Here is a 57,671-nt window from a genome sequence, read left to right as displayed (position 1 = left end):
GGCTGGACATCCGCCAGGTGGTGGTCACATGGCGGTCGAGCGAGTGGGACTTGTACTGCGTCAGCACGCAGATCCGCAGGATGTCCGCGTTCACCAGGTTCGACAGGACGAAATCGACCAGGCGGTACGTGCCGCCGAAGGTCACCGCTGGTTTGGCCCGGTCGGCGGTCAGCGGCATCAGCCGCTTTCCCGCGCCACCGGCCAGCACTATGCCCAGTACCGAAGGTCCTCCACGCATCGAGACCCCCCCTTGTCGTCTCTGCCGCTCATATCTGCTCCTCGTGCCGTTCTCGTGCCTGATCCCGGTCCCGTGTTCCGGCGTTCACCGGCTCACTCCGCCTACCGGCCCTGCGCCAGCACCGACGCGTACAGCTCCGCCGTACGCCGTGCCACGGTGTCCCAGCCGAATTCGCGCACCGCGCGGTCCCGGCCCGCCGCCCCCATCCGCTCCGCCTCGGCGCGGTCGCCGATCACCCGGTTGAGCGCCCGCGCGAGTCCCGCCTCGAACGCGGCGGTGTCCTCCTCGCGGTAGGGCACGAGCAGCCCGGTGACGCCGTCCTCGACGACCTCGGGGATGCCGCCGACCGCGGAGGCGACCACGGGCGTGCCGCAGCCCATCGCCTCCAGATTCACGATGCCCAGCGGCTCGTACACCGAAGGACACGCGAACACCGCCGCGTGGGTGAGGAGTTGGACCACGGCGGGGCGTGGCAGCATCGCCGGGATCCAGTGCACGCCGTCGCGTACCGCGTTCAGCTCGTCGAAGAGCGCGCGGAATTCGCGGTCGAGCGCGGGGGTGTCCGGCGCTCCCGCGCACAGCACGAGCTGCGCGGACGGGTCGAGTTCGCGGGCGGCCCGCAAAAGATGGGGCACGCCCTTCTGCCGGGTGATCCGGCCGACGAAGAGCACGTAGGGGCGCTGCGGATCGATGCCGATCCGGCTGAGCACGTCGGTGCGCGGGTCGGGCCGGTAGGTGGCGGTGTCGATCCCGTTGCGGATGACGTGCACCCGGTCGGGGTCGAGCGCCGGATAGCAGCCCAGGATGTCGCCGCGCATGCCGTCGGAGACCGCGACCACCGCGTCGGCCGACTCCATCGCCGTGCGCTCGGCCCAGCTCGACAGGGCGTAGCCGCCGCCGAGCTGCTCCGCCTTCCAGGGCCGCAGCGGCTCCAGCGAGTGGGCGGTGAGCACGTGCGGTATGCCGTAGAGCAGCTTGCTCAGATGGCCCGCGAGGTTGGCGTACCAGGTGTGCGAGTGGACGAGGTCGCGGCCCTGAAGACCGGCGGCCATGGCCAGGTCGACGGAGAAGGTGCGCAGCGCGTCGTTGGCGCCGTCGAGCGTGGACGGGGCGTGGTGCCGGGTCACCCCCGTGTCGGGGCTGTCCGCCCCGTCGCCCCAGCAGTGCACGGCGACATCCACCAATGAGCGCAGTTCACGGGCCAGGAACTCCACGTGGACCCCGGCTCCGCCGTATACATCCGGCGGATATTCCCGGGTCAACAGACCCACCTTCACCGAGACCTCCTGCCGTCGACAACCGTGTGCCCCTGTTGCCTTCCCCGGTTGGACGCGGCCTACCGCGCGGGAGCGTGACGTAATTCCGCCGTCCGCGCGGTCCGACGGCAGGTCGCACCCGCCGCGCGCGGTCCTAGCGGCGGCTGAGCGCGATCACCGGGATGACCCGGCTGGTCTTCTTCTGGTAGTCGGCGAAGCCGGGGAAGCGGGACGCCTGCTCGGCGTACTTCTCGTCGCGCTCGGCGCCCTTGAGCTCCTCGGCGTGCACGGGGATGGTCTCGTCGCCGATCTCGATGTCGATGTCGGGGTGCGCGAGGAGGTTGAGGTACCAGGCGGGGTGGGTGTCGGCGCCGCCCTTCGAGGCGAAGACCAGATAGCGGTCCCCGTCGGCCATGTACATCAGCGGGTTGACGCGCTCGATGCCGGTACGGGCGCCGCGGGTGTGCAGCAGCACCATCGGCGCGCCCTCGAAGGGGCCGCCGACCTTCCCGTGGTTGGCCCGGAACTCGGCCGTGATCCGGGCATTGAAGTCGTCGCCGTCGCTCATTCACCGCTCCTGACAGATGTGGTCAATACGGGTCCCACCGGTCACCTTAGCCAAGCGGCCGGCCCGTTCTCCGTATCCGCGAACGCGAGCCCCTGGCCCGGCATTCCCCCGAACGGGCGTGCGTCGCGCGGGCCTCGGACGGCGGTGCGGCCGTTCTGCGGGAAATCGTCCGGATCGCACTGGACCACGCGTCACACCGGTCACCCGCACCGCGTACGACGCAGGGGCACGCGCAGGCGGGCGTGCGCGGAACAGGTGCATCGTTTTCCCGCCAGATCCGGCGAGCCGCCCGGCCGACGTGCGCCGGGGCCGGCCGGGCCGCCCGCGTGCCGGGGGCGCAAGCACACGGCCCACCGGGCGATGGCCAATACAGCGGATCTGCCCAGGTGACGCGGAAAGTGGAATGACGCTTTACGGACGGCTGTCCGGAGCCGGACAGGGCACACGGAGGAGAGACCGCGCGTGATGACCAACAGCCGCTCCGCCGCACCCGTTCCGCTGCGCAGCGGGGCACGGTTGGCGCTGGCACTGGCGAGGGAAGAGATGATGCAGGACTACCACCGGTGGGAGACCGATCCGGCGACCGTCGTCGGATTCGGGGCCCGCTGGCCGGTGTCCTGGGAAGTCTTCCAGGCTCGTTTCCACAGTGGCCATACCTCCACCCACTACCAACTCTTCGAAGTGATCACCACGGACAGTGGCATTCCGGTCGGGACCACCGCGCTGAGCGTCGACCAGTCGGCCAACAGCGCCGAGTACACCCTTGTCATCGCCCCGGAGCACCGCGGCCTGGGCTACGCCGCCGAGGCCACCGCACTCACCCTCGACTGGGCTTTCACCATCGCGTCGCTGAGCGCGGTGTGGCTGGAGGTACTCGCTCCGCACACCGCCGCGGTGCACGCCTACCTCAAGGCCGGTTTCCGTGACGCCGGGCGGCTGCGCAGCGCCGCGCTGTGGCAGGGCAGGCGCGTCGACAAACTCCTGCTGGACTGCGTCCCCGGCGACCTGCCGGGGACCGAGCCGGACGAGAGGAGGTGATCCACGATGTCATGCTCCGACGTGAACTGCCGTAAAGGCGGGTGCACCACCGACCCCGACCGCACCGGGCGCGAAGGCGGTCAGAAGCGCGGGTGAGCGGCCATCGGCCGGGCGCCGCGGTGCGTGACGTACCGCGGCGCCACCGTATATACGGAAGTCTCCGTGCGTTCCCGGAGACGTCCCCACCGATGCCACCGGAGATGTCCCCGCCGTTGTCCCCGGAGATGCCCCCGCCGCGCTATCCGGCGGCCAGGGTCGCCACGGACACCTCCCACAGCCGCCGCGCCGCCTCCGGGTCGAGGGCGTAGGCCGCGACGCCGTCGGGGGCGCCGGGCCGGTTCTCCGCCGCCTCGTCGCAGTCCTCGAAGTACCGGCCGCCGACGCCGTCGAGCAGCGGAGAGGCCGCGACCAGCACCGAGGTCGCCGCGCCCTGCTCCGGGGTCTTCCACCGGGGGAGGTCGGGGCCCCGCTCGGCGCGCAGCCGGTTCAGCTCCTCGTCGGACACGTAGCGCTGGAGCTTGGTCCTGATCCCGCCCGGCATCAGCGCGTTGACGGTGATGCCGTCACTCGCCCAGCGCTTGGTGGCCTCGACGGCGAACAGCACGTTGGCGGTCTTGGACTGGCCGTACGCGGACCAGGGCTCGTACGGCCGCTCGCGGAAGTGGATGTCGTCGAAGACCACGGGCGAGCGCAGATGGGCGCTGGAGCTGACCGCGACCACGCGGGCGCCGCCCGCCGCGGCGAGCGCCGGGCGCAGGCCGGTGGCCAGGGCGAAGTGGCCCAGGTGGTTGGTGGCGAACTGCATCTCCCAGCCCTGCGGGGTGCGCATCTCGGGCGAGGCCATGATTCCGGCGTTGTTGACCAGCATGTGCAGCGGCCCCCGCCAGTCCGCGACGAAGGCGGCGACGGACGCCTGGTCGGCCAGGTCGAGCGGAGCGACCCGCACCTGCTCGTTCCCCGTGGTCCTCGTGATGTCCTCGGCGGTCCGCCGGCCTGCCTCCGCGTCCCGTACGGCCAGCGTCACCTCGGCCCCGGCGGCGGCCAGGGCGCGGGCGGTCTCGACACCGATGCCGGACGCGCCACCGGTCACGACGGCGCGGCGGCCGGTCAGATCGATGCCCGCCAGCACGTCGGCGGCGGTGGACTCCCTGGTGAAGGGGGTGGTGATGAGGGGGTTTGACGTCATGATCCGTGCGTCTCCTCGGTAGCGCGGAGGGCATGGCACTGCCGGTACGATAAAAACCGGAGGAACCTCCGCTCAGATCCACCGTAAGCGGAGGAACCTCCGCTTGCAAATTCGCCGGGCCGCCGTGCCCCGACGATCCGCGTCCCACCGAGGAGAGACACCGTGCCGGGCACCTCACCCCGCCCCCTGCGCGCCGACGCGCAGCGCAATCGCGACCGGCTGCTGGCCGCCGCCGTGCGCGCGTTCGCCCACGACGGGCCCGAGGTGACGCTCGAGGCGATCGCCAAGGACGCGGGGGTCGGCATCGGCACGCTCTACCGGAACTTCCCGACCCGCGAGGCGCTGGTCGAGGCCGCGTACCGCAACGAGCTGACCCGGCTGTGCGACGCCGCGCCCCGGCTGCTCACCGCCGCTCCCCCCGACGTGGCGGCGCGCGCCTGGATGGACCACTTCATCGACTACATGACGACCAAGCGCGGCATGGCCGACGCGCTGCGCGCCGTGATCGCGTCCGGCGGCGACCCCTTCGCGCACAGCCGTGAGGCGCTGCTCGGCGCGGTCGGCACCCTGCTGCGGGCGGGCGCGGAAGCCGGGACGCTGCGGGCGGACGCCGACCCCGAAGACGTGCTCGTCGGGCTCGGCGGGGTGGCGCTGTCGGCGGCCGGTCCGGAGCGCAGGGCGCAGGCGGGACGCCTGCTGGACCTGCTCATGGACGGATTGCGCTACCGTGCGGGGCAGTAGTCGCGGCGCGCGGCCGGAGACGGAACGCGCGACGGGACCCGGCAGAACACGGACGAGGACGCGAAACAGGCCGCCGCTCGGACCCGTTCGGGGCCCGGAAAAAAATTGCTCGAAAAAAAGTTGGCATAGGACGTTCGACAGCGGGCAAGCGGCTTGTGGACAGTCTTACCGAGGCGAGGCGATGACGTGACCACACAGGTTCAGCAGTCGGACAGCGCGTACGAAACGGCGACGCTTGAGGCATCACCGCGATCCGAGGGCGGCTTGATTGGTGAACTTCCGCGGATCGACGACGCCACGGCGGTAGCCCCCAAGGACGCGCGGGCGCTGTCGAAGCTCTTCTTCGACCGGCTCCAGGCCGTCGAGGAGGGCACCCGTGAATACCAGTACGCCCGCAACACGCTGATCGAGATGAACCTCTCGTTGGTGCACTTCGCCGCCGGGCGCTACCGCAACCGGCCGGCCACCGACATGGAGGAGATCGTCCAGGTCGGCACGATCGGCCTGATCAAGGCCATCGACCGGTTCGACCTGTCGCGGGAGAACGAGTTCACCACCTTCGCCATCCCGTACATCGTCGGCGAGATGAAGCGGTTCTTCCGCGACACCTCCTGGGCCGTGCACGTACCGCGCCGCCTCCAGGAGCTGCGCGTCGAGCTGAGCAAGGCCAAGGAAGCGCTCGCGCTGGTGCTGGACCGCGACCCGACGGTGGCCGAGCTGGCCGCGCACCTCGACCTGACCGAGGAAGAGGTCATCGAGGGCCTGGTCGCCGCCAACGGCTACACCGCGGGCTCGCTGGACACGCCGTACAACGACGGTGAGAGCGGCGGTGACGGCGAGGGCCGCACGCTGGCCGACACCTTCGGCGAGTGCGACTACGCGATGGACCTCATCGAGAACTTCCAGAGCCTGGCCCCGCTGATCGCCAAGCTCCCCGAGCGCGACCGGCAGATCCTCCAGATGCGCTTCGGCGAGGAGATGACGCAGGCGCAGATCGGCGAGGAGCTGGGCTACTCGCAGATGCACGTGTCGCGGCTGCTGAGCCGCACCATCGCCGGCCTGCGCGCGGGCCTGATGACGCAGAAGTAGGCAGCCGGAAGCAGGCAGCGAGCACGACGAACGGCTGAGGGGCCTCCCGGACCGGGAGGCCCCTCAGCCGTTCACGCCTGCCCGTACCGCTCCCCCGTCGATTGCGCGACACGTGAAGTGTGTGACGGACAGTGAACGGGGAATGCGAGGGGTAGTTGACGATTGCGGGATGAGGGATCCGGATGACGGATGACGAAGGGGTGCGGTCCATGACCATTGCCAGTGACAGCCAGTCGGTGTCGGACGAACTGCGCGACCGGGCGGGCGCGTTCGTGAACAGCCATGTCGACATGTGGGTGACGGTGGAGGACGACGGGGTGCTGATCCTCGCCGGTGGCGACGCCGCGGAGCTCTTCCAGGCCGCCACGGACTGGCTGCGCGAGGGGCCCTCCTACACGGTCGCCTCGGTCGGCTGGGCGCGCCAGGAGACGGAGCCCGCTTACGCGTTGCGACTGGTCCTTCGGCAGCCGGTGGGCGGCGAGGCCGTGTGACCGGTGCCCGTCCGCGGCCCCGTGGCCGGAAGGCCGGGGGTCGCGGACGGGCCGGTGTGCGTGGTGGAGGCGTTCGGGACTACGAGACGTCCGCGCGGTCGACGGCGATGTTGTTCCCGGTGCTGTGCGCGTTGCGCGCGCCGGTGTTGGTGATGGTCAGGGTGTGGCTGCCGGACGGGAGCGCGGGGCTGGTCCACACGGTGCCCGAGGCGTTGCGGGCGGCCGCGTAGTTGTCGACGGTGACGGGTGAACCGCCGTCGACCGAGAGCGACATGATGCCCTGGTCGGTGTCGCGGACGGCGTGCAGGGCGACGGTGCTCCCGTGGAAGTGGAAGGTCGCCGAGGCGCCCGCGGTGAACGTCCAGTTGGCGGTCTGCTGGTACATGTCGGTGATGCCGTTGGCGACGCCCCAGTTGGCGCCGTACTGGAAGTAGTTGGCGTCACCGGAGTTGGTGGCGGTGCCGTCCACGACGGTCGTCACCGGGTCGACGGGTCCGGTGGAGCCGTTGCCCGCGGTCAGGGTGACCGTGTAGGCGTCGGTGCCGCTGGTGAGGGTGACGGGGACGCGCAGGGTGTTGCCGTCTGGGGTGAGGTCGGAGTCCAGGACGGTGGCGGGCGCGCCGAGCGGGGACTGGTCGGGGATGCGCTGGATCTTGGCGTGCACCTTGCCGTTGCCGCCGCGCAGCCAGGAGGCGGCGGACAGATTCTGGAAGGTGACCGTGGTGGTGCCGCCCTGGCCCGAGTTGTTGCCGATCAGCGCGAGGACCTGGTGGGCGGTGGTGTCCGCGCCCGCGGCGACGGCGATACCGCCGCTGCCCGTGGTGCCCAGCAGGTGGCCGCCGATCCGCGCGTACGCCTGGTAGACCCACCACTGGCCGGTCGGCTGGCCGCCGACGAGCAGGGAGTCGAGCGTCCCGGCCCCGCAGCAGTCGGTCCAGATCGCGTGCGCGGCGGACGCGACGCCCGAGGCGGAGAGCCGGTCGAGGAACCAGGCGGTGTAGGCGGCGTTCTGCTGCTGCGAGAACAGGTACTCGTTGATGGTCAGCGGGAGCGGGGCGATGCCGTGCGCGGACAGCAGGGCGCGGGCGTCGGCGGCGTCGGCCGCGGGGTCGTTGCCGAAATGCCAGTTGACGACGGTCGGCAGGGTGTTGTCGGCCTTGGTACGGCCGAGGAAGTCGTCGAGCCAGCCGTGGTTGTAGCCGCTGTAGGAGGGGCCGACGATCTGCGCGGAGGGCACCAGGCGGCGGATCTCGCGCACCGCCGTGTCCCACATCTGGTAGTACTGCGCGCTGTTGACACCGCGCTGCCAGAAGCCGGTGCCGTCCGGCTCGTTCCAGATGTCGTAGCTGACGGGCACCCCGGACGCCTGGACGTCGGCGACGAGCCGGTCGATGAAGGCCGCCCAGTTGGAGCAGTCGCCGTTGTCGCAGGGGTAGACGGTGTTCGACGGCTGGGTGGTGTCGGCGCCCCAGACGTCGGAGACCAGCAGGTGGTAGGTGGCGCGGTAGGGCGCGGCGGTGACGCGGCGGGCCTGGGACAGAGCGGAGTCGACGCGTATCCGGTAGCCGGAGCCCGCGGTGTAGCCGTCGCCCAGCCAGCCGCCGCCCGCGATCCGGGCGCCGCCGCCGCGGAAGAGGGTGGGCTTGAGGGGTTGGAGCAGGCTGTCGGCGGGCCCCGAGCCGTCCTGGCTGAGGCCGTAGAGGAAGCCGGAGCCGGCCTGGTTGGGCACCGCGCCCTGGTTGCCGAGGTCGACGGAGACGGTGGTGTCGGCCGCGGCGGCCGGGGACGGGCCGAGGGTGGCGCAGGCCAGGACGGCGGCGGCCAGCGCCGCCGCCGCCAGTGCGGTGGCGCGCCACCGGGGTCGTGCCGTGGACGGGTTCATCTGTCCTCCTTGACAGGTGGGGTGGGGGGTACGTCAGCAGGTGGGCCGAGCGGGTCGGCGCGGTCGCGCACGAACAGCGGTACGGCGTCGAGCGGGGCGGGGACGGTGACCCACCGGCCGCCCGCGTACCGCGTCGGTGTCGGCGTTGTGGGGTGGTCCGGGGCCCCGGCGCCTTCGAGGTGCGTCCAGTCGGCGCCCGCGGGGAGGTAGACGCGGCGCTCACGGGCGCCGGGGCGTGTGACCGGGGCCACCAACAGGTCGTGTCCGCACAGGAATTGGTCGTCCACCGACCAGGCGGTGGCGTCGTCGGGGAATGCGAGCAGCAGCGGGCGGAGCAGCGGCAGCCCGTCCTCGCGGCCCGCGTCCAACTGGGCGTGCAGGTAGGGGCGCAGCCGCTCGCGCAGGGCCAGCGCGCCGGTCATCGCGCGCTCGGCGACCGCGCCGTAGGACCAGATCTCGTTGGGCCCGCCGCCGGTGCCGATCGGGCCGTGGAAGACGCGCGGCTCGCGGTGGCCGTGCAGCCGCAGCAGCGGGCAGAACACGGCGAATTGGAACCAGCGGACCATCAGCTCGCGGTAGTCCTCGTCGTCCGGGTCGCCGCCGTGGAAGCCGCCGATGTCGGTGGTCCACCACGGGATGCCGCTCATGGCGACGTTGAGCCCGGCCCTGATGGAGTCGGCGAGCGCGTCGAAGGTCGCGGGGATGTCGCCGGACCAGAGCGCGACGCCGTACCGCTGCGAGCCCGCCCACGCGGATCTGACCAGCGACAGGATCTCCGTCTCGCCCTGCTCGGCGAGGTGTTCGTACACACCGCGGGCGTGTTCGCGCGGGTAGAGGTTGGCGACCTCGCTGCCGGGGCCCGCCGCGTAGCTGAGATTGTGCGGGTGTCCGGGGCGCATCTCCGGTTCGCAGGCGTCCAGCCAGAAGGCGCGGACGCCGAGCTTGTAGTAGTGCTCCTGGAGCCGGTCCCACAGGGCGGCGCGGGCGGCGGGGTCGGTGGCGTCGTAGAAGGCGACGCCGATGCCCTCGGCCGCGTCCTCGGTGTCCGGCCAGTCGCCGTGCGAGGTCACGCCGTTGTACGTGGCGACGAGCTGGCCCGCGTCCCGCAGCGCCGCGTAGCCGGTGGACAGCGGGCTGACCGACGGCCAGACGGAGACGGCCAACTCGACGCCGAGCGCGCGCAGTTCCTCGACCATGGCGCGCGGGTCCGGCCAGTCGCGGCGGTCGAAGTCCCAGTCGCCGAGATTGCGCCAGTGCAGGTAGTCGACGACGATCACCGACAGCGGCAGGCCGCGGCGGGCGTATTCGCGGGCGACGGCGAGGAGTTCGTCCTGGTCGCGGTAGCGGAGCTTGCTCTGCCACAGTCCGGAGGCCCAGCGCGGGAAGGCGGGGGCGTGTCCGGTGGCGGCGGCGTAGTGGCCGAGGACGTCGGCGGGGGTGCGGCCCGCGGTGAGCCAGTAGTCGAGCTGCTGGGCGCGGTCGGCGACCCAGCGGGTGCCGTTGGCGGCGAATTCCACCCGGCCGACCGCCGGGCTGTTCCACAGGAAGCCGTAGCCTCGGCTGGACACGGCGAAGGGGACGGTCACCTCGCCGTTGCGCTGCTGGAGTTCGAGGACCGTGCCCTTCTGGTCGAAGCGGCCGTGGCCGTGCTGGCCGAGGCCGTGGATCCGTTCGTCGTCGTACGCGGCGAAGCGCTGCTCGATCCGGTACTTGCCGCCGCCCGCCGACTCGAAGTGCCGCGCTCCCGGCCACCAGAAGTGCGGCGGCTCCTCGCGCAGCAACTCCGCTCCGGTGTCGGCGCGTACGGCCGTGAGCAGTCCGTCGGCGGCGGCGACGGTGATCCGCAGCAGGCCGTTGGTCAAGGTGGCGTGCGTGTCGTGGACGTCGATCACGCACGCGGAGGGTGCGGGCGCGGTCTCCAGCGCGCCGGGCAGGCCGTCGGTGACGCGGTGGACACCGGCCCGCACGCGGACGCTGTCGGGTCCCCACGGCTGGATCTCCAGCACGTGGTGGCCGTGACGCCACCGCAGGCGGTTCGGGGAGCGGGTGAACGCGGACGGCAAGGTCTCTCCTCGGTGGTCGGGGTCGCGGCCGGTCGTGGTCGCGGCCGGTCGTGGTCGCGGGGCCGGGCGGGGCAGGGCTGTTGGGGGTCAGTCCTTGACGGCGCCGCTGGTCACGCCCGCCGCCACGTAGCGCTGGGCGATGACGAGCAGCACCGCGGCCGGGAGCGAGGCGATGATCCCGGTGGCCATCACGCTGTTCCAGTCGCTGAGATGGGCGCCGATGAAGCGGTAGATGCCGACGGTGACGGGCGCCCGGTCGTCCTGGGTGGTGAGGGTGACGGCGAACAGGAAGTCGGCCCACGCGAAGAGGAAGGAGAACAGGCTCGCGGTGACCACGGCGTTCCTGCTGACCGGCAGGATCACCGACAGCAGGGTGCGCAGCCGTGACGCGCCGTCGAGTTCCGCCGCCTCGCTCAGTTCCGCGGGCACACCGCGCATGGCGGTGCTCAGGATGAGTGCCGCGAAGGGCACGCACAGCGTGGAGTCGGCCAGGATCAGCGCCAGCGGCGAATTCAGCAACTGGAGCTTGTTGGCCATCGTGTAGAGCGAGTTGGCCATCACCACGCCGGGGATCATCTGCGCCACCAGGAAGGCGAAGGTAAGCATCCGGCCGCCGGGCGCCCGCAGTTGGGCCAGACCGTACGCGGCGGGCACCGCGATCAGCAGCACCACCAGGACGGTCCCGGCCGACACCCCGAGGCTGACCAGGAGGTGGCCGCCCTGGCTGGACAGCGCCCTGCGGTAGCCCTGGAGCGTGCCGTGCAGCGGGAACCAGGTCGGGGAGCTCTTCACCAGATCGGTCGAGGGCAGCAGCGACGCGTTGAGCATCCAGTACAGCGGGAAGAGCATCACCGCGAGGATCAGCAGCGCGATCACGGTGTTCAGCGGGCGGGTGAACCGGCGCGCGCCGGTGGCGGGGGCGCTCACCGTCCCGCCCGCCGCTGCTCACGGGTGCTGCGCAGATAGACCGCGGCGAAGACCACCGCGACCACGATGAGCAGGTTGCCCACCGCCGCGCCCCGCCCGAACAGCAGTTGCTGGAAGGAGAGGTTGTACGCGTAGGTGGTCAGCGTCTGCGAGGACCCGGCGGGGCCGCCCTGGGTGAGGATCATGATCACGTCGAAGACCTTGATGGTGTAGATCAGCCCCAGCGTCAGCACCACGGCGGTGACCGGCCGCAGCAGCGGGAGCGTGATGTGCCGGAAGCGGCGCCAGGCGTTCGCGCCGTCCAGCGACGCGGCCTCGTACAGCTCCCCCGGAATGCTCTGGAGTCCGCCGTAGAGGATCACCATGTTGAAGGGGATGCCGACCCAGATGTTGACCAGCGTCACGGCGATCAGCGAGTCGTGGGTGCTGGCGAGCCACGGGATCGGATGGCCCGTCAGACCCAGGCTCAGCAGCGCGTGGTTGAGCACGCCCGAGTCGGTGTCGAGGATCCAGCGCCAGGCGGTGCCCGAGACCACCAGCGGGAGCAGCCAGGGGATCAGCAGCAGCGAGCGCAGCGGGCCGCCCAGCGGGAAGGACCGGTTGAAGAAGACCGCGAGGGCCAAGCCGATGGCGAACTGGAAGGCCAGCGAACCGGCCGTGAACAGCACGGTGTTGACGACAGTGCGGGAGAAGTGGCTGTCGTGGAGGACAGCCGTGTAGTTGTCCCAGCCGACGTACGGCGCGACGCCGGTGTAGAAGGAGGAGACGGTGTAGTTCTGGAAGCCCATCCGGACGTTGCCGGCCAGCGGGTACAGATAGAAGCCGAGGACGTAGAGCCAGGCGGGGGCGATGAAGGCGAAGGCCGCCCAGCGGCCGGTGCGGCGCCGGGGGCGGCGGCCGTGGCCGTCCTGCCGGGCGGCGACGGGCTTCGCCCGTGCCACCGGGGCGTTGCGGACAGTGGTGGACATCGGTCGGCCCCGCCTAGTTCCGCGCGGAGCGCTGCGCCTGGGCGAGCGCGGACTGCGGGCTGGTGCCGCCCGCGAGCGCGGCCTGGATCGCGTCGGCGAGCGCCTGGCTGACCTTGGGGTAGTCGGTGCCCAGTTCCGTGGTCCTGGCCCGCGCGGTGCCGACCTCCGCCACGAAGGCCGCCAACTGCGGCTGACTGGTCGCCAGTTGCGCGGCGGCCTGCTGGTTGCTGGGGATGTAGCCCGCGTCCTTGGACCACTTCAGGCTCTCCTCCTGGCCGAGCAGGCACTTCACCACGGAGACGGCCTTGGCCTCGCGCGCCGCGTTGCTGTGCCCGACCGTCCAGACCTCGCCCCCCAGCGGCACGACCGGCTTCGCGGAGGGATCGGGCACCGGTATGGGCACCACGCCGAAGCGCAGGTCCTTGGCCGCGTTGAGCGTGGGGAGCTGCCAGGGGCCGTTCACCATCATCGCCGCGTTCCCGGCGAGGAACTGGTCGTTGACGTCCGCCTGCGTCCAGGTGACCACCGACTTGGAGGCCGAGCCCGTACCGACCAGGTCCTTCCACAGCGTGAGCGCCTTGACGGCCTGCGGCGAGTCCAGCGCCTTCAGGCTGGCGCCCGCGGTCCAGAAGAAGGGCTCGAACTGGAAGCTGCCCTCCTCGGTGCCGACCGCGCTGAACGCGACGCCGTAGCGGGAGCCCTTGGTAAACTTCTTCGCCGCGGCGGTCAGTTCGTCCCAGGTCTTCGGCGGCGTGAGCCCCGCCCGGGTGAACAGGTCCTTGTTGTAGTAGAGCGCCAGGCCGTTGACGCCCGGCGCGATCCCGTACGTCTGGCCGTCGTACTGCCCCGCGGCGACGATCGACGGGTACAGGCCCTCGGTGGTCAGTCCGGCCTTCGACAGCGACACCAGGCCCCCGGTGGCGGCCAGTTGCTGGAGGTCGGGGTTGTCGATCAGCGCCAGGTCGGGGAGGGTGCGGGCCGATGCCTGCTGGAGCAGTTTCGGCATGAACTGGGCGCGCGGCACCTGCTGGTGCTTGATGTGCACGCCGGACTTGGCGGCGCACTCGTCGAGTATCCGCGGCAGTTGGGTGTTCTGCGGCGCCGCGTCGTAGTAGTCGATCTCCGTCAGCGTGTCGGAGCCGGAGCCCGAACTGCCGGAGCCGGTGCCGCAGGCGGCCAGCACGAGCACCCCGGCGGCGGCCAGCGCCGCCAGCGTGCCGGGTCGGGCGGCGGTGCGGGAGAGGCGGGGGAAGGGGAGGGAGCGGCTCATCGACGTGCCTTTCGAATTGATTCGACAGTGGCGCCGCGGGCACGGGACCGCCCACCGGTCCGCGCCGTGCGTGAGGGAGTGTGGGCAAGGAAACGCAGAGGGTGGTGCGGTGTGACACCGGGTCGGTGCGGTGACACCGGGTCGGTGCGGTGACACCGGGTCAGAGCGGAGGCGCCCGGTCAGAGCGGAGGCGGTAAGCGCCGGTGGACGCGCCTCAGCGGGCTGGACCCGTACTGCCGCGCACCTTCAGCGTCGGGGCGAGCAGCGTGCTCGCGGGCAGCTCCTCGCCCTTGATCCGCCGGGCCAGGCTGCGTACGGCCGCCCTGGCCAGTTCCTCGGCGGGCAGCGACACCGAGGTCAGCGACGGGGTGCACCGCTCGGCCTCGTCGTCGGGACAGATCGCGATGACGGAGATGTCGCGCGGGACCGCGCACCCCATACCGGCGAGCCGGTCCATCACCAGCGGCAGCACGCGCTCGTTGTAGACGATCAGCGCGGTCAGTTCGGGCTCGCGGGTCAGCAGGTCGTCCAGCGCGCGGACCACCCCGCCGGGAGCGGGCTCGCACGCGGCCCAGACCGCGGTCCTGCCCCCGCTCTCCAGCGCGGCCAGCACCGACTCGCGGGCGTGCACCGCGTAGGCCACGTCACGGCCGAATGCCTCGGGCGCCTGCCCGAGGTAGCCGACCCGGGTGTGGCCCGACTCGTGCAGATGCTCCGCGCAGGCCCGCGCGGCCAGCGCGAAGTCGAAGTCGACGCGCGGCAGTCCGTGCGGGTCGTCCGGCGTGCCGACCAGCACCGCGGGGCACTTCAACTCGGTGAGCAGCGGGATCCTGGGGTCCTGCCGCTGCACCTCCATCAGCATCACGCCGTCGACGAGCGCGCTGGCGACCGCGTCCCTGATGGCCGCCTCACCGTCGTCGTCGGTCAGCATCAGCACCTTGAGCCCGCTGTCCTGGGCCGCGGTGAGGGCGGCCCAGACGTACGGCATCTGCACCTGGTTGTGCGGGCCGTAGACCATCGGCAGGGCCATCGCGATCACACCGGTGCGGCGGGTGCGGATGGACCGCGCCCCGGCGTGCGGCCTGAACCCCAGCGTCTCGATGCTCAGTTCGACGCGCCTGATGGTCTCGGGCGAGATGGTCCGGTTGCCGCTCAGGACGTACGACACCGTGCTGCGCGAAACGCCCGCGTGCCGCGCCACATCCGCGATCGTCACCGTCATGACCGACTCCGAGTCCCTCGACTGTCGAACTGATTCGATTCGTTCGATTGGCGGTGAACGTAGCACCGGCTCCGGGCCCCGGACAAGACAGTGGACGCGACCGGAATCCGGCCGCGTCCACTCGATTCGCCCCGCGGGGCCTGCCGCTAGGCGGAGGCGGACGCCGGTTCGGCGGACGACAGCGGGGTGGCGATGTCCTCGAGCGAGCGGCCCTCGGCCTTGACCGCGAGCACCGCCGCGACCAGGCCCGCCGCGCACATCAGGGACGCGCCGATCACGAAGGCCAGCACGGTGTCGTCCACGACACCGGACTTGGTGAGGTCGGCGAAGACCAGCGGACCGCTGATGCCGCCGGCGGCCGTACCGATCGCATAGAAGAAGGCGATGGCCATCGCGCGGGTCTCCATCGGGAAGATCTCCGAGACGGTCAGATACGCGCTGCTGGCACCGGCGGAGGCGAAGAACAGCACGACGCACCAGCACGCGGTCATCGTCGTGGCGTCCAGCGAGCCGCGGTGGAAGAGCCACGCCGTGCCGAACAGCAGGATGCCGGAGATCAGATACGTCGAGGAGATCATGACCCGGCGGCCGACGGTGTCGAAGAGCTTGCCGAGCAGCAGCGGACCGAGGAAGTTGCCCGCCGCGATGACCGCGAAGTAGTAGCCGGTCTTGCCGGTCGAGACGCCGAAGAAGGTGGTGAGGATGGAGCCGAACCCGAAGGTGATGGCGTTGTAGAGGAACGCCTGGCCGATGAAGAGCGACAGGCCGAGCACCGCGCGCTTGGGGTACTTGTGGAAGACGGTCTTGGCGATCAGCCCGAACCCGATGCTCTTGCGCTGGTGGATGGTGATCGAGTTCTTGGCGCGCGGCAGCCGCTCGCCCTTCTCCTCCTCGATCTCCCGCTCGACCGTGCCGACCAGTTGGTCCGCCTCGTCGCCGTAGCCGTGGATGAACTGCCAGCGCGGGCTCTCCGGCACGTGCCGCCGTACCACCAGGATCACCAGACCGAGGACGACGCCGAGGGCGAAGGTGAGCCGCCAGCCGACGTCCTTGGGGAAGATGTCGGTGTTCAGCGCGACGATCGACAGCAGCGAGCCGCCGATGGCGCCGAGCCAGTAACTGCCGTTGATGATCAGGTCGACCCGGCCGCGGAATCGGGACGGGATCAGTTCGTCGATGGCCGAGTTGATCGCCGCGTACTCGCCGCCGATGCCGAAGCCGGTCAGGAAGCGGAAGGTGAAGAACCACCAGGGCTGGAAGGACAGCGCGGTCATCGCGGTCGCGGTGAGGTAGACCGCGAGGGTGACCATGAAGAGCTTCTTGCGGCCGAAGCGGTCGGTCAGCCAGCCGAAGAACAGCGCGCCCGCGCAGGAACCCGCCACGTAGAGCGCGGCGGCGATGCCCGTGATCTGGGCGGACGTGATCGACAGCCCGCTGCCCTGTTCGGAGATCCGCCCGGCGATGTTGCCGACGGTGGTCACCTCGAGGCCGTCGAGGATCCACACGGTGCCCAGGCCGATCACGATCATCCAGTGCCAGCGCGACCACGGCAGCCGGTCGAGGCGCGCGGGGACGTCGGTGGTGATCGTGCCGCCGGACGCGGCTTCCGGCGCTGACGCCATGGGTCCCTCCTTCATGAGCCGTACCGACGGCTCGACGTGAGCCGGTCCGACAGCCCGGTCCGAGCCGGGCCGACGGCCCGACCTTTGCGCGGCTGCCCCCTTGACGTGCCGTCATGCCGCGCCGCTGCTCGCGCGCTCCAGGATCGCCACGTCGCGGGCCAGTCTCACACCGGCGCGGGCCCGTACGGCGCCGACAGCCCGCGCGTCCCCCGTATGCCACGCGCGGCACGGCTGACGTGCCCGTTCGGGCGCGGGAGCGGGCACCGGCACGGCTGTGGGCGGTCCGCTTGTCGGTACGGGCGCGGACCGATCTTCGTACCGGCGCGGCCTGGCTTTCGGACCCGCGCGGGCTGGCTTTCGGACCGGCGCGGACCGACTTTCATACGGGCGCGGACCGCTCTTCGTACCGGCGCGGCACGGCGTTCGTACGGGCGACGGCCCGCTTACGGCGGAAGGTCCCGCGCGGCGGGGGGTCTGACGGGCTGCGGGGCGGGACCATGGGTCGCCCAGGGAACGCATGATCGGAGGACGGCCGCCGTGAACTCCACGCTCCGCGAGGCCCGCGACACGCTCGTACCCGACTTCGGCGGGCGGCACGGGCCGCTGCCGCCGCTGCTGCTCGGGCTCACCGTCGTGACCGGGCTGGTCGACGCCTTCAGCTATCTGGCGCTGGGCCGGGTCTTCGTCGCGAACATGACGGGCAACGTCGTCTTCATGGCCTTCTCGCTCGCCGGTTCCAGCGGCTTCTCGCTGACCGCCTCCGTCCTGTCGCTGCTCTCCTTCGCCGTGGGCGCGCTGGCCGCGGGTCGGCTGGCCAACCGTGTCGTGCGGCACCGGGCGCGGCTGCTGCTCGCGGTGACGGCCGGACAGGCACTGCTCGTCCTGGTCTGTTACGTGGTCGGCGAGCTGGTCGACCTGCCGGCCGCCGGGTGGAGCCGCTGGTGCCTGGTCGTGCTGCTGGGCTTCGCGATGGGCGGGCAGAACGCGGTGGTACGGCGGCTGGCCGTGCCCGACCTGACGACCACGGTGCTGACCCTGACCATCACCGGCGTGGCCTCGGACAGCCGCCTGGCGGGCGGCGAGACAAGCAAGGCGGGGCGCAGGCTGCTCTCGGCGGCGGCGATGTTCCTCGGGGCCCTGGCCGGTGCCGCGCTGATCGGGCACGGGCACCGGGCGCTGCCGCTGCTCATCGCCGGTGCGGCGCTGGTCGCGGTGGCGGTGGCGTTGTTCCCGCACCGGCGCTCGGCGCTCGGCTGGACGGCGGCGGCGTGACGCGGACGCGGCTCGTGCCGAAGTTCTTTCCGCCCGGTGTAGTTTCCGGCGGTTCCCGATCGTCGTAGGGGTGGACGCACGGGAGGAAGAGGCCCGTGGCCGCCGGAGGCATCGCGACCTCCGGAGTGACCGGAGAAGGAGAAGGACCATGAAGTATCTGCTGCTCATCTGCGACGACGGATCGCTGGCCGACGCGCCCGAGGAGGAGATGGACGCGATGCCGTGGGTCGCCGAGACGACCCGCAACGGCACCCGGCTGCTGGGCAGCCGCATCCGTCCGGCGCAGGACGCGACCACCGTACGGTTCAAGGACGGCGCGCCGCTGATCACGGACGGGCCCTTCGCCGAGACGAAGGAGCAGATCTGCGGCTTCGACATCATCGACTGCGCCGATCTGGACGAGGCGATCACGATCGCCGCGAAGCATCCGGTGGCGCGGTACGGGATGGTCGAGGTGCGGCCGTTCTGGACGGAGTGACGCGAGCCGCGGGCTGACGAGGTGGCGGGGCGGAGTGAGGCGATGACGGGTCGGGACGCGGAGTCCTGGGCGGTGACCGGGGCACACGGGGACTCCGGGCGCGGACAGGCGCGTCCCCCGTCGGGGCCGCGCCGCCCCGACCCCGTCAAGGACGCCGTCGCCGCGGCCTGGTCAGAGGAGTGGGGCCGGGTCGTGGCGGCGGTGATCGGCATGACCGGCGACTGGGACCTCGCGGAGGAGTGCGCGCAGGACGCCTTCGCGCGGGCGCTGGAGCGCTGGCCGGTCGACGGTGTGCCGCGCAGGCCCGGCGCCTGGCTGACCACCACCGCCCGCAACCGCGCCCTGGACCGGCTGCGCAGGGCGGCGAACGAGAAACGCAAGCTGCGGGAGGCGGCCGTGCTGACCCCGGTGGACGACGCCCTCCCGCCGCCCGGGAACGACGACGATCCCGTACCGGACGACCGGCTGCGGCTGATCTTCACCTGCTGCCACCCCGCGCTGCCGCTGCCGTCCCGCGTCGCGCTGACCCTGCGCACCCTGACCGGGCTGAGCACGGCGGAGATCGCGCGGGCCTTCCTGGTGCCCGAGGGCACGATGGGACAGCGGCTCACCCGTGCCAAGAGCAAGATCCGGCACGCGGGCATCCCCTTCCGCGTGCCGCCGCGCGACCTGCTCCCGGAGCGGACCTCCGCCGTACTCGCCGTGCTGTACCTGCTGTTCAACGCCGGTTACGCGCCCGGCGCCGACACGGCGGACAGCGCCGACCAGCGGCGCGTCACGGCCGAGGCGATCCGGCTGGCCCGGCTGCTGGCCGCGCTGCTGCCGTACGAGCCGGAGGCGCGCGGCCTGCTCGCGCTGATGCTGCTGCACGACGCGCGCGCCGCCGCCCGTACCGACGCGGCCGGTGACCTGGTGCCGCTCGACGAGCAGGACCGTACGGCCTGGGACCGGGACGAGATCGCCGAGGGGCTCGCCGTCGTGGAGGACGCCCTGCTCGCCCGCCGCCCGGGGCCGTACCAGGTCCAGGCCGCCATCGCCGCCTGTCACGCGAGCGCCGCCGAGGCCGCCGCCACCGACTGGCCGCAGATCGCGCTCCTCTACGGCGAACTGGCGCGCATGACGCCGGGCCCCGTGGTCGAGCTCAACCGCGCGGTCGCCGTCGCCATGGCCCGCGGGCCCGCCGCGGGCCTCGCCCTGGTCGACGCCCTCACCGCGAGCGGCCGACTCGACGGCTACCACCTGCTCCCCGCCACCCGCGCCGACCTGCTGCGCCGTCTCGGCCGCTCCGACGCCGCCGCCGACGCCTACCGCGAGGCCATCGCCCTCTCCTCCACCCCGCCGGAACGCCGTTTCCTCCTCCGCCGCCTGGCCGAGGTCGAATCCGGCACCGGAACGTCCGGCTCGACGCCTCCCCCCGCCCCGGACCCGGCCGACGGCTGACGGCCGCTCCGACGCCTCCCCCCGGGTAAGGGCCTTGCCGGGGCGTGTCACACCCATCGCGGGGGTTTCTCCAGGTCACATGAGACAACTGGTGCCTCAGGGGGAAGGGGATGAGTGCATACGTTCCGTTTCCGTGTGATCGAAAAGGTGTGAGGTCTTCCCGTGCGTCTGCCGACTGCTCCTGGTGCCGCCAGCCGAACGTCCCGCTCGCGACGGCGTGGGGTGGGGCTCGCGGTGGGGCTGATGGTCACTGTCGCGGCCTGTTCCAACGGGGGCGGGAGCGGTGACACGTCGGCCACGTCCGTGGCGCCCGGTACGACGTCGGCGTCGCCCAGCGCGGCGCCGACGACCACGGCCACGTCGGCCCGCCCGTCGGCGTCACCGTCGCCCAGCACGACGCGCGCCACTCCCGTACCGCCGCCCGCGGCGAGCACGACCAAGGCGCAGGCGAGCTGCGTGGACCGGACGGCGGGCGCGATGTCGACCGCCCAGCGCGTCGGGCAGCTCTTCATGTCGGCCGTGACGTCCACCGGGATGACCGGCTCCGAGGCGTCGGCGATCACGCAGGGCAAGGTGGGCGCGGTCATCCTGATGGGCCACACCTCGGCGGGCACGCAGGCGGTCAAGGGGGTCACCGACCGGGTGCGGACGCTCGCCACCTCCGTCAAGGGCTCGAATCTGCGGCTGCTGGTCTCCACCGACCAGGAGGGCGGCGAGGTCCAGGTGCTCAACGGCCCCGGCTTCTCCAGCATGCCGAACGCGGTCACGCAGGGTCAGTGGTCCGCGTCGCGGCTCCGGCAGGAGGCGGCGACGTGGGCGGGCCAGCTCAAGGCGGCCGGGGTGAACATGAACCTGGCACCGGTCGCGGACACGGTCCCGGCGGACCTGGTGGGCGTCAACGCGCCGATCGGCGAGCTGCACCGGGAGTACGGAAACGATCCCGCGACCGTCGCCACGCACAGCGACGCGTTTCTGCTCGGCATGCGGCAGTCCGGGGTCGTTCCCACGGCCAAGCACTTTCCCGGCCTCGGCCGGGTCCGCGGCAACACCGACCTGACGGCGGGCGTCACGGACACGGTGACCACCCGTAACGACTCCTACCTCCAGCCGTTCCGCAGCGCCATCCAGGCGGGCACGCCGTTCATCATGGTCTCGTCGGCGACCTACACGAAGATCGACCCCGACAACCAGGCGGTCTTCTCGCGCATCGTCCTGCACGACCTGCTGCGCACCCAGCTCGGCTTCAAGGGCGCGGTCATCTCCGACGACATCGGCGCGGCCGTCGCCGTCAGCGACCGTACCCCCGCGCAGCGCGCGCTGGACTTCTTCGCCGCGGGCGGCAACATGCTGCTGACGGTCCGGCCGAGCGACATCGCGCCGATGACCGCCGCCGTCATCGACCGGCTCCCGAAGGACGCGACGCTGCGCGCCGCGGTCGACGACAGCCTGCACCGCATCCTGACCGCCAAGGTCAACGCGGGCCTGCTGAGCTGCTGAGGCGCCACGCGTGACGGTGCCGCTAAAGCGCTACGGTGCTCCGGGCGCGAACCGGCACTTCACCGGCCGGGACCCGACCGAAAACCCCAGCAAGGGTGCCCTTATGTGACCCAAGGGTGAACTGCCGGGGAATTGTGGATTCCTGACCTTGGCGCAGGTGGGTGCGCGGTCGTGAGGTGCTTAGCATGAACGGCGCCCCGTTCCACTGCACCGACATCTGGAGGTCCGGTGTGTCCGCCGAACCAGACGGCATAGCTCCGCCGCCACCGAACCGACTCCGCCGCGTGCCGATGTGGCAGGTGGCCGCGGCCGGGCTCGCCGTCGCCGGAGCGGTCACCGCGGCGGTGCTCACCGTCGGCGGCGGTGGCGGTCACACCGACAAGCACGCCGCTCCCGCCACCGCGTCGGACGGTCTGCGGCACACGGCGGTGGACGCGTCCACGGGCGGCTGCGGCCGGGGCTGGATCACGCCGAAGCCGGGCACGCAGGTCTTCGACCTGCGCAACACCGGTGCGAGCGCCACCGAGGTCTATCTGACCGACCCGCGCAGCGGGAAGGTCTACGGCGAGGTGGAGGGCCTGGCGCCGGGCATCACCCGGCCGATGGCGGTGGACCTGGGCAGCGGCTCGTACGCGTTCAAGTGCCTCCAGGAGGACACCGACGCGGTCACCGGGCCGACCGTCGTCGTACCGGGCAGGGCTCCCCGGGGTCCGGCCGCGGTGCCGGTCACCCAGCACGATCTGATCCCGCCGACGCTGGCGTACCAGCGGTGGGTCGGCGCCCGGATCGACGACCTCGCCCGCGGCGTCGGCGCCCTCAGGTCGGACATCGACGGCGGCGATCTGACCGCGGCCCGCCGCGACTGGCTGAGCGCGCACCTGGTCTACGAGCGGATGGGCGCCGCGTACGGCACCTTCGGCGACGCGGACGGCGCGATCAACGGCACGGCCTCGCTCACGCCTGGCTCGGTCGCCTCCGCGGACTTCACCGGCTTCCACCGGATCGAGTACGGGCTGTGGCACGGCGCCTCCGCCGACTCGCTGCGCGGCCCGGCCGCCGCGCTGGTCAAGAACGTGGCGACGCTGCGCGACGGCTGGTCGCAGGAGCGGATGGACCCGGCCGACCTGGGACTGCGCGCGCACGAGATCGTGGAGAACGCCGAGCAGTTCGAGCTGACCGGCCGTACGGACTACGGCAGCGGTACGAATCTGGCCACGGCCCGCGCGAATCTCGACGGTACGGAGGAACTGCTCGGCCGGCTGCACGCCCTGCTCGCCCCGCGCGACCCGCGGACCGCCGAGCTCGACGCTTCGCTGAAGCGCGCGGAGCGCGACCTGGACGCCGCGCACCACGGTGGGACGTGGACGCCGCTCGACAAGCTGACACACGATCAGCGCCAGCGGATCAACGCCGACTTCGGCGATCTGCTCGAACAACTCGCCCCGGTGGCGACGATCTTCGATGTACGGAGGACGGCATGACGGACACGCACGGGCCCGTGGCGGGCGCGGGCGACCTGCGGCGGCGCGGCTTTCTGCGCGGCGCGGCGCTCGGTGTGGGCGCCGTCGGCGCGGTGGCCGGTGGCGCCGCCGCGCTGACGGGCGCGACCGCTTCCGCCGCCGGCCCGGCCCCGGCCCCGGCGGCACGCGCGAACGCCGACTTCCACGGCCCGCACCAGGCGGGCGTCACGCGGCCGGTGCAGCAGTCCTCGCTCTTCCTGTCCTTCGACGTCACCGCCGCCGACCGGCGTGAACTGACCGAGCTGCTGCACACCGTCACCGACCGGGCGAGGTTCCTGACCGGCGGCGGCACACCCGCGGCGCTCGGCATCACGGACTCGCCGTCGGACAGCGGCACGCTGGGCCCGAAGGTGCCGGGCGACGGTCTGACCGTCACCGTCGGGGTGGGCGCTTCGCTCTTCGACGAGCGGTTCGGGCTCAAGGACCGCAAGCCGCTGCGGCTGAGCACGATGCCCGCGTTCGAGGACGACGACCTCCAACCCGACTGGTGCCACGGGGACGTGAGCCTCCAGCTCTCCGCGCCCCACCCGGACACGGCGCTGCACGCGCTGCGCGACATCGCCCGGCACACCCGCGGCGGGATGCAGGTGCGCTGGCGGCTGGACGGTTTCACCAGCCCGCCGCGGCCCAGCGGCACACCGCGCAACCACATGGGTTTCAAGGACGGCACCTCCAATCCGGACATCAGCGACCCGGCCACCGCGAACGAGCTGCTCTGGGTGCGGGGCGCCGGGGGCGGCGGCGAGCCCGCCTGGACGACCGGAGGCACGTACCAGGTGGTGCGGACGATCCGGATGCTGGTGGAGTTCTGGGACCGGGTCTCGATCACCGAACAGGAGCGGATGTTCGGCCGCAGCCGGGACACCGGCGCACCGCTGGACGGGACCAGGGAATTCGACACACCGCGATTCGCACAGGATCCGACCGGCGATGTGATCCCGTTGGACAGCCATATCCGGGTCGCCAATCCGCGCACCGCGCGCACCGACAACTCCCGTATTCTGCGCCGTGGTTACAACTACGACCGGGGTATGGACAGCAATGGCAACCTCGACATGGGGCTGATCTTCGTCTGTTATCAGCAGGACATCGAGCGGCAGTTCGCGGCGGTGCAAAAGCGCCTCGCGGGTGAGCCGCTGGTGGACTACATCACCCCGTTCGGCGGCGGCTATTTCTTCGTCCTGCCGGGAGTGCGCGACCGGTCCGACTGGCTCGGCAGCAGGCTGCTCGCCTGAAACCGCAGCTCAGAGTGTAAAAGCGGGGTCAAGGCTTCCTAAGATTTTACTGACCCGCTGTTCACCCGGCCTCCACCGCTGTGCCTTTGTCATGTCGCGGACCGCCATGACGATCGCGTTCGACACCGTGCACGAATGACAGCGGCACGCGCGACGCGGCACTTAGCGGAGGCTGAGAAAGTATGAGCACCACAAGCGGTTCTGGCACGAGCAGAGGGGCGGGCCCGCGCGTACGGGCCGCCCGGTGGGGGGCGTTCGCCGGAGCTGCGGCGCTCGTGCTGATGGGCGGGACGGCGGCGCCGGCCCTGGCCGACTCCCCGTCGCACAACGGCGGTGGCGGCACCGAGACGCCGATCAAGCACCTGGTGGTGATCTTCCAGGAGAACGTCTCCTTCGACCACTACTTCGGCAGCTACCCGACCGCGGCGAACACCGACGGCACGAAGTTCACGGCGGCCGGGAACACGCCGAAGAACATCGACACCCTCGCGCACGCCGGTCTGCTCAAGACCAACCCGAACCAGTACGCGCCCAAGCGGCTCTCCCCCGACCAGACCGTGACCTGCGACCAGAACCACAACTACGGCCCCGAGCAGTACGCGGCCAACGGCGGCAAGGCCGACGCGTACGTCCAGAACACCGAGACCAGCAAGTGTTCTGGCGGCCTGTTCGGCGAGCCCGGTCTGGTGATGGACTACTACGACGGCAACACCGTCACGGGCCTGTGGAACTACGCGCAGCACTACTCGCTGGGCGACAACTCGTACAGCTCCACGTACGGTCCGTCCACGCCGGGCGCGCTCAATCTGATCTCCGGTCAGACGCACGGTGTCATCTCGGTCGACCCGGCCTCGGGCACCGAGCACCCGAAGCAGACGGCGAAGCCGGACGCGTACACGGTGGTCTCCCCCGACGCCAAGGGCGTCGGCACGGTCATCAACGACCCCGACCCGGCGTTCGACGACTGCTCGGACAACAGCCACACCGGCACCAACGCGCTGGCGGTCATGCGCGGCAAGAACGTCGGCGACCTGCTGAACTCCAAGAAGGTCACCTGGGGCTGGTTCCAGGGCGGCTTCCGTCCCTCCACCGCGTGGGACGGCAAGAGCGGCGACTACGCGAGCTGCGCCAACTCCACGCACGCCAACATCGCCGGCGCGTCCTCGGTCGACTACAGCCCGCACCACTCGCCGTTCCAGTACTACGCGTCGACGTCGAACCCGCACCACCTCGCGCCGAAGAACACCGCCGAGATCGGGCACAACGGCCAGGCGAACCACAACTACGACCTGACCGACTTCGACTCCGCGCTCAAGGCGGGCAGCCTGCCCGCCGTCAGCTTCCTCAAGGCCGCCGAGTACCAGGACGGCCACGCCGCCTACTCCGACCCGACCGACGAGCAGAACTTCCTCGTCAAGGAGATCAACGCGGTCCAGGCGTCGTCCTCCTGGAAGGACACCGCGGTCGTCGTCGCGTACGACGACTCCGACGGCTGGTACGACCACGCGTACGCCAAGCCGCAGAACGGCTCGAAGGACAGCACGGTCGGCTCCAACGGCAAGGCCGTCGACAGCCCGGCGTGCCAGGCGGGTCCCGCGTCGGCCGGTGGCTACGCGGACCGCTGCGGCCCCGGCACCCGGCAGCCGCTGCTGGTCATCTCCCCGTACAGCAAGGTGAATTCGGTCGACCACACCCGCACCGAGCAGGCGTCGATCACCAGGTTCATCGAGGACAACTGGAAGACCGGCCGGGTCGGTGACGCGTCCTTCGACAGCCGCGCCAACTCGCTGGCCGGCGCGTTCGACTTCAAGCACCCGAACAACAAGCAGGTGCTGCTGAACGCCGACGGCTCCGTGAAGTCGGTCAAGGACATCGACACCCACGGCGGGGGCGGCCACGGCACCTCCGGCGGCTCCTCCTCGGGCGGCGCGAACTCGGGCGGCGCGAACTCCGGCGGGGCGAACTCCGGCGGCTCCAACGGCGGTTCGCACTCGGGCGGCTCGTCCGGCGGTCACAACGACGCCTCCACGCAGACCCTCGCGGAGACCGGCGGCACCTCTCCGGTCCTGCCGCTGGGCATCACCGCGGGCGTACTGCTCGTCGGCGGCGGGGCGCTCTACTACGCCCGCCGCGGCCGTCGCCGGTCGACCACCGCGGTCTGATCCGACGCTCTGCCCCAGGGCCGTTCCCGGTGCGCCTCGCGCGCGCCGGGAACGGCCCTTTTCGCCATCCGCCGCACATACCACCGCAGTCCACTGCGGCTTCATGCTCTGAAGGTATACGGAAGCGTTTCCGGGTCGGACCGGGGTGCGGGCGAGGTGCGACGGCGCGTCAAGCGGCCTGCCGCGCGGAGACGTCCTGACATACCCGCTGGTCACCGCAGTGCGTTCAACTTGTGTCACCAGCTACGACGGCTTTGCCCGGATTTCTGGAGCTTCCCCATTCGGGAGGACGCACTCTGTGCACAACTCTTGACATGGATGAAACACAGGGAGAACCATCGCGGTGTGCACCCGGGAGAGCGCTCTCACCTCAACAGGTGGGCGCCCGCCCGGACTTCACCGTTTCAGCAGCATCCTGTCGTCCGGCCACCGCAGTTCGGCCTGACGATCACCGACCCCTGCCCCCCCACGTGTGGAACCAGGAGAGTTGCTCATGCTCGCTCCCCCCTCCGGCTCGACGGCGCTGAGACCATCAGCACCGGCGAATCGGCGTAACACCGCCGCGGCGATCATCACGGCCCTGATCGCCTCGTTGCTCCTCTTCGTACCCTCGCACTCCGCCCGCGCGGCGGACACACTGCTCTCCCAGGGCAAGACCGCGACGGCGTCGTCGACCGAGAACGCGGGCACGCCCGCCTCGGCCGCGGTCGACGGCAACACCGGCACCCGCTGGTCCAGCGCCGCCTCCGACCCGCAGTGGCTCCAGGTCGACCTCGGCGCCACGGCGACCATCAGCTCCGTCACCCTCAACTGGGAGGCGGCGTACGCCAAGGCGTTCAAGATCCAGACCTCGGCCGACGGCACGAACTGGACCGACGCCTACTCCACCACCACCGCGACCGGTGGTGTCCAGACAGTCGCCGTAAACGCTTCCGGGCGTTATGTCCGTATGTACGGTACGGCGCGCGCGACCGGTTACGGTTACTCGCTCTGGGAGTTCCAGGTCTACGGCAGCACGGGCGGCGGGGGCAACCCGCCGGCCACCGGGACGCTGCTCTCGCAGGGCAAGACCGCCACCGCGTCCTCGACCGAGAACGCGGGCACGCCCGCCTCGGCCGCGGTCGACGGCAACGCCGGCACCCGCTGGTCCAGCGCGGCCAGCGACCCGCAGTGGCTCCAGGTCGACCTGGGCGCGTCCGCGACCATCAGCTCGGTCGCGCTCAACTGGGAGGCGGCGTACGCCAAGTCCTTCAAGATCCAGACCTCGGCCGACGGCACGAACTGGACCGACATCTACTCCACCACCACCGGCACGGGCGGCAACCAGACGCTCACCGTGACCGGCACCGGGCGCTACGTCCGGGTGTACGGCACGGTCCGCGCCACCGGATACGGCTACTCCCTGTGGGAGTTCCAGGTGTTCGGCACCGCGGGCAGCGGCGGTGGCGGCACCGGCCCGATCCAGGGCGGCGGCGACCTCGGCCCCAACGTCAAGGTCTTCGACCCGTCCACGCCCAACCTCCAGGGCCAGCTCGACCAGATCTTCGCCCAGCAGGAGTCCAACCAGTTCGGTGACGCCCGCTACCAGGTCTTCTTCAAGCCGGGTACGTACAACGGCATCAACGACCAGGTCGGCTTCTACACCTCGGTCTCCGGCCTGGGCAAGAACCCGGACGACGTCCAGATCAACGGTGACATCACCGTCGACGCGGGCTGGTTCAACGGCAACGCGACGCAGAACTTCTGGCGCTCGGTGGAGAACCTGGCCATCAAGCCGGTCAGCGGCGACGACCGCTGGGCCGTCGCGCAGGCCGCGCCGTTCCGCCGGATCCACGTCCAGGGCGGTCTGAACCTGGCACCGGCCGGTTACGGCTGGGCGAGTGGCGGCTACATCGCCGACAGCAAGATCGACGGCACCGTGGGCCCGTACTCGCAGCAGCAGTGGTACACCCGCGACAGCTCCATCGGCGGCTGGACCAACGGCGTGTGGAACATGGTGTTCTCGGGTGTGAAGGGCGCTCCGGCGCAGGGCTTCCCGAACCCGGTCTACACGACGCTGGCCACGACGCCGGAGTCGCGTGAGAAGCCGTACATGTACCTGGACGGCAACAACTACTCGGTGTTCGTGCCGAGCCTGCGGCAGAACGCGAGCGGCACCTCCTGGCCCAACACGCCGGGTACGTCGATCCCGCTGACGCAGTTCTACGTGGCGCACCCCGGCGACTCCGCGGCGACCATCAACGCGGCGCTCGCGCAGGGGCTGAACCTGCTGCTCACTCCGGGCATCTACCACGTGGACCAGCCGATCAACGTCACGCGCGCCAACACCGTCGTCCTCGGCCTCGGCTACGCCACGGTCGTCCCGGACAACGGCGTGGACGCGGTGAAGGTCGCCGACGTGGACGGCGTCCGGCTGGCGAGCTTCCTGATCGACGCCGGTGCGGGCAACTCGCCGCAGCTCCTCCAGGTCGGCGCGCCCGGTTCGTCCGCGAACCACTCGGCCAACCCGACCACGGTCCAGGACGTGTTCGCCCGGGTCGGCGGCGCGCGCGCCGCTCAGGCCCAGACCGCGTTCGAGATCAACAGCAATGACGTCATCATCGACCACACCTGGATCTGGCGTGCCGACCACGGCAGCGCGCCGACCGGCTGGAACGTCAACCCGGCCGACATCGGTCTGAAGGTCAACGGCAACAACGTGCTGGCGACCGGCCTGTTCGTGGAGCACTTCAAGAAGTACGACGTGGAGTGGTCCGGTCAGAACGGCAGGACGATCTTCTTCCAGAACGAGAAGGCCTACGACGCCCCGAACCAGGCGGCGGTCCAGAACGGCAGTATCCGCGGGTTCGCGGCCTACAAGGTGGACGACAACGTCACCACCCACGAGGGCTGGGGTCTCGGCAGCTACTGCAACTACACGGCCGATCCGTCGATCATCCAGGACCACGGCTTCGAGGCACCGACCACGGCGGGCGTGAAGTTCCACGACCTGTTGGTCGTCTCGCTCGGCGGCATGGGCCAATACGCCCACGTCATCAACAACACCGGGCCGGGCACGTCGGGCACCTCGACCGTACCGTCCACGGTGACGTCGTACCCGTAACCCCATGACGAAGGCCGTCATGGCGCCTGAGACCCCGTAGGCGCGTCGCCCCACAGGCGCGCCTACGGGCACCACCGAGTGCGAGGGGCCGCCGCCCTGTTCAGGGCGGCGGCCCTTCCGCATGTCCGGGAGCGGGCCGCACGGGTCCGGGCCGCCCGGCGCGCGCGGGCCCGGGCCGCTCGGCGCGTGCCGTCTCGGGCCGCTCGCGCGCGCCGTCTCGGGCCGACTCCGGGTGTTCGGGATCGCACCTAATCAGGGCAGTCGCGGACGCAACAGGCGGTCGTAGCGGCCGACTTCACGCAATATGGCGGCGTCGAATCTGCAATAACCCTTGACCTGTGCGCAAGTTGAGCACAATCCTCGGTGAGCACTCTTGGGCTCCATCCCCCCTGGCACGGGCGGCACCCCACACCGCCCGCCGAACCCGAACGGAGTGGCGATGAGACGACGCCCCCTGCTCTCCAGCGTGCTCGCCATCGCGGTCGCCGCGCTGGCCGCGCTGACCGCCGGACCCCTGCCCGCGCAGTCCGCGTCGGCGGTCGACGCCCGGCCGTGGATGAGCGCGGCCGACACCCCCGCGCAGCGCGCCGACGCTCTGCTGGCGCAGATGACCAACGCCGAGAAGATCACGATGATGCACGGCGGCGCGCAGTGCTCATGGGGCGCCTGCGTGGACGCCAACACCCGTCTCGGCATACCCCAGTTACGCCTCCAGGACGGCCCGGCGGGCGTCGCGGACGGCGCGGGCGGCGTCACACAGCTCCCGGCCCCGGTGGCCGCCGCGGCCTCCTGGGACCGCGATCTGGCCAAGAGCTACGGCCAGGTGATCGGCAACGAGGAGTGGGGCAAGGGCGCCAACGTGGTGCTCGGCCCGACGATCAACATCGTGCGCGACCCGCGCTGGGGCCGCGCCTTCGAGTCACTGGGCGAAGACCCCTATCTGACAGGCCAGTTGGGCGCCGCCGACATCCAGGGCATCCAGAGCCAGGGCCCGATGGCCCAGGTCAAGCACTACGCGGACTACAACCAGGAGACCAACCGCAACAACGCCTCGGACAACGTCATCATGTCCGACCGTACCCAGCGGGAGATCTACCTGCCCGCCTTCGAGGCCGCCGTCAAGCAGGGCCAGGCGTACTCGGTGATGTGTTCCTACGCCTCGGTCGCGGGCACCTTCGCCTGCGAGAACGCCCAGTTGATCCAGCAGGTGCTGGAGGGCGACCTCGGCTTCACCGGCTTCGTCACCTCCGACTGGGGCGGCACCCACTCCACGGTCGCCTCGGCCAACAACGGCCTGGACATGGAGATGAACGGCAGCGACTTCTACGGCACGGCGCTCACCAACGCGGTGGCCTCCGGCCAGGTCTCGCAGGCCACGCTCGACGGGCACGTCCGCCGCATCCTCACCGCGATGTTCGCCTCCGGGCTCTTCGACACCACGCAGACCGGCACCATCACCACGCCGGTCAGCACGGACGCGCACCGGACCACGGCCCGGCAGGTCGCCGAGGAGGGCAGCGTCCTGCTGAAGAACGCCTCCGCCGCGCTACCGCTGGGCTCGGCGAACAAGAAGATCGCCGTGATCGGCGACGACGCGGGTCCCAACGCCATGACGGCGGGCGGCGGCAGCACGCACGTCGGCTCGTCCTCGGTCGTGACCCCGTACTCGGCGCTGGTCACCCGCGCGGGCAGCGGCGCGAGCGTCAACTACGCCCAGGGGTACGCCTCCCCGAGCGGCGAGATCGTCGACAGCCCGTATCTGACGCCCTCTTCGGGCAGCGGCCACGGCCTGTACGGGCAGTTCTACAACGGGACGTCGATGGGCGGCACTCCGGTCCTCTCGCGGGTCGACCCGACGCTGAACTTCCTGTGGGGCGGCGCCTCTCCGGCGTCCGGTGTCCCGGCGACCGGCTGGTCGGCGAAGTGGACCGGCACGCTGACCCCGCCGACCACCGGCACGTACACCTTCGCCCTGACCAGTGACGACGGCAGCAGGCTGTTCGTCAACGGCCAGCAGATCATCAACAACTGGGCGAATCAGCCGACCACCACGAAGACGGGCACGGTGACGCTCACCGCGGGCCAGCCGGTCAGCGTCGAGATCGACTACTTCCAGGACGGCGGCGGCAGCGAGCTGGAACTGGGCTGGCAGATCCCCAATCAGGACCTGCACGGCGAGGCCGTCACGGCGGCGCGCAACGCGGACACCGCGATCGTCTTCGTGAACAAGGGCGAGGGCGAAGGCGCCGACATCAACGACATCTCGCTGTCCGGCGACCAGAACCAGCTCGTCACCGATGTCGCGGCGGCCAACCCCAACACCATCGTGGTCGTCAACAGCGGCTCGGCGATCGCCATGCCGTGGGCCAACTCCGTCCGGGGCATCATCGAGAACTGGTATCCGGGCCAGGAGGACGGCAACGCCATCGCCCGGCTCCTCTACGGCGACGTCAACTTCTCCGGCAAGCTGCCGGTGACCTTCCCCGCCTCCCTCGCGGACGTCCCGGCGCACACCACCGCGCAGTGGCCCGGCCAGAACAACACGGTGCAGTACAGCGAGGGCGTGAACGTCGGCTACCGCTGGTACGACTCGCAGAACAAGACCCCGGCCTACCCGTTCGGCTTCGGCCTGTCCTACACGACCTTCGGCTACTCGGGCCTGACGGTCGGCGCACCCGACGCGAACGGCAACGTCGCGGTCGGCTTCGACGTCACCAACACCGGCACACGAGCGGGCGCCGAGGTCGCCCAGGTCTACGTCGGACAGCCCGCCACCACCGGCGAACCGCCCAAGAACCTGCGCGGCTTCCAGCGGGTCAGCCTCAACCCCGGCCAGAGCCAGCACGTCACGGTCACCCTGGACGCCCGCAGCTTCCAGTACTGGACCACCACCTGGACCAACGCGGCCGGCACCAACGCCGTCTACGTCGGCTCCTCCTCCCGCGACATCCGCCTCACCGGCCAGACCACCATCCCGGGCGGCGGGACGGGGAATCCGGGCCAGAGCACCACGATCAGCCTCAAGGCCCACGCCAACAGCCAGTACGTGACGGCGGAGAACGCGGGCGCGGCGGCGCTCATCGCCAACCGTACGGCGATCGGCCCCTGGGAGACCTTCGACGCGATCGACCTCGGTTCAGGGACGGTCGCGCTGCGGGCGCACGCCAACAACAAGTACGTGACCACCCCCAACTCCGGGGCCGGTGCGCTGATCGCGAGCAGCAGTACCATCGGCGCCGCCGAGACCTTCGACCTGATCCACGACCCGGACGGCGCGGTGACGCTGCGCGCCCACTCCAACCATCAGTACGTGACGGCGGAGAACGCGGGCGCCGCCGCCCTGATCGCCAACCGTACGGCGATCGGTCCCTGGGAGGAGTTCGACCTGGTCAACGACTGACCCCGGCCGCCGGTCTCGGACACACGTGACGGCACCGGCCCCGGTGACCGGTCTCGGTGACCGCTTCGCGTGACCTTCCGGGTGACGGCTCGTCAGGAGCCGTCACCCGGAAGCGCGTACAGGCTCGGGAGGTTCACCACGATCGCCTCCTGGGTGCTGCGGGCGATGACGACCACGGCCTCCTCGGAGTCGTCCGGGTTCTCCTCGCGGTGCGGCACGAAGGGGGGTACGAAGATGTAGTCGCCGGGCGCGGCGCGCAGCCGTACCTCCTCGGGCTCGCCGCCGGAGTCGTCCACGAAGACGAACTCCGGCCGTCCGCTGACGACATAGATCGCGGTCTCCGACTCGCCGTGGTGGTGGTCGGAGGAGGCGGTGGCGGGGGCGACATGGGTCTGGCCCATCCACAGCCGCTCGGACCCGACGGTCCCGCCGCTGATCGCCGCGAACCGCCGCATGCCGCCGGTCTGCGCGGTGTCGCCGTCGAGGCCGTCGGCCTTGATGTGGTGCAGTCGGCTGCGCAGCGAGCCGTGCGAAGGGTCGGAACCGGCCGGGAGATGCGGATGGAATCCCTCACCGGCGATGGTCGGCTGATCGCTCATGGCAGACGACGCTAGAGGGCGCCCGGAAAAGATGTCAAGAGGTGTCCATTACGGCTCACCTGCACAGACGCACCCTTCCGTGGCCGGTGGAGCCGCCCGCGGTGCCGACTTCCGCCGTCCGGCGCGCCATACTGGAGCCATGCATATCTCCGCGAAGGCGGACTACGCCGCGCGGGCCCTCATGGAGCTGGCCTGCGACATCGACCGCCCGCTGACCTGCGAGGCCATCGCCTCCTCGCAGGAGATTCCGTTCCGATTCCTGAAGTCCGTGGTCGGCGAGCTGCGGCGGGCGGGGCTGGTGCGCAGCCAGCGCGGCTGTGAGGGCGGCTACTGGCTGACCAGACCCGCCGCCGAGATCACGCTGCTCGACGTGGTGCGCGCCGTGGACGGCGAGGTGATCACGCTGCGCGGCGAGCCGTTGGCCGAGCTGGCCTATCCGACGCCCGCCACGGGCCTGCCGAGTGTGTGGCGCACGATCGAGGAGGGCGCCGCCGCCGTGCTGGCCGGGGTGACGATCGCCGCGCTGCTGCCGTCCGGGTCGGCCGCGGCCGGTGGCGCACAGGCCGCCGCGCCGGACGCCGCTTCGATCGCGGCTCCGGCCGCCCCTTCGGCGGGCGAGGACCGCCTGGCGGGCGTGGCATGACCGGTCCCCCGCCGCCCGGTGGCACCGACCGCCTCCAGGTCACCGAGTACACCGATCCGCTCTGTCCGTGGGCGTGGGGCTCCGAGCCCGTCTTCCGCGCGCTGCGGGCCACGCTCGGCGAACAGGCGTCATGGCGGCGGGTGTTCGGAATCCTCTTCGACACCGACGACGACCCGGCGCCCGATCCGGCGGCCGAGACCCGGTGGTACGAGGGCTTCGTCCGGGAGATCAGCGGGCACACCGGGGCTCCGCACGCGGTGCGGCTGAGCCGGGTGGCGGCGACGAGCTGGCCCGCCTCGCTGGTCGCCAAGGCGGCCGAGGCGCAGGGCGGGCAGGTGGCCGACCGGGTGCTGCGGCGGCTGCGCGAGACGATGTTCGTGACCGGCGAGCCCGCCGACACACTGGACCTGGCGCTGGCCGCCGCCGACGGCGTGCCCGGTCTCGACCCCGTACGCCTGGCCGCCGACGCCGCGTCCCCCCGGGTGCTCGCCGCTGTGACGGCCGACCACCGCGAGACGCGCGCCCCGCTGGCCGATGTGCTGACCGTCACAGCGGCGGGGCCGCATCCGGGCACCGCCAAGGAGACCCCGTCGGGAGAGCTGCGGTACGCGCTGCCCACCGTCGTGCTGACCGGGCCGCTCGGGCGTCGCGTGGTGCCCGGCAGGCGCCCGGCGGCGAGCTATCTGGAGGCGGCGCTCGCGGTCGCCCCCGGGGTGTCCGTGTCGGCCGAACAGCCGTCCGCCGAGGCCCTGTTGGCGTACCACCGCAGCCTGACCGGGCCGGAGTGGGAACTGCTGGCGCCGGGGGTCGCGCCGCCCGCGTCGGCCGTCCCGGTGGCCACCGGGAACGGCCCGCTGTGGCTCCACCCGGCCGAGGCCGCGGCATACCCGGCCCCCGTATCCGTACCCCCGCTGCCGCGTTGACCAGCGGGTCTTTCGCACGCGGTCACCGTTCCACCGAATGAGACACCTTTTGGTGTCCATTGACATCGGCTCACCCCGGCAGTCAGGATGGGCACATGCTTACGACGCACCCCGGTGTGGTGTGCCGCTACGTGGACTTCCTGCGTACCAGCAGCGCTCTCTGTCGCTGACCGTACGCCCGTGGCCCTCGCGCGGCGCCTGACCGCCCCGCAGACCCCAGGCCCCAGGCCCCCGATCGGCCGGCCTGTGTCCAGGCCCGTGCGCCCCGCCCACGCGTTCTCCCGCTCGTCTTTCCGTGGCCCCGTCGTCCCGTGACGTCCACGCCATGACCCCCGCCGTAACCGCCTGAGGCACCCGCCCCCGGCGCGGCACTCCCCTGTCACGCCCACCGCACAGTGCCGCCGCCATGGCGCCGCACCGCGATCCGTGCCGCCTCCGTCCTCGGCGCGCCGGTCTCCTGGCCGTCGCCGAGCGGAACGGCACGCTGTACGCCGCCCCCGTCGCGCCGCCCTCACCGTCGAGGGCACCCCCTCGAAACGCACCCTCGAAAGGTGACGCCTCGTCATGAATCGTGCCGCCGTGTCCAGTTCTCTTCCCTCCTCCCCGAGCAGACGTTCCTTCCTCGGGCTCGGCCTCGGCGCGGGCGCCGCCCTGGCGCTCGCGGCCTGCGGCAGTGGCAGCGGTACCTCGGGGAGCAGCGCGGGTTCCTCCGTCCTCAAGTGGGGCTGGGCGCTGCCCACTTCGTGGGACCCGGTCTTCTCCTCCGCCGGATGGGACGTGCACTCGCTCTCCCTGGTCTACGCGGGCCTCACGAAGCTCGACCCGCACGGCGCGGCCGTACCGGCGCTCGCCAGCGCGTGGAAGTACAACGCCCTGGGCACGCAGGTGACCTTCACCCTCCGTCCCGGACTGACCTTCTCCGACGGCTCCGCGCTGGACGCCACCGCCGTCAAGAAGAGCCTCGACCGCGGCCGTACCGACCCCAAGTCGCTGGTCGCACCGCAGCTCACCTCGGTCAAGGCGGTGTCCGCGCCGGACGCCACGACCGTCGTGATCGACCTGACGCACGCGGATTACCAGCTCCCCAACCTGCTGGCGGGCAAGACCGGGATGGTCGTCAATCCGGCCGCCTTCACCTCGGACGCCGCGGGCATCGCCTCCAAACCGGCCGGCTCGGGACCCTTCACGCTGACCTCGTACACCCAGAACGCCAAGGCCGTCCTGCGGCGCAACCCCACGTACTGGGACGCGGCCTCGATCAAGCTGAACAACTTCGAGCTGTACCCGCTGCCCGACGCCTCCACGGTCGTCGCGGCGCTCCAGTCGGGGCAGTACAACGTGGCGCAGATCCCGGGCAGCCAGGTCGAGGCGGCCAAGGCCGCCGGGCTCGAAGTGCAGGTCATCCCCTCGATGGTGGTCGCCACCCTGGATGTGAACAGCAGCAAGGCGCCGTTCGACGACCCCAAGGTGGTCGAGGCGCTGAAGTACGCGATCGACCGTGAGGCGCTGCTGAAGACCCAGGCGTTCGGCCACGGCGAGGTCAGCTACCAGCCCTTCCCGAAGGGTTACGCGGGGTACGACCCGGCCAGCGCGAATCTCTTCCCGTACGACCCGGAGAAGGCCAAGCGGTTGCTCGCGGAGGCCGGGCACGCGGGCGGCCTGGACCTCACGCTGACCACGGGCGCCGCGCAGGGCGAGCCCGAGCAGATCCAGGCGCAGCTCAAGAAGGTCGGGATCAACGCGAAGATCGAGGTCATCCCCGAGGCGCAGTTCACCCAGATCATCTACATCCAGCACGACCGGCAGTTGGCCGTCGACCAGTTCGCGGGCCGCGACTCCGCCGTGCAGGCGTTCCAAGTGCTCTTCGGTGAGCAGGGGTTGATGAATCCGGGCCGCACCACGCCGCCGGAGCTGGCCGCCGCCATCGACAAGGTGACCCGCACTCCGCTCGACTCCCCCGACTACCCGAAGGTCCTCCAGGCCGCGAGCGCCACCGCCGTGCGCACCACGCCGAACGTCTTCCTGTTCACGGTGCCGCGCATCCTCGCCAGGGCCCGCGGGGTGTCGGCGCTGCCCGAGACCACGGTGGTGCAGCGCTTCGAAGGGGTGACCGTCGGATGACGGCGCTCGCCGCCGCGCTGCCCCGGCGGCGGTCGGCACGGGCCCGCCGGGCGCTGATCGCGCCGCGGCCGATCGGTTCCGCGGTGCTCACCACCGCCACCGTGTTCCTGCTGTCGTCGCTGCTGACCTTCGGGCTCGGCGCGCTGTCGAACGCCAACCCCGGCGCGGCGGTGCTCGGCGAGACCGCCACGCCCGCCGACATCGACCGGATGAACCACGCCTTCGGCCTGGACCGGCCGCTGCCGGTGCAGTACGTGAGCTGGCTCGGCCATGCCCTGACCGGCGATCTCGGGCGCTCCTGGTTCACCACGCTCCCGGTCTCCGACAGCGTCTTCCGGGCGCTGCCGGTGGACCTGTCGATCGCCGGTCTCGCCCTGGTGATCGCCGTGCTGCTCGGCGCGGCGGGCGGGATCGCCGCCGCGTACAGCAACGGCGGGCGGCTGGACCGCGCGATCACGGCGGCCTGCTCGGTGCTCGGTACGCTGCCGGCCTTCGTCGTCGCGATCGGTCTGATCGCGGTGGTGTCGGTGAAGCTCGGGTGGCTGCCGTCCGGCGGCTACACCGCCTTCGGCGACGATCCGGCGCAGTGGCTGCGCTTCGCGGCGCTGCCCGCCTTCGCGCTCAGCCTGGACGCCGCCGCGAACGTGGCCCGGCAGCTACGGGCCTCGCTGGTCGGGGAGTTGCGGGCGAATTACGTGACGGGCGCGATGATGCGCGGTCTGTCGGCGCGGCGGGTGCTCTTCGGGCACGTGCTGCGCAACGCGGCGGGACCCGCGCTCACCGTCCTCGGCATGAGCGTGCCGATGCTGATCGGCGGCGCGGTCGTCACCGAGCGGATCTTCAACCTGCCCGGTATCGCGCAGCTCTCCCTCCAGGCGGCCCAGCAGCACGATGTGCCGGTCATCCAGGGCACGCTGCTGGTCACGGTGGCGGTGGTCCTGCTCGCCAACATCGCGATCAACGCCGGTCTGCTGGCGCTCAACCCGGCCGCCCGCAGGGGCCGTTCCAAGGCGAACGCGGCATCGGGAGACGCCGCGCTCGCTGACGGCGCGTCACGTGGCGGTGCCTCATGAGGACGCTGCGCCGCACCGGACGGGTGCCCGCCGCCCGTTTCGCACTGGCCGTACTCGCCGTCGTCGCCCTGCTCGCGGTGCTCGGCGGGGTGATCGCCCCGCAGGACCCGCTCGCGCAGGACACCGCGCGGGTGCTCCAAGGACCCAGCGGATCGCACCTGTTGGGGACGGACTACCTCGGCAGGGACGTCCTGAGCAGGCTGCTGGCGGGCACCGGCCGCTCCGTGCTCGGCGCGGTCGAGTCGGTCGGCGCGGCGATGGTCCTCGGCGTCGTGCCGGGCCTCGCGTCGCTGTGGCTCGGCCGCGGCTTCGAGTGGGCCGCGCTGCGCGCGGTGGACGCGCTGATGACGCTGCCGTTCACGCTCTTCGCCATCGCCGCGATCGGCGTCTTCGGCAACGGCCTCAACCAGGCGATGCTCGCGCTCGGCGTGCTGCTGGCCCCGCTGTTCTTCCGGGTGTCCCGCGCCGCCGCGCTGGGCCTGAAGCAGGCCCAGTACGTGGAGGCCGCGGAGCTGATGGGCGCCTCGCGCGGCCGGATCCTGCGGACCCACATCGCCGCGAAGGTGCTGCCGACGATCGCCGTGACCACGGCCCACGCGCTGGCGACGGCGCTGCTGACCGTCGCCTCGCTGACCTTCCTCGGCGTCGGCGTCCAGCCGCCCGCCCCGACCTGGGGCGGCATGCTCGCCAGCGACCTGGGCTATCTCGCCCAGCAGCCGTGGGCGCCCGCCCTGCCCGGCGTCCTGATCATGATCACCGTCGGCGCGCTCAATCTGCTCGCGGACGCCGTACGGGACAGCGGCGCCGATGTCGGGGCCGAGCCGCGAGCCGCCCGCGAACCCCAGGGGAGGAAGGCCGATGACCGTGTCGTCGCTGTCTGAGCCGGGCCGCGCCCGCACCGTCGGTGCGACCGGACCCGTACTCACCGTGGACGGGCTGCACATCACCGTCTCCGGCGGTCGCGCCGAGGCCGTCCGCGACGTGTCCTTCACCGTCCACGCGGGCGAGGCCGTCGGCGTCGTCGGCGAGTCGGGCAGCGGCAAGACGCTGACCTGCCGCTCGCTGCTCGGCGTGCTGCCGCCCGGCTGCGAGGTGTCGGCGGGCAGCGCGGTGCTGGCCGGTGCGGATCCCGACGGTACGGAAGCGGTCGGTACGGCGACGGCCGGTGCCTCGGCCGCGGGTGGGTCGGCGGCGGGTGCGTCGGCGGCCGGAAAGGCGTCGCCCGCAAGCTCGTGGCCCACAAGCCGGTCGTTCGGCAAGGCGTCCGCCGCGAAGTCCTCGGCCAGGAAGTCGTCGGGCGCCGCCCCGTCGTCCGGTACCGATCTGACCGCGCTCGACAAGCGGCAGTGGGAGCGGCTGCGCGGGGTGGAGCTGGGCGCGGTCTTCCAGGACCCGGCCTCGTATCTCAACCCGGCGCTGACCGTGGGCCGCCAGCTCGCGGAGCCGCTGCGCGTACGCCTCGGTCTGAAGCGGGCGCGGGCGCACGAGCGGGCCGTGGAACTCTTCGCCTCGGTCGGCCTGCGCGATCCCGCCGACGTCTACCACCGGTACCCGCACGAGCTGTCGGGCGGCATGCTGCAACGCGTCCTGATCGCCATCGCGGTCGCCTGCGATCCGCGGCTGCTCGTCGCGGACGAGGCGACGACGGCGCTCGACACCGTCGTGCAGGCCGAAGTCCTCGATCTGCTGGCCCAGTTGCGCGACGAGCGCGGTCTCGCCCTGCTGCTGGTCACCCACGACCTGGCCGTCGTCGCCGAGGTCACCGACCGGGTGCTGGTCTTCTACGCGGGCGAGATCGTCGAGGACGGCCCCACCCAGGACGTCGTCCACCGCCCCGCGCACCCCTACACCGCCGCGCTGCTGCGCGTCGCCTCCCTCGGCGACTGGAACCGCCGCGAGCTGGCCGTCATCCCCGGCCGTCCGCCCGAGGCGGGCGAGGCCCCGGTCGGCTGCCGGTTCGCCGACCGCTGCGCCTTCGCCGAGGACCGCTGCCGTACGCGGCCGGTGCCGCTCACCGCGACCGCCGACGGCCGCCGTGTCCGCTGCGTGCGCGCCGCGGAACTCGCCCTGTCCCCGCCGCCCCTCCAGGAGGTGCCCGCATGACCACCACCCCCGCGGCCCGCACGGCGCCGGTCTCCGACGTCTCCCCGCCCACGGCGGACATCGAGCGGCCGGTCGCGCCGTCCGCGGTGCCCGCCGCCGAACGCGAGACGCGGGCGTCCGCGCCCGCGCTCCAGGTCGAAGGGCTCGGTGTCACCTACCAGCGGCGCCCCGGCCACAGCCACAGCGCCCCCGTGCTGAGCGGTGTGGACCTGGAGGTGACGGCCGGTCAGATCCTCGGGGTGATCGGCGAGACCGGGTCGGGAAAGACGACGCTGGCGCGGGCCGTGGTCGGGCTGGCGCCGGTGGTGGCCGGGCGGATCGGCGTGGCGGGCGTCGAGGTCGGCGCGCTGCGCGGACGGGAGTTGCGCGACCACCGGCGGTCCGGGCTGGTGCAGTACATGTTCCAGGACCCGCTGCGGTCGCTGGACCCGGATCTGACGGTGAACGACCTGGTGGGCGAGCCGTTGGCGGTCGCCGGGGTGGAGCGCGCCGAGCGGCGCGGCCGGGTGGCGGAGGCGCTGCACCGGGTGGGGCTCGACGCGGGCACCCTGGGCGGCCGGATTCCGGCCCAGCTCTCCGGCGGCCAGCGTCAGCGCGTGTCCTTGGCGCGGGCGATCGTCACGCGGCCCGCGTTGCTGCTGGCGGACGAGCCGGTCAGCGCGCTGGACGCCTCGAACCGCAACCATGTGCTGCGGCTGCTGGACGAGTTGCGCCGCGACCTGGGCGTGGCCGTCGTCGTCATCTCGCACGACCTCAGCTCGCTGGCCGGGATCGCCGACCGGATCGCGGTGCTGTACCGGGGGCGACTGGTCGAACAGGGCCCGACCGCCGATGTGTTGGCCCGCCCGCTGCACCCGTACACCGCGCTGCTCACCGCGTCCGCGCCCCGCGTGGACCGCGATCCGTCGAAGCGGCGCGAACGGCCGGGGCCGCCCGGTGAGGTGCCGGTCTGGGCGGCCGACCCCGGCGCCTGCGTCTTCGCCCACCGCTGCCCGCTGGCGGACGCCGACTGCCGTACGCAACCGGGCAGTTCTCCGCACTCGGGCGAGCGGGCCGCCGCCTGTCACCACCCGGTCGCCGCCGCCCGCTGACCCGCGCCCACCACCAGCAACCCCACGATCTTCGGGAGAGACCCCGTGCCCATCGAATTCATCGGCATCGCCAGCACCCAGCAGTTCAGTGAGACCGGCGCCGCGTCCGGGCCTGTCGTCGACCCCGGCTACCTGACCGAACTGGCTCTGGCGCACGAGGAGTCCGGCTTCGACCGTGTGCTGGTCGCGCACTCCTCCGCGAGCCCCGACGGCTTCACCGTCGCCGACCAGATCCTGAACCGTACGACCCGGCTCGGTGTGCTGCTCGCCCACCGTCCCGGTTTCGTCGCCCCGACGCTCACGGCCCGCAAGTACGCCACGCTCGACGCCTTCCACCCTGGCCGGGTCGCGCTGCACGTCATCACCGGAGGCGACGACGCCGACCAGGCGCGGGACGGCGACCTCAGCGACAAGCCGACCCGCTACCGGCGCACCGACGAGTTCCTCGACGTGGTGCGCAAGGAGTGGGAGTCGGCCGAACCCTTCGACTACGAGGGCGAGTTCTACACCGTGCGCGGCGGCTACTCGTCGGTCCGCCCGGCCGATCCGATCCCGGTGTACTTCGGCGGCGCGTCCGGTGACGCGGTGCGGGTCGGCGGCAAGCACGCGGATGTGTACGCCTTCTGGGGCGAGCCGCTCGCGGGGATCGCCGAGCGCATCCGGCAGGTCCGCGCGGCGGCGGCGCCGTACGGCCGCGACCCGCGGTTCAGCGTCAGCCTGCGCCCGATACCGGCCGCCACGGAGGCCGAGGCGTGGCGCCGCGCCGAGGACGTCCTGCGGCTGACGAAGGAGAAGGCGGGCGAGGTGCGCAAGGCGTTCAACCTCGACCACACCGCGCAGGAGGGCTCGCGCAGGCTGCTCGAATACGCCGCCAAGGGCGACGTGCACGACAAGCGGCTGTGGACCGCGGTCGCCAAGGTCACCGGGGCCGCGGGCAACTCCACCGCGCTGGTGGGCAGTTACGAGCAGGTCGCCGAGTCGCTGCTGGACTACGTGGGCCTGGGCGTGTCGACCCTCCTGATCCGCGGCTTCAGCCCGCTGGAGGACGCCCGCGACTACGGCGCCCTGGTGCGGCTGGTCCGCGAGCAGACCGACGGCGCCGCGCTGACCGGAGCGGCTGCCGTATGACCGCCGGGACCGGGAGCGCGCCCCCGGTGGGGAGGAGGGCCGGGGCGGTCACCCCGACGACCTCCCACTGGGGGGCGTTCGGGGTACGGCGGAACGCGGACGGCACGGTCACCGCCGTCCCGCACCCCGCCGACCCCTCGCCGTCACCGCTGCTGCGCGGTGTGCCGGGCTCGCTCCGGCACGCCACCCGGATCCGGCGGCCCGCCGCCCGGCGCGGCTGGCTGGAGCACGGCCCCGGTCCCACCTCCGGGCGCGGCGACGAGCCCTTCGTGGAACTCGGCTGGGACGAGGCGCTGGACCTGGCCGCCGCCGAACTGGCCCGGGTCCGCGACGAGTTCGGCAACACGGCGGTGTTCGGCGGCTCGTACGGCTGGGCGAGCGCGGGGCGCTTCCACCACGCGCAGAGCCAACTCCACCGGTTCCTGGCGCAGTTCGGCGGCTACACGGGCTCGCGCAACTCGTACAGCCTGGGCACCTCGCTGGTGCTGCTGCCGTATCTGGTCGGCGACGCGGAGTCGGTGCTGCGGTCCTCGTCCACCTGGCCGACGATCACCGGGCACACCGAACTGATCATCGCCTTCGGCGGAATCCCCGCGAAGAACGTGCATGTCACCCCCGGCGGGGTGACCCGGCACGGCACGCCCGGCCATCTGTCGGCGCTGGCCGCGGCCGGTGCCCGGGTCGCGCTGGTCAGCCCGCTGCGCGACGACCTGCCGGACGGCCTGGACGCCGACTGGTACCCGATCCGCCCGGCGACCGACACCGCGCTGATGCTGGCGCTCGCCCACACCCTGGTCGACGAGGGCCTGTACGACCGGGAGTTCGTCGACCGGTACTGCGCCGGGGCCGACACCTTCCTGCGCTATCTGCGCGGCGCCGACGACGGCACGGTGAAGGACGCGCGGTGGGCCGCGGCGCTCACCGGCATCCCGGCCGACCGAATCCGCGACCTGGCCCGCAGCGCCGCGCGGCAGCGCACCCTGGTCACCGTCACCTGGTCGTTGCAGCGCATCCAGCACGGCGAGCAGCCGGTGTGGGCGGCGCTCGCGCTGGCCGCGCTGCTCGGCCAGATCGGACTGCCGGGCGGCGGATTCGGCCACGGCTACGGCTCGATGGGCGACGTGGGCGACACCGGTCCGCAGGTCCGGCTGCCGTATCTGCCCCAAGGGCCGAATCCCGTCGCGGAGTTCATCCCCTGCGCCCGGATCGCGGACCTGCTGCTGCGTCCCGGCGAGGAGTACGACTACGACGGCACGCGCCGCCGCTACCCGGACATCCGGCTGGTGCACTGGGCCGGCGGCAACCCCTTCCACCACCATCAGGACCTGGGCAGGCTGCGGCGGGCCTTCGGGCGGCCGGACACCGTGCTGGTGCACGAGACGCACTGGACGGCGACCGCCCGCCACGCCGATCTGGTGTTCCCCGCCACCACGTCCCTGGAGCGCGAGGACATCGGCGGCGGGCGGCGCGACACCCATCTGATCGCCATGCACCGCGCGGTCGAGCCGGTCGGCGAGGCCCGCGACGACCACGCGATCCTGGCCGGTCTGGCCGAACGCCTCGGATTCGGCGAGCGGTTCACCGAGGGACGGGACCCGGCGGGATGGCTGGAGCACCTGTACACGCGGTGGGCCGAGGAGTTGGCGGCGACCGGGGGCGGCGAGCCGCCCGCCTTCGCGGACTTCTGGTCGGCGGGCGAGTGGGAACTGCCGCCGCAGCCCGCCGAGCGCACGCTCTTCGCCGACTTCAGGGCCGACCCGCTGGGCGCGCCCCTGGCCACCCCCAGCGGCCGGATCGAGCTGACCAGCGCGACGGTGGCCGCCCTCGGGCTGCCCGACTGCCCCGGCCACCCGGCCTGGCTCGAACCCGACGAGTGGCCGGGCGCCCCGGCCGCGGACCGGCTGCCGCTGCTGCTGATCGCGAACCAGCCCGCCAACCGGCTGCACAGTCAGCTCGACACCGGGGCCGCGAGCCTGGACGCCAAGGTCGCCGGGCGCGAGGCGCTGCGGATCCATCCGGCGGACGCGGCGGCCCGTTCGGTCCGCGACGGCGATCTGGTGCGGATCTTCAACGACCGGGGCGCCTGCCTGGCGGGCGCGGTGCTCACCGACCGGGTACGGCCCGGTGTCGTACGGCTGCCGACCGGCGCGTGGTTCGACCCGGTGCCCGGTCACGAGCCGCCGCTGTGCGCGCACGGCAATCCGAACGTGCTGACCGCCGACATCCCCAGCTCTCGGCTCTCCCAAGGCTGCACCGGCCAACACGCCCTGGTCGAGGTCGAGTTGTGGACCGGAGGGCCGCCGCCCGAGGTGACCGTCCGCCGGCCGCCCGCCTTCGCCGACGATCCCCGCGCGGGCCGTACGGCGCACGCGACACCCTCGACGGCCGCCGCGGGACCGGCCACCGCTGACACGTACGCGCCCGGCCCGTACGGCCGCCTCGGACCACCCGAGCCCGGCGATCCCCACTTCGAACGGCCCCACCACAGGAAGGCCACACCGTGACCACCGACCTCGCGTCCTCGTCCGGCACCGGCACCGGCTCCGCCGCGCCCGCGGACGCCGCCGCCACCGGCCTGCCCGCACCCGACTACGACCGGCTGCCCGAGGTCGCGGCGGCGCTGGCCGCGCGGGCCGGTGAGCACGACCGGGACGCGAGCTTCCCGCACGAGGGCGTGGCCGCCGTGCACGCCGCCGGACTGCTCACCGCGACCGTCGACCGCGGCCACGGCGGCGCGGGAGCCGGTCTCGCCGACACCGTACGCATCCTGCGGGCGCTCGGCGGCGGCGATCCGGCGGTCGCCCTGGTCACGTCGATGACGCTGTTCGCGCACTCGGCGCAGGCCCGCGCCCCCCACTGGCCGCAGGACACCTACGGCGAGCTGCTGGCCGAGTCGGCGCGACGCCCGGCGCTGGTGAACGCCCTGCGGGTGGAGCCCGATCTGGGCAGTCCGGTACGCGGCGGGCTTCCGGCGGCCACCGCGCGGCGGCGCGAGGACCACTGGGAGCTGACCGGGCACAAGATCTTCTCGACCGGCGCGGTGGCGCTGCGCTGGATGATGGTGTGGGCGCGCACCGACGAGGAGCCGGTGCGGACCGGTTCGTTCCTGGTGCGCACCGACTCGCCGGGCATCGAAGTGCGGCCCACCTGGAACCACTTGGGGCTGCGCGCCAGCCGCAGCGACGACGTGCTGTTCGACTCGGTCCGTGTGCCGCTCGGCCGCACCGCCGGGCTCGCGGAGCCCGGCCAGGACGGCGGCCGGGACGTCGTCGGCGGCGCCTGGAACTCGCTGGGCCTGACCGCGCTCTACCTCGGCGTAGCGCGCGCCGCCCAGCGGTGGCTGACCGGTTTCCTGCACGAGCGCGTGCCCAGCGCGCTCGGTGCTCCACTGGCCACGCTGCCGCGCTTCCAGAGCGCGGTCGGCGAGATCGAGGTCCAACTGGCCGGTGCGGAAAGGCTGGTGGCGGCGCTGGCCGAGGCCGTCGACAGCGGCGATCCGCTCGCCGCCGCGGAGGCGGGCGGCGCGAAGGTGCTCGGCACCCGGGCCGCGATCGGTTCGGTCGAGCAGGCCGTCGCGCTGATCGGCAACAACGGCCTGACCAACGACAACCCGCTGCAACGCCATCTGCGGGACGTGCTGTGCTCCCGCGTCCACACCCCGCAGGACGACTCGGTGCTGCTCGGCACCGGGCGCGCCGCCCTCGATCTCGGCGGGTCCGCCCGCTGACCCCCTTTTCGCTTTCTCTTCCGCTCCCTCTCACGAAAGGCCCCAGCAGCCATGCCTGTTGAGTTCATCGGCATGATCGGCACCCGCGACGTCTCCGAGGTCCGTCCTCCGTCCGGGCCGGTCGTCGACCCCGACTACACGCGGCGGTTCGCCCTCGCCCACGAGGAGGCGGGCTTCGACCGCGTCCTGATCGGCTACGGCTCCGGCAGCCCCGACGGTACGCAGGTCGCCGCCCATGTCGCCGCGCACACCGAGCGGTTGGGCCTGCTGGTGGCGCACCGCCCCGGCTTCGTCGCCCCGACCCTTGCGGCCAGGACCTTCGCCACCCTCGACCAGTTCTCCGGCGGGCGCACCGCGGTGCACATCATCACCGGCGGGCACGACGCCGAGCAGCGCAGGGACGGCGACCACCTCGGCAAGGACGACCGCTACACGCGGACCGACGAGTACCTCGACATCCTCAAGTCCGCCTGGACCAGCACGGAACCGGTCAGCCACGAGGGCCGCTTCTACCACTACGAGGACTACCTCTCCGAGGTGCGCCCGGTCACCGAGCCCCGCATCCCGCTGTACTTCGGCGGCTCGTCCGAGGCGGCCTACCGGGTCGGCGGCAAGCACGCCGACGTCTTCGCGCTGTGGGGCGAACCGCTGGCGGAGACGGCGGAGCAGATCGCGTCCGTGCGGGCCGCGGCCGAGGCGGCGGGCCGCACCGAGCCGCCGCGGATCAGCGTCTCCTTCCGGCCGATCCTCGGCCGTACCGAGGAGGAGGCGTGGGACCGCGCGCACCGCATCCTGGACACCATCAACTCCCGCGGCGCGGCGGGGTCGTTCGTCGGCAGCCGCCGCACGACCCTGCCGGTCGGCCCGGACGCCCAGCCGCAGAACACCGGCTCGCAGCGGCTGCTCGCCGCCGCGGCCAAGGGTGAGCTGCACGACCGCGCGCTGTGGACCCCCACCGCCAAGGCGACCGGGGCGGCGGGCAATTCGACCGCCCTGGTCGGCACGCCGGAGACCGTCGCCCAGGCGCTGCTGGACTACGTGGACATCGGCGTCACCACGCTGCTGATCCGCGGCTACGACCCGCTGGACGACGTGATCGACTACGGCCGCGACCTGCTGCCGCTAGTCCGGGCCGAGGTGGCCCGGCGCGACGCGGACGCGACGGGCGTGTCCGGCTCCGCTCCCGCGGTCGCCGCCGTGAGCGGTGCCCGATGAGCGCCCCGGTCGGCCTCGCCGAGGCCACCGGCGACCCGGTGCACCCGCGAGTCCCGAGCCCGGCGGAGGAGGCCGCGCCGGTCGCGGACTGGTACCCGGCCGCGGGCCTGGCGCACCGCGGCACCGTCGTCCTGCTCCCCGGGCGCGGTGAACACCCGGGCGTGTACGAGCGGTTCGGCCGACGGCTGGCGGCCGACGCGTATGTCGTCCACGTACTCGACGTGCCTGAGGACGGCGATCCCGAGCCGGTCGCGGGCGCCGTCGAAGCGATCGCGGCGGGCGCGGCCAGGCCGCTGGTGCTGGCCGGTTCCGACAGCGGGGCCCTGCACGCGCTGGCAGCCGCGGGGCGTACGGGCGTCGCACCGGACGCGCTGCTGCTCGCCGGGGCGCCGGAACCGGGCGCGGCGGCCGGGTGGGACGACGAGCTGGCCGTACGCACGGCGTGCCCGACGCACCGGGGGCGGCTGGACGCCGATCCGCTGTTCGTCGCCGGCGCCCTCGCCGCCCCCGTCCCCGGCGCGCTGGCCGAGGCCGCCGACGCGGCGCTCACAGCCGGGCTCCCGTTCCCGGCCCTCGTGCTGCACGGCGCGGCCGACCCGGTCTCCGCGCCGTCCGTCGCCCACTCCCTGGCCGCGCGGCTGCCCGCGGCGACCCTGGCCACGGTGACGGACGGCAGGCACGACGTGCTCAACGACATCCAGCACCGCAGTGTCGCCGCCCTCGTCGTCCAGTGGCTGGAGCGGCTGCGTATCGCTCCCTCGCTCCCGCCGATCCTCACGGTGACCCCGGTCGCCGCGCCCTGACGCCCCGCCATGTGCCGGGCCCCGTAAGGGGTCCGGCCACTCCCCTGGCATCCGACCCGGAAGGACCGCCCGTCATGACCGCGACCCCGTCGCTCGCCGCTGCCACCAACTCACCCGTGGATCACACCCGTTCCGCCGCCGGAGCGGTACGTCCGGCCGATCTGCTGCGGCGTACGCTGCGGCGGCAGGCGACGGCGGTGACCGTCGTGACCGTGCCGGGTCCCGCGGGATTCACCGCGACGTCCTTCACCTCGGCGTCCCTCGAACCGGCCCTGGTCTCCTTCTACTTGTCCACCACGGCGTCCACGGCGGGCGCCGTCAGGTCGGCCGACCGTTTCGCCGTGCATCTGCTCGGGTCCGACCAGGAGGACCTGGCGCGGGGCTTCGCGCGCAGTGGCGTGGACCGGTTCGTCGGGGTGGACTGGACACCGGACACGGGCGGGCTGCCGCTGCTGTCCGGGGTGCCGGCCTGGCTGACCGCCCGTACCGTGCACGTCCACGATGTCGGCGACCACTTCCTCGTGGTCGGCCATGTGGAGGACGCGGGCGGTCCCGGCGCGGACTCGCCGCTGGTCCACCACGACGGGGCGTTCGGCACCTTCCACACCGACCGGCCCCGCGCGTAACCGCGGCGGGCGTCGCGGGGGGGGTCCCGGCGTCAGGCCGCCTTCCGCGCCTCGATGAGGAAGCGGGTCACCGTGGCCGTGAACGACCCCTCGGACGTGATGTGTTCGTGCAGGGCGCGCAGGGTGTCGCGGTGCTCGGCGACCGTGAAGCCGGGGACCATCCAGATGACCTTGCGCAGGTAGTAGACGACCGCGCCGATGTCGTGGAATTCCATTCGCAGCGACTCGGCGCGCAGGTCGACCACCTCGAGTCCGGCCGCGGCGGCGCCCGCACGCGCCAGGTCGGGGTGGCGCGCGCCGCGCACCGCGTCGGGCTGCTCTCCGAGGAAGAACTCCACGAGTTCGAACGCGCTGGCCGGGCCGACCTGCTGGGAGAAGTACGTGCCGCCGGGGCGCAGGACGCGCGCGATCTCGTCCCACCACACCGTCACGGGGTGGCGGCTGGTCACCAGGTCGAACGCCTCGTCGGCGAAGGGCAGCGGGGGCTCGTCCGTGTCCGCGACGACGACCGCGCCGCGCGGGTGCAGCAGCGCGGTCGCCTTGGCCACATTCGGCGGCCACGACTCGGTCGCGGCCATCAGCGGCGGCAGCGCGGGCACCGCGGCGAGCACTTCGCCGCCGCCGGTCTGGATGTCGAGCGCGGCCGACGCCCGGCCGAGACGCTCGCCCATCCGCCGCTGATACCCCCACGACGGCCGCTGCTCGGTGGCCCGCCCGTCCAGCCAGGAGAAGTCCCACCCGTCGACCGACACCGAGTCGGCCTCCGCCACCAGCGCGTCGAAGTCACGTTCCATCCCGGCATCATCGCCGCAGGCCGCCCGCCGGACCACTCGATTAACCCGTGCCTCGACCACACCCGGACCTCGACCAGCCCGGGCTCGGGCTTCGAACACACCCGGGCCGCGACCACACCCGGGCCTCGACCACACCCGGGCCGCGACCACCTCAGGCTTCGACCACCTCGGACCTCGACCAGCCCGGGCCTTGATCAACCGGCGCTTGGGCCACGGGCCGCACCTGAGGAGCCGGCCAGCAAGGGGGGGCCGTCCCGCGCCGGAGGCGGCCCCTGCCGCTCAGCGCACCGGCACCCCGCCGTAGCCCTGGACGATCGGCCGCCAGGTCGGCTGGAACTGGGGAAGGGTCGAGCCGACCGCCCACGCGGTGGGTGTGCCGGGCAGCGGGTGCGGCACGGCGGCCACGCCGAAGAGCGAGGCACCCTGGCCCGCCGCGTCGGTCGCCGCGGGCTCGGCGTGCCAGGCCGCGCCGTCCCAGCGCATGGTGAACGCCGGTGTGGCCACGCCCTGTTGCTCGCCGACGGCGATCAGGCCGTGCTCGCCGTACGCGGTGACGCCGTGCAGGTCCGCGTGGACGGCGGGCCCCGCGACCTCCGTCCACGTACGCCCGTCCCAGTGCAGGGTCAGCGGGGAGTTCGTGCCGTCCGGCGTGCTGCTCCCGCCGACCGCCCACACGTCGTCGGGGCCGAGCACGGCGACGCTCTCCAGCGACTCGCCGCGGCCGGCGGTGTGCGGCGTCGGCACGATCCGCCAGGCCGCGCCGTCCCAGCGCTCGACGAGCGGGCGGCCCTCACCCCGCGCGTCGTAGACGACGCCGACGGCCCAGACACGACCGTCGCCGTCGGCCGCCGCACCCGACAGCAGCGCGTCGCCGCCAGGCTCCGGGGTGGCGACCGACGACCAGGCGCGCCCGTTCCAGTGGTACGCCAGCGGGCGCGGCGCGCCGATCCGGTCCTGCGCGGTGACGCCGACCGTCCAGAGGTCGTCCGGGCCGGTGCCCGCGAGCGCCGACGGGTACGCCGACCGGTCGGCGGCCTCCGCGGGCAGCGGGACCTCCTGCCAGCGGCGGCCGTCGAAGTGCTCGGCCAGCGAGCGGTCCTGGAACGCCGCGGCGTCGTTCCAGGAGCCGACAGCCCAGACGTCACGGGCGGACAGCGGCAGTACGGCGTCGAGCTTGCCGTTCGCCGCCGCGCCGCCGGACGGCCGGTGGGCGAGCGGGCCGGTGGCGTTCCACCGGGCGCCGTCGAAGCGCTCGGCGACGGGGACGTTCACGCCCGACGGGTCCTCGCGGTAGCCGACCGACCACGCGTCGAGCGAGTCGCGGGCCGCCACGGCGCGCAGTTCCTCGTCCCGCTCGGGCCCGGCCGCGCGGCGGCTGCGCCACACCGGCAGGTCGGGGCCGCCGGGCGCGGGCGCGGCAGCGGAAGCGTCCGGCACCGGGGCGAAGGCCGAGCCCCGTACCCCGTCGCCGGGCGCCGCCGTCGCCGTCGCCGCGCCCGCTCCCGTTCCGGCGAGCGCCGCCGCAGCCGTGAGGGCCGCCACGGCGAGCACTCCGCCGCGCGCCCGCCTCGGGCCGAGGCCCCGCGTCAGTCGCCGTCCCCGTCGTGTCCGCATCCCGCTGCCGCCTCCGTCGTCGTGTCGCGCGCCGTCCGGGCGTCCGAACGGCCCGGTTCCGGCTTCGACACTGCCCTACGCGGCGGCGCGGGTGCGGCTGCCCACGCCGGGCGTTACGGTGACGCACCGTCAGCGGAGCAGGACGGCGGCGGCCCCGGACGGTGCGTCAGAACTGCACGTCAGCGCAGGAGTAGAAGGCGTTCGCGGTGTCCGCGATGGTCCAGACGCCGACGATGAGCTGCTTGCCGCTCAGCCCGCTGGGGATCGTGCCCTGGTGGACGACGGTGGCGGGCGGCTGGGAGCCGTTGTAGGGGATCTTCAGGAAGGGCGTGGTGTTGAGCATCGCCCGGGTGAGCGGCTTCTTCGGGTCGTACCCGGCCTTGGTCAGGTAGTACGAGAAGTCGGTCGTCGAGTGCCGGGCGGTCAACTTCCAGGTGAAGGTGTAGCTCTGACCGCCCGTCACGTGCGTGGCGGGCCAGCCGCCGTTGCGCGGGTCGTCGAGCTGGGCGAAGCGGCTGTTGGCGCCGCTGCAGATCTTGCCGTCGGCGGGACCGCCGGCCGGGAAGCCCTTGGGGCCCTCGACGCTCTGCGGCTCGTACTGGATGTCGCCGCAGTTCGTGACGGTCCCGGCGGCGCACAGCGCCTGGCGGCTGGGCGGGGTGCTGATGTAGCCGTGACTGCTGGCGCTTCCGGTGGCGAGCACGAACGAACCGGCGACGCCGAGCCCGATCACGGCCGCACTGATCTTCTTGCGCATGGCGTACTCCTTGAGAACGTGGGGGAGTTCCGCGGATGTCTACGGTCGTACGCGGCCCGGACCTGCCCGTGCGGCACAAGACCACACCGATCCAGGTCTAGACCAAGTCGCACCCTAGTCCCAGGATTTAGTCATGTCCACACCAAGAATCAGCCGTGCGGCGGCGCAATGTGTCCGCTACGCACGGCGGCCCGGCGAGCGGGTCTCCCCGCTCGCCGGGCCGCCGCGAGGCGCGACCGGACGGTGCGTCAGGTCGCCGTGCAGGTCAGCACGGGAACGGCGTTCCCGCCGCTGTACGTGCCCTGGAATCCGAAGTGGGTCTCGGCGGACGGCGCGAGGGCGCCGTTGTAGGCGAGACTCGCCGCGGTCACCGCCGCGCCCGACTGGGCGACGGTGGCGTTCCAGGAGCTGGTGACGCGCTGGCTGCCGGGGTAGGTCCACGACACCGTCCACGAACGCGTCGCCGACGTACCGCTGTTGGCCACCGTCACATCGGCAGTGAAGCCGCTCCCCCAGTCGTTGCTCACCGTGTAGCTGGCGGAACAGCCGCTGCCGCCACCGCCGTTGGACCCGTTGGAGGTGGTCGCGGTGACCGGCGCCGAGGCGGCGGAGGTGTTGCCCGCCGCGTCGCGCGCCTTGACGGTGTACGTGTACGCCGTCGCGGGGGTCAGCCCCGAGTCGGTGTACGACCGGCCTGCGGTCGTCCCCACCAACGCGCCGCCGCGGTAGACGTCGTACGCCGTCACCCCGACGTTGTCGGTCGCCGCCGACCAGCCCAGGGAGACCGAGGTCGCCGTGGTCCCGGTGACGTTGAGGCCGCCGGGCGCGGTCGGCGCCTGGGTGTCGGAGCCGGTGCCGCCGGAGCCCGCCGCGCTCGCGCTGAAGGAGAAGCCGGTGGTGGCCAGACCCTGGCCGCCCTGCCAGACCTCGAAACCGGCCTCTGCGTCGATGAGGTAGTGCGCCGGGTCGACCGAACCGCGGCCGACCGCGTCGTCGATCAGCGCCTTGACGTCGAGGTTCGAGACCGAGGTCCCGCCGCCCTGCAACACGTAGGAGATGATCTTCCACGAGGTCTGACGGCCGGTCCACACGTCCCAGTTGTGACCCGCGGCGGCCGACGTGCCGCTCTTCCCGCCGAACGGCTGCACCCCGCCACGGCTGTTGAGCCAGATCATGATCTCGGTGCCGTCCGGCTGACCGGCCGTGGTCGGCGTCGAGTTGATCCACAGGTCGTACGCGACGTCGTAGGCGCCGGACGCCGGTTGCACCGTGCTCCACGAGGAGACCGCGCTGCCCAGCTTGCTGATCTGGATCGGCATACCGCTGTTCGGCGTGCAGTCGCCCCAGTGGCAGCCCTTGAAGAGCGAGGGATACGTGGCGGGCGCGCCGTTCGTCGGCAGGTTGAAGTCGGCCGTCGCCAGCGACCACGCGGTGCCGCTGGAGTACGTGACGCACTGCTGCGCGGTGGAGTTCCACTCGTTGGCCTGGAGCGTGTACTCGCCACCGGCCACCGGGAGGGTGCCCTGCGGCGCGCAGGTCGAGACGGGGTCGGCGTGCGCGGTCGTCGCGGTGGTCAGCGGCAGCAGCAGCGCCGCGACGGCGGCGAGCACCGCGACCGCCGGGCGCAGCCGGCTGAGCCGCCGGAGCGGATGGGGCCGGTTCCGACGGAGCGGACGGGGCGGACGGGGCAGCCGGGGCCGTGCGAGCGGCCCGGAGCGAGGACGGGCGGGATGACGTGTCACTGGTAAGTCCCTTCACCAGTTCGTGGGGGGATGGGTGACGGCTCGGCAGCGCAGGCCACAATGGGAGCGCTCCCATGCCACCGCGTTCATGAAGCCAGGCCCCTCCCCCGGCGTCAAGGGGCTCCGCATGGCGGAGGGTCCCCGCCGTCCGCGTACCGCGAGACCACACCGTGCCCGCACAGCGAAAGGCCCCGCTCACGCGACGTCGGCGGGGCGGGGCGGGGCGGGGTCGGTCAGTCCGCGGCTCCGGCCGGGACGGGAGCGCCGCCGAGGTAGCAGCGGATAGCCGTGCCGTCGGGGGCGGCGTGGACGCGGACGAGGTCCGCGATGTGATTGACCATCAGCAGACCGCGACCGCCCGGACGGCCGTTCGGAGGCAGGCGGCGGCCCGCCATCGGGTCGCTGAGCCTGCCGCCGTCGCGGACCTCGCAGACCACCTGGTCGTTCTCGGTCCACAGCCGGATCGTGCCGGAACCGCCGCCGTGCAGAACGCTGTTGGTGATGAGTTCGGAGACCGCGAGGGCCAGGTCGTCCAGCCGGGTGCCGGTCAGGCCGAAGCCGCCCGCCAGCCGGACGGCGAAGCGCCGCGCGTCGCGCAGGCGTTGGTCGTCGAAGGCGAAGGACGCGGCGTCCCGCGGCTCGGGCAGCGGGGTGTTGCCGGAGGCGACGGCGTGGTCCGGCGCGTAGCGGTCGCTGGGCCGCTCGCGGCCCGCCTCGATCACCACCGGATGGGTGGCGTGCGCGTCGTCCAGGACGTCGGGGGCGAGCCCGGCCGCGTCGTACGGACACAGGATCGTCACCTGCCGCCCGGCGAATGCGGTGTTGATCAGCGCCTCGTGCTGGACGCAGGCCGGGTACTCCAGCGCGGTGCGCCCCGGCCAGATCGGCTCGCCGATGATCCGGACCGGACCCGGCGGCTGCGCGTCGCAGAAGGCGCGGAGCACGGCCGGAATGATGCGCCCGGGGTTGCGCCCGGCCTTGGTCATGTCGATGAAGCGCACGGCGCCCGCGTCGGCCCCGAGGGCGGTACGCAGCAGGCCGAGTCCGACGGGCGGGGCCGCGACGGCGACCGGTTCGCCCGCGGCGAGGCCGTCCCGTACGAAGGGGACGGTGCCCTCCAGATACTCGCGCGCGCCGCGGTAGAACAGAGCGGGATGGGAGAAGTTCCGGGCAGGACTGATCACGGCGCCACCGTTCGCGACATCGCACGGCAGCGTCCCGGTGGCGTTTCCCACGCCTCTCGCGTCGGCCTCGGCGCCCCCTGACGCCGGCCGACCGCGATGTCCACCCTGAATGCCCCCTTCGGACACCTGCGGTTTTTTCGGACACCCCTTGACAGCGGTTTCGGACAACAGTGCTGTCACCGCCAGTATGCTCCTCGCCCGACGATCATCAACGCCGGGAGCCGCCTGGCCGCCGTCCGCGCCCGCAGCGGGGGCCGCTCCCCCGGAGAACCGACCGGTCCCGCACCGCTCCGCGCCGGTCCCGCACCAACTCCGCACCGGTCCTACGCCACTCCGCGTGGCCGGAACTGGACGCTGATCCGCCCGCCCACCGCTCCCCGCGTCTTCGGCACCGCGTGATCCCAGGTCCGCTGACAGGAGCCGCCCATCACGATCAGGTCGCCGTGGCCCAGCGGCTGCCGGACGGTGCTCCCGGCGCCCCTGCCGCCGCGCGGCCTGAGCAGCAGCGGGCGCGGCTCCCCCAGGGACACGATGGCGACCATCGTGTCGTGGGTGCCGCCGCGCCCGAAGCGGTCGCCGTGCCAGGCCACGCTGTCCCGGCCGTCGCGGTAGAAGCACAGTCCGGCGCTGACGAAGGGCTCGCCCAGTTCGGCCGCGTAGTGCGCGCTGAGCCGCGCGCGGGCGTCGGTGAGCACGTCGGCGGGCAGCGGGTCGCCCTCGCGGTAGTGGGCGAGGAGGCGGGGTACGGCCACCACGTTGTCGTACATCCGGCGCCGCTCCTCGCGCCAGGGGACCTCCGCGGCCAGTTCCGCGTAGAGGTCGTCGGCGCCGCTCAGCCATCCGGGGAGCGTGTCGATCCAGGCGCCCTGTCCGAGGTGGGTGCGGCGGGCTCCCTCCAGGTCACCGAGGCCCGGAGCGCCGCCGCCGAAGATGGACGCCTGCTGAGGGGACGGGTGGCTCATGCCCCGAGCCTACCTCGACTGTCGCACGCCTGTTCTATTGTGTGCCGTGTGTCGAACGCGTGTGCCGGATGTCTGCCGGGCACACGTCGGGCATACGTCCGGCACACGCCGGGCGTTCCCGCCCGGTTCGCCGCAGGATGGAGAACATGCTGTTCGCCGAGGTCGCCCGTGTCTCGTACGAGGTCGCGCACACATCAGCGCGGACCCGCAAGACGGCGCTGCTGGCCGAGTTCTTCCGGGCCATGGAGCCCGAGGACGTGCCGGTCGCCATCGCGTATCTGGCCGGACGCCTGCCGCAGGGGCGGCTCGGCGTCGGCTGGGCGGCGCTGCGGGACCGCGCCGAGGCCGCCGCGGAGCCGACGCTGACCGTACGGGCGGTGGACGAGGCGCTGACGGCCGTCGGCGCGGTCGCGGGCGCCGGGTCGCAGGGCCGGCGGCGGGACCTGCTCCAGGGCCTGCTGGGCGCGGCGACCGAGCGGGAGCAGGAGTTCCTGGTCGGGCTGCTCACCGGCGAGGTCAGGCAGGGCGCGCTGGACGCCGCGGCGGCGGAGGGCCTGGCCGCCGCGACCGGCGCGCCTGCCGCCGGCGTACGCCGCGCGGTGATGCTCGCGGGCGCCCTCGAACCGGTCGCGCGGGCCCTGCTGGCGCGCGGCCCCGACGCGCTCACCGAATTCGCCCTCGCGGTCGGCCGGCCGCTGCTGCCGATGCTGGCGTCCTCCGCCAAATCGGTCGCCGCGGCGGTCGCCAAGGCGGGGCCCTGCGCGATCGAGGAGAAGATCGACGGCATCCGTGTCCAGGTGCACCGCGACGGCGAGTCGGTCCGGATCTTCACCCGCACGCTGGACGACATCACCGAGCGCCTGCCGGAGGTCGTCGCGGCCGTCCGCGCGCTGGGCGCGGACCGTTTGGTCCTGGACGGCGAGGTGCTGGCGCTCGGCCCGGACGGGCGGCCCCGGCCGTTCCAGGAGACCGCGGGCCGTGTCGGCTCCCGCGTCGACGTGTCGGCGGCGGCCCGCGCCCTGCCGCTGACGGCGGTCTTCTTCGACGTACTCGCCGTCGGCGACGGGGACGCCACCGAGGACCTGCTCGACCGCGGCTACGACGAGCGGCACGCGGTGCTGGCCGGGCTCCTCCCCGAGGAGCTGCGGGTCCGGCGGACCGTCGTGTCGGACCCGGCGGACGAGGCGGAGCTGCGGGCCGCCGAGGACTTCTGGCGGGCCACGCTGGACCGCGGGCACGAGGGTGTGATGGTCAAGGCCGCCGACAGCGGCTACGCGGCCGGTCGGCGCGGCGCGTCCTGGATCAAGGTCAAGCCGGTGCACACCCTCGACCTGGTGGTGCTGGCGGTCGAGTGGGGCCACGGCCGCCGCACGGGAAAGCTCTCCAACCTCCATCTGGGCGCGCGCGACGGCGACGGCTTCGCCATGCTCGGCAAGACCTTCAAGGGCCTGACGGACGCGCTGCTCGACTGGCAGACCGAGCGGCTGCTCGCCCTGGCGGTCGGCCCCACCGACGGATACGTGGTCACCGTGCGCCCCGAACTGGTCGTCGAGATCGCCTACGACGGCCTCCAGACCTCGACCCGCTACCCGGCGGGCGTCACCCTGCGCTTCGCCCGCGTCGTGCGCTACCGCGAGGACAAGACGGCGGCCGAGGCCGACACGCTGGAGGCGGTACGGGCGGCGCACGGCGGGACGTGACGCGGACGGACGGCGCACGGCCGGACCTGCCGCGGACCGCCGGGCGGCGCGCCCTCCCGGTCAGGCCGCGCCCCGTCCCGGGCAGTCGGTCAGGCGGTCAGGCGGTCACGCGGTCACGCGGTCACGCGGTCACGCGGTCACGCGGTCACGCGGTCACGCGGTCACGCGGTCACGCGGTCACGCGGTCACGCGGTCACC

At 72.6% G+C, this 57,671-nt stretch carries 45 protein-coding genes (1 of these 45 cut by a window edge); 27 read left to right on the top strand and 18 right to left on the bottom strand.

All coding sequences use genetic code 11. The features are described 5' to 3' along the window. The 3 genes from glgC to ACIP4Z_RS34445 form a co-directional block, all read right to left on the bottom strand. Nucleotides 1-238, bottom strand: the 5' end (the start) of a protein-coding gene (glgC, locus tag ACIP4Z_RS34455; protein ID WP_355345901.1) for a glucose-1-phosphate adenylyltransferase. 980 nt of this gene lie to the left of the window's left edge; 238 of the gene's 1,218 nt are visible here — the first part of the coding sequence; its start codon is at nucleotides 236-238; its stop codon lies beyond the left edge, outside the window. Between the two features lie 101 nt (nucleotides 239-339). Further along, a complete protein-coding gene (gene glgA, locus ACIP4Z_RS34450) occupies nucleotides 340-1,515 on the bottom strand; it encodes a glycogen synthase (RefSeq protein WP_401314429.1) in 1,176 nt (391 codons plus the stop codon). 133 nt (nucleotides 1,516-1,648) lie between these two features. Next, the gene (locus ACIP4Z_RS34445) at nucleotides 1,649-2,062 is read right to left on the bottom strand and encodes a nitroreductase family deazaflavin-dependent oxidoreductase (protein ID WP_355345895.1); all 414 of its coding nucleotides are present in this window, start codon (nucleotides 2,060-2,062) and stop codon (nucleotides 1,649-1,651) included. 465 nt (nucleotides 2,063-2,527) lie between these two features. Here ACIP4Z_RS34445 and ACIP4Z_RS34440 point away from each other — a divergent pair, with 465 nt between their 5' ends. Further along, the gene (locus ACIP4Z_RS34440) at nucleotides 2,528-3,100 is read left to right on the top strand and encodes a GNAT family N-acetyltransferase (protein WP_391052393.1); all 573 of its coding nucleotides are present in this window, start codon (nucleotides 2,528-2,530) and stop codon (nucleotides 3,098-3,100) included. Nucleotides 3,101-3,338: 238 nt separating this feature from the next. Here ACIP4Z_RS34440 and ACIP4Z_RS34435 read toward each other — a convergent pair whose 3' ends face one another. Then, the gene (locus tag ACIP4Z_RS34435; RefSeq protein WP_401314426.1) at nucleotides 3,339-4,286 is read right to left on the bottom strand and encodes an SDR family NAD(P)-dependent oxidoreductase; all 948 of its coding nucleotides are present in this window, start codon (nucleotides 4,284-4,286) and stop codon (nucleotides 3,339-3,341) included. A 162-nt stretch (nucleotides 4,287-4,448) separates the two neighbouring features. Here ACIP4Z_RS34435 and ACIP4Z_RS34430 point away from each other — a divergent pair, with 162 nt between their 5' ends. The 3 genes from ACIP4Z_RS34430 (at nucleotide 4,449) to ACIP4Z_RS34420 (ending at nucleotide 6,607) form a co-directional block, all read left to right on the top strand. Then, entirely contained in the window at nucleotides 4,449-5,027 is a 579-nt protein-coding gene (locus ACIP4Z_RS34430) for a helix-turn-helix domain-containing protein (protein ID WP_355345886.1), read from the top strand. Nucleotides 5,028-5,213: 186 nt separating this feature from the next. After that, on the top strand, nucleotides 5,214-6,116 hold the full coding sequence (locus tag ACIP4Z_RS34425; RefSeq protein WP_391052386.1) for a SigB/SigF/SigG family RNA polymerase sigma factor: 903 nt from the start codon (nucleotides 5,214-5,216) through the stop codon (nucleotides 6,114-6,116). A gap of 209 nt (nucleotides 6,117-6,325) precedes the next feature. Next, nucleotides 6,326-6,607, top strand: coding sequence for a hypothetical protein (locus ACIP4Z_RS34420; RefSeq protein WP_355345883.1), 282 nt, complete (start codon nucleotides 6,326-6,328; stop codon nucleotides 6,605-6,607). Nucleotides 6,608-6,686: 79 nt separating this feature from the next. On the opposite strand, the gene ACIP4Z_RS34415 is transcribed toward ACIP4Z_RS34420, so the two are convergent. The 7 genes from ACIP4Z_RS34415 to ACIP4Z_RS34385 form a co-directional block, all read right to left on the bottom strand. Next, a complete protein-coding gene (locus ACIP4Z_RS34415) occupies nucleotides 6,687-8,489 on the bottom strand; it encodes a beta-xylosidase (RefSeq protein WP_391162169.1) in 1,803 nt (600 codons plus the stop codon). Next, nucleotides 8,486-10,552: a TIM-barrel domain-containing protein gene (locus ACIP4Z_RS34410; RefSeq protein ID WP_401314424.1), complete on the bottom strand. Its 2,067-nt coding sequence runs from the start codon at nucleotides 10,550-10,552 to the stop codon at nucleotides 8,486-8,488. Before ACIP4Z_RS34410 ends, ACIP4Z_RS34415 begins: the two co-directional genes overlap by 4 nt. 87 nt (nucleotides 10,553-10,639) lie before the next feature. After that, nucleotides 10,640-11,401, bottom strand: coding sequence for an ABC transporter permease subunit (locus ACIP4Z_RS34405; protein ID WP_391052400.1), 762 nt, complete (start codon nucleotides 11,399-11,401; stop codon nucleotides 10,640-10,642). Between the two features lie 74 nt (nucleotides 11,402-11,475). Further along, nucleotides 11,476-12,447 carry an ABC transporter permease subunit gene (locus ACIP4Z_RS34400; RefSeq protein ID WP_391052374.1) on the bottom strand — a complete coding sequence of 324 codons (972 nt, stop codon included), beginning with the start codon at nucleotides 12,445-12,447 and terminating at the stop codon, nucleotides 11,476-11,478. A 13-nt stretch (nucleotides 12,448-12,460) separates the two neighbouring features. Then, on the bottom strand, nucleotides 12,461-13,717 hold the full coding sequence (locus tag ACIP4Z_RS34395; protein ID WP_401314422.1) for an ABC transporter substrate-binding protein: 1,257 nt from the start codon (nucleotides 13,715-13,717) through the stop codon (nucleotides 12,461-12,463). A 214-nt stretch (nucleotides 13,718-13,931) separates the two neighbouring features. Beyond that, nucleotides 13,932-14,939, bottom strand: a complete 1,008-nt coding sequence (locus tag ACIP4Z_RS34390; protein ID WP_401314420.1) for a LacI family DNA-binding transcriptional regulator — start codon at nucleotides 14,937-14,939, stop codon at nucleotides 13,932-13,934. A gap of 146 nt (nucleotides 14,940-15,085) precedes the next feature. Then, nucleotides 15,086-16,561 carry an MFS transporter gene (locus ACIP4Z_RS34385; RefSeq protein WP_401314418.1) on the bottom strand — a complete coding sequence of 492 codons (1,476 nt, stop codon included), beginning with the start codon at nucleotides 16,559-16,561 and terminating at the stop codon, nucleotides 15,086-15,088. Between the two features lie 537 nt (nucleotides 16,562-17,098). Between ACIP4Z_RS34385 and ACIP4Z_RS34380 the strand changes: the two genes are divergently transcribed. The 9 genes from ACIP4Z_RS34380 (at nucleotide 17,099) to ACIP4Z_RS34340 (ending at nucleotide 32,668) form a co-directional block, all read left to right on the top strand. Next, entirely contained in the window at nucleotides 17,099-17,833 is a 735-nt protein-coding gene (locus tag ACIP4Z_RS34380) for a YoaK family protein (protein WP_355345862.1), read from the top strand. Nucleotides 17,834-17,981: 148 nt separating this feature from the next. Continuing rightward, on the top strand, nucleotides 17,982-18,311 hold the full coding sequence (locus tag ACIP4Z_RS34375) for a YciI family protein (protein ID WP_401314415.1): 330 nt from the start codon (nucleotides 17,982-17,984) through the stop codon (nucleotides 18,309-18,311). 42 nt (nucleotides 18,312-18,353) lie between these two features. Beyond that, on the top strand, nucleotides 18,354-19,751 hold the full coding sequence (locus ACIP4Z_RS34370; RefSeq protein ID WP_401314413.1) for an RNA polymerase sigma factor: 1,398 nt from the start codon (nucleotides 18,354-18,356) through the stop codon (nucleotides 19,749-19,751). Nucleotides 19,752-19,994: 243 nt separating this feature from the next. Then, the gene (locus ACIP4Z_RS34365) at nucleotides 19,995-21,248 is read left to right on the top strand and encodes a glycoside hydrolase family 3 N-terminal domain-containing protein (protein ID WP_401314411.1); all 1,254 of its coding nucleotides are present in this window, start codon (nucleotides 19,995-19,997) and stop codon (nucleotides 21,246-21,248) included. A gap of 290 nt (nucleotides 21,249-21,538) precedes the next feature. After that, a complete protein-coding gene (locus ACIP4Z_RS34360) occupies nucleotides 21,539-22,729 on the top strand; it encodes an EfeM/EfeO family lipoprotein (protein ID WP_401314443.1) in 1,191 nt (396 codons plus the stop codon). Beyond that, complete coding sequence (gene efeB, locus ACIP4Z_RS34355; protein WP_401314409.1) at nucleotides 22,726-24,003, top strand: iron uptake transporter deferrochelatase/peroxidase subunit; 1,278 nt, start codon at nucleotides 22,726-22,728, stop codon at nucleotides 24,001-24,003. Before ACIP4Z_RS34360 ends, efeB begins: the two co-directional genes overlap by 4 nt. Before the next feature lie 182 nt (nucleotides 24,004-24,185). Then, nucleotides 24,186-26,165: an alkaline phosphatase family protein gene (locus tag ACIP4Z_RS34350; RefSeq protein WP_401314407.1), complete on the top strand. Its 1,980-nt coding sequence runs from the start codon at nucleotides 24,186-24,188 to the stop codon at nucleotides 26,163-26,165. A 493-nt stretch (nucleotides 26,166-26,658) separates the two neighbouring features. Then, the gene (locus ACIP4Z_RS34345) at nucleotides 26,659-29,268 is read left to right on the top strand and encodes a discoidin domain-containing protein (protein ID WP_355345842.1); all 2,610 of its coding nucleotides are present in this window, start codon (nucleotides 26,659-26,661) and stop codon (nucleotides 29,266-29,268) included. A gap of 439 nt (nucleotides 29,269-29,707) precedes the next feature. After that, entirely contained in the window at nucleotides 29,708-32,668 is a 2,961-nt protein-coding gene (locus ACIP4Z_RS34340; protein WP_401314405.1) for a glycoside hydrolase family 3 C-terminal domain-containing protein, read from the top strand. Nucleotides 32,669-32,760: 92 nt separating this feature from the next. Here the strand turns inward: ACIP4Z_RS34340 and ACIP4Z_RS34335 are convergent, their stop codons facing one another. Continuing rightward, complete coding sequence (locus tag ACIP4Z_RS34335; RefSeq protein ID WP_355345836.1) at nucleotides 32,761-33,267, bottom strand: cupin domain-containing protein; 507 nt, start codon at nucleotides 33,265-33,267, stop codon at nucleotides 32,761-32,763. A 139-nt stretch (nucleotides 33,268-33,406) separates the two neighbouring features. Here ACIP4Z_RS34335 and ACIP4Z_RS34330 point away from each other — a divergent pair, with 139 nt between their 5' ends. The 13 genes from ACIP4Z_RS34330 (at nucleotide 33,407) to ACIP4Z_RS34270 (ending at nucleotide 48,720) form a co-directional block, all read left to right on the top strand. Then, a complete protein-coding gene (locus tag ACIP4Z_RS34330) occupies nucleotides 33,407-33,910 on the top strand; it encodes an Rrf2 family transcriptional regulator (RefSeq protein WP_391052348.1) in 504 nt (167 codons plus the stop codon). Continuing rightward, nucleotides 33,907-34,833: a DsbA family protein gene (locus ACIP4Z_RS34325; protein ID WP_401314402.1), complete on the top strand. Its 927-nt coding sequence runs from the start codon at nucleotides 33,907-33,909 to the stop codon at nucleotides 34,831-34,833. Before ACIP4Z_RS34330 ends, ACIP4Z_RS34325 begins: the two co-directional genes overlap by 4 nt. A 564-nt stretch (nucleotides 34,834-35,397) precedes the next feature. Next, entirely contained in the window at nucleotides 35,398-36,954 is a 1,557-nt protein-coding gene (locus ACIP4Z_RS34320; protein ID WP_401314400.1) for an ABC transporter substrate-binding protein, read from the top strand. After that, complete coding sequence (locus ACIP4Z_RS34315) at nucleotides 36,951-38,027, top strand: ABC transporter permease (protein WP_355345824.1); 1,077 nt, start codon at nucleotides 36,951-36,953, stop codon at nucleotides 38,025-38,027. Before ACIP4Z_RS34320 ends, ACIP4Z_RS34315 begins: the two co-directional genes overlap by 4 nt. Further along, the gene (locus ACIP4Z_RS34310) at nucleotides 38,024-38,908 is read left to right on the top strand and encodes an ABC transporter permease subunit (protein ID WP_391052338.1); all 885 of its coding nucleotides are present in this window, start codon (nucleotides 38,024-38,026) and stop codon (nucleotides 38,906-38,908) included. Before ACIP4Z_RS34315 ends, ACIP4Z_RS34310 begins: the two co-directional genes overlap by 4 nt. Continuing rightward, nucleotides 38,892-40,130: an ABC transporter ATP-binding protein gene (locus ACIP4Z_RS34305; protein WP_401314397.1), complete on the top strand. Its 1,239-nt coding sequence runs from the start codon at nucleotides 38,892-38,894 to the stop codon at nucleotides 40,128-40,130. The genes ACIP4Z_RS34310 and ACIP4Z_RS34305 overlap by 17 nt, the downstream gene beginning before the upstream one ends. Then, nucleotides 40,127-41,221, top strand: coding sequence for an ABC transporter ATP-binding protein (locus ACIP4Z_RS34300; protein ID WP_401314395.1), 1,095 nt, complete (start codon nucleotides 40,127-40,129; stop codon nucleotides 41,219-41,221). The genes ACIP4Z_RS34305 and ACIP4Z_RS34300 overlap by 4 nt, the downstream gene beginning before the upstream one ends. Before the next feature lie 45 nt (nucleotides 41,222-41,266). Further along, the gene (locus ACIP4Z_RS34295; protein WP_401314393.1) at nucleotides 41,267-42,349 is read left to right on the top strand and encodes an LLM class flavin-dependent oxidoreductase; all 1,083 of its coding nucleotides are present in this window, start codon (nucleotides 41,267-41,269) and stop codon (nucleotides 42,347-42,349) included. Then, complete coding sequence (locus ACIP4Z_RS34290) at nucleotides 42,346-44,853, top strand: molybdopterin-dependent oxidoreductase (RefSeq protein WP_401314391.1); 2,508 nt, start codon at nucleotides 42,346-42,348, stop codon at nucleotides 44,851-44,853. The genes ACIP4Z_RS34295 and ACIP4Z_RS34290 overlap by 4 nt, the downstream gene beginning before the upstream one ends. Continuing rightward, a complete protein-coding gene (locus tag ACIP4Z_RS34285) occupies nucleotides 44,850-46,076 on the top strand; it encodes an acyl-CoA dehydrogenase family protein (protein WP_401314389.1) in 1,227 nt (408 codons plus the stop codon). The genes ACIP4Z_RS34290 and ACIP4Z_RS34285 overlap by 4 nt, the downstream gene beginning before the upstream one ends. A gap of 51 nt (nucleotides 46,077-46,127) precedes the next feature. Continuing rightward, nucleotides 46,128-47,291 (top strand): LLM class flavin-dependent oxidoreductase, encoded by a 1,164-nt coding sequence (locus ACIP4Z_RS34280; RefSeq protein ID WP_401314387.1) that lies wholly within the window; start codon nucleotides 46,128-46,130, stop codon nucleotides 47,289-47,291. Further along, a complete protein-coding gene (locus ACIP4Z_RS34275; RefSeq protein ID WP_355345800.1) occupies nucleotides 47,288-48,094 on the top strand; it encodes a serine aminopeptidase domain-containing protein in 807 nt (268 codons plus the stop codon). Before ACIP4Z_RS34280 ends, ACIP4Z_RS34275 begins: the two co-directional genes overlap by 4 nt. Nucleotides 48,095-48,168: 74 nt before the next feature. Beyond that, a complete protein-coding gene (locus ACIP4Z_RS34270; protein WP_401314385.1) occupies nucleotides 48,169-48,720 on the top strand; it encodes a flavin reductase family protein in 552 nt (183 codons plus the stop codon). Between the two features lie 32 nt (nucleotides 48,721-48,752). Here the strand turns inward: ACIP4Z_RS34270 and ACIP4Z_RS34265 are convergent, their stop codons facing one another. The 6 genes from ACIP4Z_RS34265 to ACIP4Z_RS34240 all read right to left on the bottom strand — a co-directional run bounded on the left by ACIP4Z_RS34265 (nucleotide 48,753) and on the right by ACIP4Z_RS34240 (nucleotide 55,773). After that, the gene (locus ACIP4Z_RS34265; protein WP_401314383.1) at nucleotides 48,753-49,514 is read right to left on the bottom strand and encodes a class I SAM-dependent methyltransferase; all 762 of its coding nucleotides are present in this window, start codon (nucleotides 49,512-49,514) and stop codon (nucleotides 48,753-48,755) included. 279 nt (nucleotides 49,515-49,793) lie between these two features. Further along, nucleotides 49,794-51,056, bottom strand: a complete 1,263-nt coding sequence (locus ACIP4Z_RS34260) for a hypothetical protein (protein ID WP_401314381.1) — start codon at nucleotides 51,054-51,056, stop codon at nucleotides 49,794-49,796. Nucleotides 51,057-51,294: 238 nt separating this feature from the next. Beyond that, the gene (locus ACIP4Z_RS34255) at nucleotides 51,295-51,885 is read right to left on the bottom strand and encodes a lytic polysaccharide monooxygenase (protein WP_355350307.1); all 591 of its coding nucleotides are present in this window, start codon (nucleotides 51,883-51,885) and stop codon (nucleotides 51,295-51,297) included. A 248-nt stretch (nucleotides 51,886-52,133) separates the two neighbouring features. Continuing rightward, nucleotides 52,134-53,495, bottom strand: coding sequence for a cellulose binding domain-containing protein (locus ACIP4Z_RS34250; RefSeq protein ID WP_401314379.1), 1,362 nt, complete (start codon nucleotides 53,493-53,495; stop codon nucleotides 52,134-52,136). Between the two features lie 365 nt (nucleotides 53,496-53,860). Further along, nucleotides 53,861-54,811, bottom strand: coding sequence for an anti-sigma factor RsbA family regulatory protein (locus tag ACIP4Z_RS34245; protein WP_401314377.1), 951 nt, complete (start codon nucleotides 54,809-54,811; stop codon nucleotides 53,861-53,863). Nucleotides 54,812-55,134: 323 nt separating this feature from the next. Further along, entirely contained in the window at nucleotides 55,135-55,773 is a 639-nt protein-coding gene (locus ACIP4Z_RS34240) for an alpha-ketoglutarate-dependent dioxygenase AlkB (RefSeq protein ID WP_401314375.1), read from the bottom strand. 146 nt (nucleotides 55,774-55,919) lie between these two features. On the opposite strand from ACIP4Z_RS34240, the gene ACIP4Z_RS34235 reads away from it, so the two are divergent. Beyond that, nucleotides 55,920-57,473, top strand: coding sequence for an ATP-dependent DNA ligase (locus tag ACIP4Z_RS34235; protein WP_401314373.1), 1,554 nt, complete (start codon nucleotides 55,920-55,922; stop codon nucleotides 57,471-57,473). Nucleotides 57,474-57,671: the final 198 nt, after the last annotated feature.

The organism is Streptomyces sp. NPDC088910, assembly GCF_044749865.1.
Taxonomy (GTDB): domain Bacteria; phylum Actinomycetota; class Actinomycetes; order Streptomycetales; family Streptomycetaceae; genus Actinacidiphila.
Note: the sequence above shows the minus strand (reverse complement) of the source record. Positions and strands in the feature narration are given on the sequence as shown.

What these genes read in the sequence shown, in the direction of transcription:
- ACIP4Z_RS34280 (WP_401314387.1), top strand. Translation starts at nt 46,128, where the DNA reads ATGCCTGTTGAGTTCATCGGCATGATCGGCACCCGCGACGTCTCCGAG.
- ACIP4Z_RS34290 (WP_401314391.1), top strand. Translation starts at nt 42,346, where the DNA reads ATGACCGCCGGGACCGGGAGCGCGCCCCCGGTGGGGAGGAGGGCCGGG.
- ACIP4Z_RS34360 (WP_401314443.1), top strand. Translation starts at nt 21,539, where the DNA reads ATGTGGCAGGTGGCCGCGGCCGGGCTCGCCGTCGCCGGAGCGGTCACC.
- ACIP4Z_RS34415 (WP_391162169.1), bottom strand. Translation starts at nt 8,489, where the DNA reads ATGAACCCGTCCACGGCACGACCCCGGTGGCGCGCCACCGCACTGGCG.
- ACIP4Z_RS34325 (WP_401314402.1), top strand. Translation starts at nt 33,907, where the DNA reads ATGACCGGTCCCCCGCCGCCCGGTGGCACCGACCGCCTCCAGGTCACC.
- efeB (WP_401314409.1), top strand. Translation starts at nt 22,726, where the DNA reads ATGACGGACACGCACGGGCCCGTGGCGGGCGCGGGCGACCTGCGGCGG.
- ACIP4Z_RS34235 (WP_401314373.1), top strand. Translation starts at nt 55,920, where the DNA reads ATGCTGTTCGCCGAGGTCGCCCGTGTCTCGTACGAGGTCGCGCACACA.
- ACIP4Z_RS34435 (WP_401314426.1), bottom strand. Translation starts at nt 4,286, where the DNA reads ATGACGTCAAACCCCCTCATCACCACCCCCTTCACCAGGGAGTCCACC.
- ACIP4Z_RS34255 (WP_355350307.1), bottom strand. Translation starts at nt 51,885, where the DNA reads ATGCGCAAGAAGATCAGTGCGGCCGTGATCGGGCTCGGCGTCGCCGGT.
- ACIP4Z_RS34340 (WP_401314405.1), top strand. Translation starts at nt 29,708, where the DNA reads ATGAGACGACGCCCCCTGCTCTCCAGCGTGCTCGCCATCGCGGTCGCC.
- ACIP4Z_RS34270 (WP_401314385.1), top strand. Translation starts at nt 48,169, where the DNA reads ATGACCGCGACCCCGTCGCTCGCCGCTGCCACCAACTCACCCGTGGAT.
- ACIP4Z_RS34445 (WP_355345895.1), bottom strand. Translation starts at nt 2,062, where the DNA reads ATGAGCGACGGCGACGACTTCAATGCCCGGATCACGGCCGAGTTCCGG.
- ACIP4Z_RS34375 (WP_401314415.1), top strand. Translation starts at nt 17,982, where the DNA reads ATGAAGTATCTGCTGCTCATCTGCGACGACGGATCGCTGGCCGACGCG.
- ACIP4Z_RS34265 (WP_401314383.1), bottom strand. Translation starts at nt 49,514, where the DNA reads ATGGAACGTGACTTCGACGCGCTGGTGGCGGAGGCCGACTCGGTGTCG.
- ACIP4Z_RS34350 (WP_401314407.1), top strand. Translation starts at nt 24,186, where the DNA reads ATGAGCACCACAAGCGGTTCTGGCACGAGCAGAGGGGCGGGCCCGCGC.
- ACIP4Z_RS34365 (WP_401314411.1), top strand. Translation starts at nt 19,995, where the DNA reads ATGGTCACTGTCGCGGCCTGTTCCAACGGGGGCGGGAGCGGTGACACG.
- ACIP4Z_RS34300 (WP_401314395.1), top strand. Translation starts at nt 40,127, where the DNA reads ATGACCACCACCCCCGCGGCCCGCACGGCGCCGGTCTCCGACGTCTCC.
- ACIP4Z_RS34310 (WP_391052338.1), top strand. Translation starts at nt 38,024, where the DNA reads ATGAGGACGCTGCGCCGCACCGGACGGGTGCCCGCCGCCCGTTTCGCA.
- ACIP4Z_RS34395 (WP_401314422.1), bottom strand. Translation starts at nt 13,717, where the DNA reads ATGAGCCGCTCCCTCCCCTTCCCCCGCCTCTCCCGCACCGCCGCCCGA.
- ACIP4Z_RS34370 (WP_401314413.1), top strand. Translation starts at nt 18,354, where the DNA reads ATGACGGGTCGGGACGCGGAGTCCTGGGCGGTGACCGGGGCACACGGG.
- ACIP4Z_RS34335 (WP_355345836.1), bottom strand. Translation starts at nt 33,267, where the DNA reads ATGAGCGATCAGCCGACCATCGCCGGTGAGGGATTCCATCCGCATCTC.
- ACIP4Z_RS34320 (WP_401314400.1), top strand. Translation starts at nt 35,398, where the DNA reads ATGAATCGTGCCGCCGTGTCCAGTTCTCTTCCCTCCTCCCCGAGCAGA.
- ACIP4Z_RS34275 (WP_355345800.1), top strand. Translation starts at nt 47,288, where the DNA reads ATGAGCGCCCCGGTCGGCCTCGCCGAGGCCACCGGCGACCCGGTGCAC.
- ACIP4Z_RS34330 (WP_391052348.1), top strand. Translation starts at nt 33,407, where the DNA reads ATGCATATCTCCGCGAAGGCGGACTACGCCGCGCGGGCCCTCATGGAG.
- ACIP4Z_RS34240 (WP_401314375.1), bottom strand. Translation starts at nt 55,773, where the DNA reads ATGAGCCACCCGTCCCCTCAGCAGGCGTCCATCTTCGGCGGCGGCGCT.
- ACIP4Z_RS34385 (WP_401314418.1), bottom strand. Translation starts at nt 16,561, where the DNA reads ATGGCGTCAGCGCCGGAAGCCGCGTCCGGCGGCACGATCACCACCGAC.
- ACIP4Z_RS34420 (WP_355345883.1), top strand. Translation starts at nt 6,326, where the DNA reads ATGACCATTGCCAGTGACAGCCAGTCGGTGTCGGACGAACTGCGCGAC.
- ACIP4Z_RS34405 (WP_391052400.1), bottom strand. Translation starts at nt 11,401, where the DNA reads ATGCTCTTCCCGCTGTACTGGATGCTCAACGCGTCGCTGCTGCCCTCG.
- ACIP4Z_RS34345 (WP_355345842.1), top strand. Translation starts at nt 26,659, where the DNA reads ATGCTCGCTCCCCCCTCCGGCTCGACGGCGCTGAGACCATCAGCACCG.
- ACIP4Z_RS34390 (WP_401314420.1), bottom strand. Translation starts at nt 14,939, where the DNA reads ATGACGGTGACGATCGCGGATGTGGCGCGGCACGCGGGCGTTTCGCGC.
- ACIP4Z_RS34315 (WP_355345824.1), top strand. Translation starts at nt 36,951, where the DNA reads ATGACGGCGCTCGCCGCCGCGCTGCCCCGGCGGCGGTCGGCACGGGCC.
- ACIP4Z_RS34440 (WP_391052393.1), top strand. Translation starts at nt 2,528, where the DNA reads ATGACCAACAGCCGCTCCGCCGCACCCGTTCCGCTGCGCAGCGGGGCA.
- ACIP4Z_RS34400 (WP_391052374.1), bottom strand. Translation starts at nt 12,447, where the DNA reads ATGTCCACCACTGTCCGCAACGCCCCGGTGGCACGGGCGAAGCCCGTC.